Genomic DNA, 55,847 nt, shown 5'->3' on the forward strand with positions numbered 1-55,847 from the left:
GGGGCAGGAAGGAGCCAAAAACCACACAAACCCGGCTGTCAAGAAACAACCACGCGCTGTTGAGTTCTCAAGAAACAACCGCCAACCGTCTACAAACCCACACGGGCTCTTCCCCGGATGCGGCACAAACCCCAACCAGGACCTCACCGAAAACCCCGGATCCGCCCCGGTTGCGCTTCAACTTTAGCGCTCTCTCCGCCTCCCACCAAATCGGTGGTCCGGCCTCGTGAGCTGTGAAGCGGCTCTCCTCACCTCCTCCGCACCGTCTAGAAGGAGCGCGTGCGCGTTGCCTTCCTGAAGATGCGGATGCGAGCTGTCAGCTCGCCTGCGAGGAGACTAGGTCAGAGGACTTCGTCCTCGTGTTCCTTGACGATCCGGCTGCCCTCCCTGGGGGAGTTCAGTTCCCGGACGTCCGACACTCGAGTATAGCCCGCCTCGGATGGTGCTCTGACCGTCCCGCCGCGGCGGGACGCAGGGCTAGGACCGAACACCTTCCGCCCTGCCCTCTCTTCACCTTCCATTATACCCGTCTATCTGGGCAAATGCAGGTTTCTCGGGTCTTTCCCGTTGCGCACCACTACCCGTACTGGACGGGAGCAACTCCTCAGTGAAACGGACTCAGGGACCGGCGAGAAGCTGCGTCCCGCCTGCCCCTGTCTTCCCTGCCACGCGCGCTCAGCCCAGCTCCCGGATCTTCTTGGCCAAAGCGCGGAACGCGACACCCCGATGGCTGATCGCGTTCTTCTCCTCCGGGCTCATCTCCGCGGTGGTCTGCGTATACCCTTCCGGCACGAAAATCGGGTCGTAGCCGAAACCGTTCTTCCCACGCGGCTCAGTGGTCAGACTGCCGCGCAGTACCCCTTCCACCACGTGCTCCTCCCCGTCGGGGAGAGCCAACGCCGCGGCACAGACAAACTCGGCCCCGCGACGCTCCGGCGGAACATCCGCAAGCTGGTCCAAGACAAGCTCGAGGTTGGCCGCATCCCGGTCACCGTGCTGCGCCCCGAACCTGCCCGACCAGCGGGCAGACAGGACACCGGGCATTCCGTTCAACGCGTCGACCCGCAGCCCTGAATCGTCCGCCACCGCAGGAAGCCCGGTGTGCTCCGCGATTGCGCGAGCCTTGAGCAGCGCGTTACCAGTGAACGTCGCTTCCGTCTCGGCCACCTCGGGAGCGTCCGGGTAGCCGTCGAGGCTGCGCACTTCGATATCCAGCCCGACCTCGCCCAAGATGGAACGCAGTTCAGGGATCTTCTTGCGGTTACGGGTGGCGAGGACAAGAGTGCTGATACGGCTCACTCTGACAGTGCCTTCTTCTGGATCTCGGTGAGTTCAGCGCACCCGGCAACAGCCAGGTCCAAAAGCGTGTCCAGCAGTTTCCGGTCGAAGGGAGCGTTCTCGGCAGTGCCCTGGATCTCGATGAACTCCCCGGTCCCGGTGACGACGACGTTCATGTCGGTCTCCGCCACCGAGTCCTCCAAGTAGTTCAAATCCAGCCGGGGCTGCCCTTGCACGATGCCGACACTGACGGCGGCGACAGAGCCGGTCAGCGGATTGGTTTTCAGGTCCAGTTGCTTGCGCAGGTAGCGGACGGCGTCGACCAGGGCCACGTAGGCGCCGGTGATAGCGGCGGTCCGAGTCCCACCGTCGGCTTGGAGCACATCGCAGTCGAGGGTGATGGTGTACTCCCCCATCGCTTTGAAGTCGACGACTGCACGCAGCGAACGTCCGATGAGGCGGGAGATCTCGTGAGTGCGGCCTCCGATCTTGCCTTTGACCGACTCACGAGCACTTCTGGTGTCAGTAGCCCGCGGCAGCATGGCGTATTCGGCGGTGACCCAGCCTTCCCCGGTGCCGCGGCGCCAGCGGGGGACGCCCTCTTCCACGGTTGCAGCACAGAGCACGCGTGTCTCACCGAACTCGATGAGCGCTGATCCTTCCGCGTGCCGGAGCCAGTTGCGGGTGATGCGCACCGGACGCAGTTGGTTTGGGGTTCGTCCATCAGGTCGAGGCATGCTGTCGAGCCTATCGGCGTGGCTCAGAGGGCAGAGCCACTTGTCCGAAATGTCACCGGGTTTCGGTGGGGTGCACCGGTTTGCGGACGATTTTCCGTCAGCTTCTTGCCGGGCTCAGCCGCCCGCGGTGATCTCGTAGACCTCCCCGGAAACGGCGAGGCTGATCGGCCCGTTGTAGGTGCTGCGCGCTTCGGCGAGGGTGCACTCGTTGTCGTTCCACGGCACCAGGTGGGTGAGCAGCAGACGGCGGGCGTTGGCCCGGGTGGCCTGCTCACCCGCTTCGCTGCCGGTCAAGTGCATGTCCTTGGGGTGTTCCCGGTGGTCGTGGAAGGAGGCTTCGCACAGGAACAAGTCAGCGTCCCGGGCCAGTTCCACGAGTTCGCTGCAGGCCCCGGTGTCCCCCGAGTAGGTGAGGACTGCACCGTTGTGCTCAAGGCGGATACCGAACGCTTCGATGGGATGGTTGACGTGGTCCACGGTTGCCGTGAACGGGCCGATACGGAAAGTACCGGGGCTGAGTTCGCGGAAGTCGAAGGTTTCCCGCATCCCGGGGTGGGGGTCCAGCCCGTACGCCTGGGCCATCCGATCGGCGACCCCGGTAGGGCCGTAGACGGGGATGCGGGGCCGGGGGCCGTCAGGGTGGTAGGTGCGGGCCACCCAGTAGGGGCACAAGTCCAAACAGTGGTCGGCGTGCAGATGCGAAAGGTAGACCGCATCGATGGTGTACATGTCCACGTGGCGCTGGAGGGTGCTCAGCGCTCCATTGCCCAGGTCGAGTAGCAGCCGGAACCCGTCAGCCTCCACGAGATAACAGGACGCGGGTCCGGCAGGTCCGGGGAAGCTCCCCGAGGAGCCGATGATGGTGAGTCGCACGTCGCACAACCTTTTCGGTGAAGACGTCTGCTGCCGCAGAGATGTCACTGTGTCACGGAGAGTTTCTCCGGGTTTTCCAGGTGGTTACGGTGTACCCCATGTACCAACACGATAGGTACGGACTGTGAGCCGTTACTTAGGCGATGTAGGCCACAGTTTTTCCTCACCGCCGGGTGCCGTCAGCGGCCGACCCGGGCTAATTGGCGGCTCTGTGCAACAAGGCGTCCCCTGGCATCCCATAGGTCGACGTTCTCATCGAACCAGCCGTCGCTGACCAGGGCGCAGGTGGAGCGGAAGGCCAGCGGCCCCGGTTCGGGGATTGCACGCAGGTGCCAGGTGAGTTCGACGGTGGGCGCCCAGCTCCAGTCCACCAGGAGACTGACGATGGGCGGCAGCGCGTCCACGGCGAGCGGGAGGAATGCCAGCGGGTCTTTCGCGGAGCCGCCGTCCCGTGCACTCAGGTCGACATATCCGCACAGTTCAGGGGTGGTTACGGTACGTTCCCGCGCGAGTGCCGCGTAGCTGTCCGGGCTGAAGTCCACGTCGACCCGGGCGAGGAATCCGTCGTCAGGCAGGTGGCTCTGCCGGGGGTCGACTCTTCGGCACTGGTGCTGGGGAGGGATAGCGGGCTGAGGGGCTGCGTAGCGTGGTTCGGCGTGCGGATCGAGCGTGGCAGTGGCGAGCGTGCCGGTGAGGATCGTCCGCCCTTCTTGGAAGAGGGTGGTCTGGACGGTGGTGACGGTCCGCCCGCGTTTGAGCACCCGGGTCTCGATCTCGGCCGGTCCACTGCTAGCGGGACGGTGAAAGTGGTAAGAGGAGGAGACCGCGTGCAGGTGGTCGGATTCGGCGAGTGCGGACCGTTGCAGCACCGCCATGAGGTAGCCGCCGTTCATTGCGGTCCCGATGAGGTATCCGGGATCGAGTTCGACGGCATATCGATTCTCACCGACGCGAACGACCTCGGTCGCGGAGTCGAAGCGGGTCATGGGGACCATTGAATCGAACGCCGTCTTTCCGCGAACGGGCAGGGGGCGGGTTGCTGTCCTACCGGTGCGTGCGCCTTGCGCGCAGGGTGCACCGGTAGGACGGTTCAGGCCCAGAGCTGGCCTTCGAGCCGCTGCGCAGCCTCTTCCAGCGTGCCTTCGTAGGCGCCGGTGGACAGGTACTTCCAGCCTGCGTCAGCGACGACGAATGCGATATCGGCACGCTGCCCTGCTTTGACGGCCTTCTGTGCCACGCCGAGGGCGGCGTGCAGGACCCCTCCGGTGGAGATGCCCGCGAAGATCCCCTCTTTGTCGAGGAGCTCCCGGGTGCGGCGCAGTGCCGCGTCGGAGGGGACAGAGTAGCGGCTGCTGAGGATCTTCTCGTCGTAAAGCTCGGGCACGAACCCTTCGTCAAGGTTCCGCAGACCGTAGACGAGCTCCCCGTAGCGGGGTTCAGCGGCCACGATCTGGACGTCCGGACGGTGCTCCCGCAGGTAGCGGCCGACCCCCATGAGGGTTCCGGTCGTGCCCAGTCCAGCGACGAAGTGGGTGATCTCCGGCAGGTCGGCGAGGAGTTCCGGGCCGGTCGTCTCGTAGTGGGCCCGGGCATTCGCCGGGTTGCCGTACTGGTAGAGCATCACCCAGTCGGGGTTCTCGGCGGCCATCCGTTTGGCGACGCGCACCGCCTCGTTGGAGCCGCCTTCCGCCGGGGAGTAGTAGATCTCGGCGCCCCACATGCGCAGGAGTTGGCTGCGTTCCGCGGAAGTGTTCTCCGGCATGACGCAGACCATCTTGTAACCGCGCAGCCGGGCGACCATCGCCAAGGAAATCCCCGTGTTCCCCGAGGTCGGCTCCAGAATGGTGCACCCCGGAGTGAGCAGGCCGTCCTTTTCTGCCTGCTCGATCATGTAGAACGCCGCGCGGTCCTTGATCGACCCGGTCGGGTTACGGTCCTCCAGTTTGGCCCAGAGCCGCACTTCGGGGGAGGGCGACAGATTAGGCAGCCCGACCAGGGGGGTGCCGCCGAGCGAATCCAGAAGCGAATCGAACCTCATGACGCTCAGCGCATACCGCCGGCGACGGCCGGCAGAACCGTCACCGTGTCACCGTCGTTGACCGGAGTGTCAAGCCCGCCGAGGAAACGAACGTCTTCATCGTTGAGGTAGACGTTGATGAAGCGGCGCAGTTGTCCGTTCTCGACGAGGCGCTCACCGATACCGGGGTGGTTCTTGTCCAGGTTGGTGATGAGTTCGGCGAGAGTGCTCCCCTCGCCCTCAACCACCTTGGCTCCACCGGTGAGATTGCGCAGGATGGTCGGGATGCGGACCTCGATGGCCATGGATGTGTCTCCGTCTAGAAGTCTGTGGACGCGGATGGCGGATGCGCGGCGCTCCGCCAGATAGGTTCAACACGCGCGGCGCCCCGGTGATTCCAGGCTGCGTGTCTTCTCACCTTTGCTAGTCGATGATCTCGACTGGCTCCTCGGTGACGACCCCGTCGACGATCCGGTAGGAGCGGAACTCGACGGTCTCGGGATCCCGGGTTGAGACCAGGACGTAGTGGGCGTTCGGCTCGGAAGCGTAACTGATGTCGGTTCGTGACGGGTACGCCTCGGTGGAGGTGTGGGAGTGGTAGATCACCACGGGCTCTTCTCCCCGCTCCTCCATCTCCCGCCACACCTTGAGCTGTTCGAGTGAGTCGAAACGGTAGAACGTGGGGGAGCGTTCGGCGTTGATCATCTCGATGAATCGTTCGGGCCGGTCGCTGCCCTCGGGACCGGCCACAATGCCGCAGGCCTCGTCTGGGTGGTCTCGTCGGGCATGGGCGACGATCTTGTCGTAGATCGAGCGATCAATCCTCAGCATGGCTTTCAGCCTAGCCGAGCCCCACTTTTTCCCTACCCGACAGGTGGGGTGTCCTGGTCGCGGAGGGCGGTCGTGCAGGAGGTGCGGCCCGCGGCGCGCGCCGCCTGGAGCGGGCAGGTCCCGGTCACTCCTCCTGCCACACCGCGCGGACCAGGGAGTCCTGGACATAGGTGAACCATTCGTAGACGTGCATGGCAGCGGCGAGCGACTCGTCGCGGACGGCCGCAGCGCGAAGCGCGTCGGCGTCCTCCTCTGTCTCTATGCCTAGCCGGACCCCCAGGTACAGCCGCACATCGGTGAGGGTTTGGAGCCAGGCTTGCACGTCCTCTGCGTCGAGCACGATCTCGCCGCCCCACTCGGGGATCGCGGAGGCCACGCGACGGGCGTTCTCCCGCTTGTGTCGGCGCAGGTCGCTCTCGGTGTAGCGCCGGAAGTCCGCGGCCGCCTCGGCGTCGTCGGTGTAGGCGTCGGGGAAGAGGCGGGCCAGTGCCGGGTCTTCGGGTTGAGTGGCGGAGCTGCTGATGCCCACGAGAGCGGCGAGCTCGTCCTGCTGCTCGGGTTCTTCCACGACGCGCAGCAGAAAGTCGGCCATGGAGCGAAGGAGCTGGGCCTCGTCCGGGCCGATCGTGATCCGTGCCCCGCCGTGCGGCGCGGAGCGAATTTTGGCGGTCATGAACGGTTGGCCTCCGCGGTCACAGTTGCCTCCAGTCGGTCACTTGTCCTGCTGGAGCGTCGCCCAGAGCCCGTACTGGTGCAGGATGGTGACGTAGCGCTCCATCTCCTCACGGGTACCGCTGGAGACGACCGCCTTCCCTTTGTAGTGCACGTCTTCCATGAGCTTCTGCGCCTTGGCCTTGGGGTATCCGAAGACTTTCTGGAAGACGTAGGTAACGTAGCTCATCAGGTTGACGGGGTCGTTCCAGACGATGGTGACCCATGGCAGGTCCGGTCGGATGTCCTCGCCGATCCGCGGTTCGTCGAGTTCGACCGGCATAGCGGTCACGGTTGCCTCACCTCTCTTTAACTCTCTTGTTCGTCGCCGGCGACGTGTCGCACCTCAAACCTCCTCCCATTGTGGGAAGAGACCGCTGTGTCCGGGGACACCTCACCGGTTTTCTTCCTCATAGTCACAAACTAGGGTGGAATACCATGACTGAACGCTGGAGCAGTGCGCTTCTCACCGACCACTACGAACTGACCATGGTGCAGGCCGCGCTGCACAGCGGCGCAGCGCACCGGCGGTGTGTTTTCGAAATGTTCGCGCGTCGACTACCGGAAACGCGCCGTTACGGTGTGGTCGCGGGGACCGGACGGTTCCTCGATGCGCTCGAACACTTCCGTTTCACCCCCGAGGTCTTGGAGTTCCTCGAGCGGAACGGGATCGTCAACAGCTCTACCCTGTCGTTCCTCGCCGACTACCGGTTCTCCGGAAACATCTGGGGTTATGCCGAAGGGGACTGCTTCTTCCCCGGCTCCCCCATCCTGGTGGTGGAAGGCACCTTCGCTGAATGCGTGGTGCTGGAGACGCTGGCCCTGTCGATCTACAACCACGACTGTGCGATCGCTTCTGCGGCCTCGCGAATGGTCAACGCCGCGCACGGGCGCCCGCTGATCGAAATGGGTTCCCGCCGCACTCACGAGGAAGCCGCGGTGGCCGCAGCCCGGGCCGCCTACCTGGCGGGGTTCAACGCCACCTCCAACCTGGAAGCCGGGCGCCGCTACGGGATTCCCACCACTGGGACGAGCGCGCACGCGTTCACCCTGCTGCACGACAGCGAGCGCCACGCGTTCACTGCCCAGCTCGAATCGCTGGGGACGGGAACCACGCTGCTGGTGGACACCTACGAGGTGATGCGCGCGGTGCACACCGCCGTGGAACTGGCTGGTCCGGACTTGGGCGGGGTGCGGCTGGACTCCGGTGACCTGGAAGAACTGGCGGTGAAGGTGCGCGCGCTGCTCAACGAGAAGGGGGCCGCGAAGACCCGCATCATCGTCACCGGCGACCTCGACGAGTACTCCATCCAAGCCTTGGCGATCGCCCCGGTCGACGGCTACGGGGTGGGCACCGCACTGGTCACCGGGTCGGGGGTGCCGACCGCGTCCCTGGTGTACAAGCTTGTGGCGCGCGCCCAGAGCGACGACCCGGACGCGCCGCTGTCGCCGGTGGCCAAACGTTCCGTGGGTAAACCCAGTAAGGGAGGGCGCAAGTGGGCGGTGCGCCGCTACGACGACAACGGGGTGGCGACGTCGGAGCGGGTCTTCGTGCATGAACCGGAGCTGACTCCGTTGGAGCGGCCTCTGCTGGTTCCGCTGGTGCGCAACGGCGAGGTCGTGGGGCGTGAGCCGCTTCAGGAAGCCCGGGAGCGGCACGTCCGCTGCGTCGCGGAACTTCCGGCGCCCGCGCGCCAAATGTCGCGGGGCGAACCCGCGATCCCCACCGTCTTCGAGCAGCGCCCAGCGCTCTGAGGTGCATGTTTCCCGCTCGGCTGGTCCGGCACACGAGGAAGGAAGATCTGCGATGGCGAAAGCACTGATCGTCGTTGACGTACAGAACGACTTCTGTGAAGGCGGCAGTCTGGCCGTGTCCGGTGGTGCCGGCGTGGCCACGGCTATCTCCGACTACCTGGCCAAGCAGGGCAGCCAGTACGCCCACATCGTGGCTACCCGGGACCGCCACATCGACCCGGGGGACCACTTCTCCGACAACCCCGACTTTGTGGACTCGTGGCCGCCGCACTGCGTGGCGGGCACCCCGGGGGCGGAGTTCCACCCCAACCTGGTCACCGGACCGATCGAGGCGGTGTTCGACAAAGGCGCCTACGAGGCCGCGTACAGCGGTTTCGAGGGGAAGACCGCGGATGGCGTGTCTTTGGAGGAGTGGCTGCGGCAGCACGGGATCACCGAAGTGGACGTGGTGGGTATTGCCACCGACCACTGTGTGCGGGCTACTGCCTTGGACGCGGTCCGGGCCGGGTTCCAGGCGCGAGTGCTGCTGGGAATGACCGCAGGGGTGTCCCGCGCAACCACGGAGAAGGCTCTGCGGGAGCTGGCTGAGGCAGACGTGGCCCTGGAAGGTGAGCCGGTGGTGGCCGCCTAAGCGCACAGGTGTCGCAGCGCCTTCCGGCAGAGCGCTTGCCGCAGGGCTAGTCTTCCTCGCTTCTGGAAGCGAACTCGCCGTCGGCGAGGATGGCGTCGATGTCCTCGATCCCGTATTCGTCGACGATGAGGATCTGGGATTCGGGCAGGAACCAGCTCCGCTGGGTGTAGTAGAGCAGTTCCGGGTCCCTGCCGTCAGGGTTGGCGCAGGGCGTCAGGTATTCCCGGTAGAGGGCGCTGCGGTCGCCGACCGGGGCGAGTTCCTCGACGAGAGGGGACTGTCCCGGGAAAGACGCGGGATCAGCCTCGTACGCGTCGATTCCGGGGATGCAGGGCAAGGGATTCTGGGACGGGGCGAACAACCCCGCATCGGGTTCTTCGGTGATCGGCTCATACACTGCGCCTCCATAGGTGATGCCTCCCGGACCGAGGATTCGGATGTGGGGGCATTCCACGAGAGCAGCAGGCCATTCCCAGTGAGTCCAGTCAACCTCGGCACAGCCGGGGTTGCCGGGGGGATGGGCAGCGATCCAGTCGTCCACGATTTCCCTGCCCTCATGGTCGGGGCCGAACCCGACGAATTCGATGTCCTCGATGACGTGGACGGTCCAGTCTTCGGGGAACCACAGCGTCAAGTTGCGGAAGCGAACCTCTTGTCCTTCTTTTTCGTCTTCCTCCGGGGATGGTGCCAGGGCAGCAGTCGCGCTCGGTTCGGGGTCGGTGAAGGGCAGCAGCGGCTGGTCGGTGACAGCGCGTCCGACAAGCCATCCTCCAGCCACCGCTGCAGCGGTGGCTCCGGCAGCGACGGTGAGCATTGCTTTACCGCTCAGCCCGGTTCCGGCGGCGGTGACGGTTGCGCTTTTCGTGAGTGTTCCCGCGCCAGCGCCCCAGGATGCTCCTCCCCCGGCGGCGCTTGCCGTGCCGACGAGCTTCCCGCTGCCCGCTGCTGCGCCGCCGCCCGCGGTTCCTTGGGTGGCGAGGGCCGCAGCCCCACCGGCGGCGACGCCCACCCCGCCTGCCGCTGTCCCGAGCGCCATCCACAGTTCGGGGCGGTGCCCGGCCGCGTCGAACCCGGTCCACACCCGGTGCAGCAGGGCGCGCAGCCGCTTCCGGTGGATGGCAGCGGCGTCTTCGCCGGGTTCCTCGATGGCGTCCGCCGCGACCGTGTCCAGAGCCAGCACGGTGTGGAACGCTTCTACCGCGGTGGGCCGCGCCTCGGGGTCGGTCGACAGGGCGCGGGCCACGAGTTCCATGAGCTCTTCAGGGACTCCGGTCAGGTCGCAGTCGCCGGCGCGCACCCGCTCTAAGAGCTCCGCGGAAGTTCCCGTTCCGAACGGCGAGCGTCCAGTGGCCGCGAACACGATGAGGCCGCCCCAGGCGAACATGTCGGCCGCCGGGGTGCCTGGCTGCCGGTCGAGACGTTCCGGGGCAGCCCATCCCGGTGTGCCATACACGTTCTTGTCTGTGGTGTCGCCGATGGCCCGGGCGATCCCGAAGTCGAGCACTTTCGGCCCGTCCGGGGCCAGCATGATGTTGCCGGGTTTGACGTCGAGGTGTACCACGCCAGCCGCGTGGATCGCTGCCAGTGCTTCGGCCGTGCCCGCGGCGAACGCCCGCAGCGCTGCCTCGTCCAGCGGACCGAATTCGCGCACATGCTGCTGCAGGGTGCGCCCCGGCACGAACTCGGTGGCCAGCCACGGCTCTGGGGCGTTCGGGTCGGCGCCGAGGAACCGGGGCGTGCATTCGGCGTCGATGCGGGGCACCAGTTCGGCTTCCCGGGCGAACAGTTCCCGGTATTCCGGCCGGCGGGCGTGCTCGGCGTGGATCACCTTGACTGCCACGCAGCGGTGCTCCGCGTCCAAGGCTCCGTAGACTGCGCCCATTCCTCCCGAGCCCAATCGGCCTATGACACGGAACGGGCCGATCGTCACCGGGTCTGTGGGCAGCAGCGGCGCGAGTTCCGGGGGCAGCGGGGGAGGTGCGGCGTCGGGCTGGGGCGGCATCACCACTCCAGGAGACAGACGATGAGAAACCGGGACTTTCCTATCGTCTCCGCTTCCTCTGCTCTTCTGGGGCTGGTGGCTGTTTCCGGCCAAACGGCAGCCGCTGCCCTGGTAAAGGAGCTTGGTAGAGGAAAGGGCCTTCGTGGTGAAGGCCCGTGATGCTGCTTCGGGTGTGGAAGCTAGTCGATGCCGATTGCGGCGCGCACTTGGGCGAGGACACGTTGGGCGCGTTCGCGGGCACGGCGGGCGCCTTCGGCCAGCACGTCGTCGAGTTCACTGCCGGAGGCCATGAGCTCCTCGTAGCGTTCCCGCATCGGGGCGATCTCGGTGTTGATCGCTTCGAAGAGGTCGTTCTTCAACTCTCCCCAGCCCATGCCTCCCGCTTCGAGGCGTTTGCGGGTCTCGGCGATCTGCTCGGCGTCAGCGAAGTGGGTGAGCAGTTGGAAGACGACAGAGGAGTCCGGGTCTTTGGGCGCCTCCACCGGGGTGCTGTCGGTGGGGATGCGGCGGATGAGCTTCTTCAGCTTGTTCTCGGGCAGGAACAGCGGAATGTGGTTGTCGTAGGACTTGCTCATCTTGCGCCCGTCGATGCCGGGCAGCACGCTCGCGTCCCCTTCGGGGAAGACTCCTTGGGGGATGCGGAAGGTGTAGCCGTCCCCGAACAGGTGGTTGAAAGACCCTGCGATGTCAGCGGCGTATTCGACGTGCTGGGCCTGGTCGCGGCCGACCGGGACCAGGTCGGTCTCCATGATGAGGATGTCGACAGCCATGAGGATGGGGTAGTTGTACAGCCCCATGTTGATGCCGGCGTCCAGGTCGGTGACTCCGGCGGCGGCGTTGCGGTCGCGCGCGGCCTTGTAGGCGTGGGCGCGGTTCATCAGGCCTTTGCCGGTGACGCAGGAGAGGATCCAGGTCAGTTCGAACGTCTCGGGAATGTCGGATTGCCGGTAGAGGACCGTGCGTTCCGGGTCGAGACCGCAGGCCAGCCAGGTGGCGGCGACCGACCGGATGTTGTGCCTCATCGCCTCGGGGTCGCGGACGGTGGTGAGCGCGTGGTAGTCGGCGATGAAGTAGAACGCGTCGTACTCGCGCGCGGCCTCGAGGGCGGGTTTGATCGCGCCGAGGTAGTTGCCCAAGTGGGGTTCACCAGTGGGTTTGACACCCGTGAGGTAGGTCTTGGTCGCTGCCATGCCAAAAGCTTATCGGCGTGCCGGGTTTGCCGGTTTCCCTCCGTGGCCGGGTGAGTCCGTTTCCGGGCACGGGCAGGCTCGGGGCGCGGCGGTCCGCTGCTGGTGGCCCGGCAGCTACGGGGAGGGGGTGTGTTCTGTAGCCGGTAAGGCGGCAGTGTCCGGGCCGGGGGGCGGTGCGGTCCGGTTTTTCCGGAAGAGCCGGGACAGGGCGCGGGTGATTCGGGCGAGGAGGTGGAGGATTGCCACGATCCAGCCGGAGAGCAGCCACATGGCGAGGAATCCGGCGAGGAGCGCCCCCGTGCCCAAGAGTCCCCACGGCCAGGTTTTCACGGTGGTTTCGAATTCCACGGGTTCGTCCATGCCTGCGATCTCGCCGCGGACCGTGTACGTGCCGATCACCGGGGCAGGCAGGTCGACGGGGAATTCGTAGACGGCTTCGTGGCCTGGTTCGAGTTCGCGGATCCGGGGCGGGTAGACGAGGGTGGTTGCTCGGGTGCCGCGGCCCACGGCGACGGAGACGACGGGGTCGGTGACCGGTTCGACTCCGATGTTGGTTACGGTGAGCTGGGCGGTGCGTTGGACGGGGAGCCCGAACCATGCCTCCCAGTCGTGCCACCACGGGCCGTCTTCGGTGAGGATCCGGAATTTGGTGACGTCGAGCAGGCGGGTTGCTCTGCCGGGGTTGCGTTCGTCGATGCGGCGCTGGCGTTCCTCGGTGGTGAGCACGGGGACGCCTTCGATGGGGAATTCGGCGGTGGCCCGGTGCTGCCCGGTGAGGTCCAGGGCTTCAACAACGCAGGGGCATCCCACTGGCGGTTCGGTGATGGTGAGCAGGCCGCGGCCTTCGCCGTTCTCGTTGATGGCCACGGTGATCGCGTCGGTGACCGCGCAGTCGCTGGAGTCGATGTATTCCCCGCCGCCGCAGACGCGGACGGTGACCACGCCTTGGGGCCAGCCGTAGAGGCGGACGGGCACGGTGTCGCCGATGCGGGCCGATGCCGCGTCAAGGGTGAACCCCGGGTCGGCGGGTTGCGCGGCCGCTGGGGTGGTGGCGCACAGCAGGAACGCGACGGCAAGGAGCAGCATCCGACGGAGTCGGGTCATGAGCGGGGCTCCTCGGGTTCGGTCTGCTCGTTGGCGGATCCGCCCTGGTGTGCGGCGGAGTCGGGCTGTTGCTCCGGGGAGTCGGTGGTGGGGTCGGCCGGTGCCTCGGCGGCAGTGGTCTGCGGTGCTCCCTGGTGGGCGGCGTCCTGTTTGCGGGCTTCGGCGACCGCGGCGGCCACTGCGGCTTGGAAGCGGCGCTTGGCGTGGCGACGCCGCCAGATCAGCACGGCGGTGAGCAGGATCGCAGCGAGGACCGGGAGCCACGGGATGGCGATGACGGAGTCGCCGCGGGTGACCGGGTGCAGGTCGGGGGTCTGTGCGGACTGCGGTGCCGCTTGCGGGGTGAGGGTGACTTCGCCGTTGATCCAGAACAGCGGATAGATGTCCGGGATGGTGTGCGTGTATTCGTACACGGTTCCCGGCAGCATTTCGGGAACGTCTTTGTGGACCGGGTCGCCGAGTCCGACCCCGAAGGGGCCTGCGGCGCCGGCTTCTCCGGAAGCGGTCAGCCGCAGGTTTCCGGCGTTGCGCACCTGGTAGGTGATGGTGACTTCCCCGGTGGCGAAAGGGTTCCACCACGGGGGTGCCTGGTAGTCGGTGCGGATCGCGTCGATGTGCAGGGAGGGGCGGACGGGTCCGTCGACCCGCAGGTAGACGCGGGCGGCGATGCGCCGGTCGACGCGGACGAGCTGTCCTTGCGCGTTGAGGGCGTCGTGGGAGACGGAGGCGATGACCCCGGCGGCGTGGTCGCCCGGCTCGGCGTTGTCGGGGACGGTGATGGTGAACGGGATGACCCGGGTTTCGCCTCCTTTGACCTCGACGGTCTGGTCTTCCCGGGGGATTTCGATCCAGGTGCCGGCGAGGGCGGGTTCTTCGTCGGCGGGCAGGAGAGCGAAGGAGCCGTCGGGGGTGTTGAACGCGTCCGTCCCGTAGACGGAGAAGGTCATCGGCTCTTCGCCGTAGTTGGTGATGGCTACCCAGTCTTCAATGGTCTGGCCGGGTTTGACGTCGTGGACGAAGTAGCTGCGGCCGAGTTCGCCGTTTTCGTTGGAGGGGGCCACCGACCAGCGGAAGTCTTGTTCAGCGCGTGCTGCCGAGGAGGGCGCGCTGTTGTTGTCAGGGCTCGGGTCGGCGAGTGCCGGGGCCGGTGTGGTCAGGGCGTACAGCAGGAGGCCGACCACGCCGAGGCGCGCGATCCGGGATGAGCGGATAGCTGACACAGTTCTGCTCTCCAGGGGACGGGGTGATGTGTCCGACGGTGGGTCGGCCAGGGCGTCTGGGCTAGCTGAGGGTGAGGGTGAGGGTGCCCGCGTACTCTCCGGGTGGAGTGTCCGCGGGAATGCCGAGCTCCAGTCGGGCTTGGCAGGCGAATACTCCGGTGCTGGCGCCTGCTGCTCCTGCGCATAGGGTACGGGGCACCGCGAGGCCGTCACCGGGGCGGACTGCTGCTCCGGGACGGACGGTGGAGCTGTCCGGGCTGTCGAGGACGGTGGCGGTGGGTGCCCAGCCGAGCAGGTGGGCGTCGATGCTACCTCCCGCGCTGCCTTCCAGGTCGCTGACCTGGCCGACCAGGCTCCATCCTGCGTTGGTGCCGCGCAGGTCGACGACGGTGGCGGGGGCCAGGGTCCCGGTGGCGGTCTGGTGGAAGCTGTCCGCGCTCATCCGGGGAGCGGAGAGGTGGACGGGGCCTTCGGGGAGGGTCATCACGAGGACGCCGGGGGGCAGGTCGGCGTGGTCTGCCGCGGGCGCTTCCAGGTGCAGTGGGGCGGGGTCTTCGGGTTCAGGGGTGGCTGCAGGCTCCGTGCTGTCGTGCACCGCGGTGGCAGGCTCTGCAACTGGTGCTGGGGGTTCCGGTGACGGGACCGGCGTGTTCGCTGTCTCTTCCGGGGGTTGCCAGGGTTCGCGGTCGGGGGCAGGCCCGGTGTGGAGGGTGAGGGTGATCTCCGGGGCACCGTCGGCGCTGTCGGTGCGGTTGAGGAGCAGCACGGTGCCGTCACCGGTGATGAGGAAGACGCCCCGTTCGTCGCTCCGCACCGCGACCACGTCGAGGTTGTCGGGCAGGAGGTGGATGTCGACGGTGACGGCGGGTGCGGTGTCGGATCCGTCCTCCTGGTCTGCTGGCGGTTCTTCGGTGGTGTCGGGTTCGCGGTAGCTGGCCAGCAGGGTGTGCTCGTCTTCGGTGGTGTGCACGGTGTAGAGCGTGCTGTCGGGGGCCACGACCAGGAAGTCGGCGGGGTCTGCGACGGGGGTGTGGGCGACCAGGTCGTAGTCGTCCTCGCCGAGGTCTCCGGGGCGGGGGTCGGGGTGGGCGAGGAGTGCTGGGTGGTGGAGGCGGAGGAGTTCCTGGGTGGGAGCCTCGGCGTGTGCTCCGCTGCTGTCTCCCGTGGTGTTCTGTTCCTGGTCCGGCGGTTCCGTGCCGGGAAGGTCGCGGAGCAGGTAGGCGTCGCCGGTGAGCGGGTGGAATGCGTAGTGGGGGTGGTGGGGGTCAGCGAGCGGGGTGGCGAGCGCTGCGGGGCTGCCGCCGAGGGGGAGGAGGACGGCGGCGGCTGCGGCGCTGGAATGCAACCGTGCTTTGCGGGGGAAGAGGATGGGGAGCATCGCTACAACCATGGGATGGGGTGCGGGACAGGGTCCCGTCCCGCACCCGCCGGGATGGTTAGCTGAGGGTCAGGGTCAGCACTGCCGCGTAGTCACCGGGGACCGTGTCGGCAGGGATGCCCAGGGTCAGTTGGGCGTCAGCGGTGAAGGTTCCGGCTGAGGAGCCCGGGGCGGCCGAGGCCAGGGTGCGGGCGATGCCCAGGCCTTGTCCGGGCTGGACGGGGCTGCCGGCGGTCACCGTGCCGGGCGTGCCGACACCGGTGTTCACGGCTGCGGCGCTGGGCGTCCAGCCGAGGTTCTCCGCGCCGATGGTTCCCACGTCACCGGTGAAGTCGCTGACCTGGCCGACGAGGTTCCAGCCGGCGTTGGTGCCGCGCAGGTCGGAGACGGTGGCGGTATTGAGCGCACCGGTGGCGGTCTGGTAGGTGCCGTCGCCGTTCGGTGCGGACTGGGTGAGCTGGACCGTGTCCCCGGCGACCGACAGGATCAGCGGTCCGGCGGCCACGTCGGCGAGGATCTGCTGCTGGGCGCTGCTGCCGCCGTTGGCTGGAGGCTGGTTGCCGCCGCCGTTGCTGCCGCCGACAGTGGCGGTGAAGGAGATCGGGTCGAGTTCGGCTCCCGGCGAGTAGAAGCCCGCGAAGGCGGGGCTGCCCTCCTCGGTGAGGGTGGCCGGGGTAGAGCCGAGGCTCAGCGTGGTGCCGCTGAGGGTGGGCTGGCCGCCGCTGAGGTCGAGGTCAGCCAGGTTGACGTCGGGGTAGCTGACCATCTGCGGGTCGCTGGGGGAGCTGCTGGCCATGTCGGCGTAGAGCTCGCCCTTGCCGTTGGTGATCTCCAGGCGAAGGTCGTCGATGCGGACCCGGAGGACGCCGCCGTGACCCTCGTAGGCGACGGAGCCGCCGAACTGGATGACGGTGTCTCCGGTGGCGGTGTCGTAGCTTCCGGAGACGATGGGGAAGGAGTAGGTGCCGTCAGGGTTTTCGGTCACGCCGCCCGACAGCTCGGTGCTGCCGTGGGCGATGGGGCTCTTGATGTAGTTGCGGAAGGAGAGTTTGACGCCCCAGTCGCCGCTACCGCCGGTGACCGGGAGGGTCGTGGTGGCGGAGGCGGGCAGAATGCTTGCCGCCGCTGCGAGACCTGCGGTCACCAGGACCGTGGCGGCCCGGCGAATACCCAGGTTCATGTGGACTCCTTGTGTGTTGCTCGGTCCATGGCGAGGACCAGAGGGGGGAAGGTGTGGTTGGGCCGTGGCGACCTCTTCACCCGGCCACACCCAAAGAGAAAGCAAGGTAAAGCTAACCTAACTCTCTTTTTTTGGCAATCGTGGATAAATGTGGGCAAAGTCCCCTTCTTTCCACTCCACAAACACAAAAAAGAGCAGAAAGAATGCGGGCTGTAGCCAGCAGATCCCAGGGAAAACCGCCGCGGCAGATTGCCAATTAAAGTGAGGCTAACCTCACCAATTCTGGACTTAGGTATACCTCAGCTCTTCTGGGCAACGCGAGCAGCCCGACCAGAATTACGTCCTTTTTGTTACTTTTTCTGACCTCTACCGAGCCGTTCGATCACTTTTCGTGCACCGGCGCGGGGCCGCGGGACAAGAGTCACTCCGCCCCGACAGCCCACGCCCGCAGCTTTGCAATGCGCTGCCGCAGTTGCTCCGCGGTTGCCTGCGCCACCGGGGGCCCGCCGCACACTCGACGCAACGTCGTGTGGATCGTGGCGTGCGGTTGGCCAGTGCGATGGTGCCAGGCCCCCACCAGGCTGTTGAGCTCCCGCCGCAGCTCGGCGAGCACCTCGTGTTCGGGCCGCTCCCGCTGCTGCGGTTCACTCCGTGCGGTCCGCGCCCGCTCCTGGCGGCGCTTCCGCAGCAGCACCGCCACCTGGTCGGGTTCCAGCAGCCCTGGCAGGCCGAGGAAATCCTCCTCGTCAGGTTCGCCGCCGCCGATCTCGCCGCCGTCGTAGAGCGCCCGGTCGAACTCGGCTTCCGACTCCATGGTCTCGAACGGCAGCTCATCCCCGGCGTCGGGAGTGTCCCGCTTCTTGCGAGCCTCGTTGATGAGCTCCTGCTCCGGGACGAACCCGTCGTCCTCCCGGATCGGCTTGTCCAAGACGTGGTCGCGTTCCCGCTCCATCTCACTGGCGTACTCCAGCAGGACCGGGATGGAGGGGAGAAACACCGAAGCGATCTCACCGCGGCGGCGCACCCGCACGAAACGTCCCACCGCCTGGGCGAAGAACAGCGGCGTGCTCGTGGACGTGGCGTAGACGCCGACCATCAGCCGGGGGACGTCAACCCCTTCCGACACCATCTTCACCGCCACCATCCACCGGTCGTCCGACTCGGCGAACTGGGAGATCTTCCTGCTGGCGGTGGGGTCGTCCGACAGCACCACGGTGGCGCCGCGACCGGTGATCTGCCGCAGGATGCGCGCATAGGCGCGGGCGTTCTCGTGGTCGCTGGCGATCACCAGGCCCCCCGCGTCCGGGGTGTGCTTGCGCACCTCGGTGAGCCGCCGGTCAGCCGCGGCCAGCACTCGCTTGATCCAGTCGCCTTTCGGGTCCAGGGCCGCCCGCCACGCCTGGGAGAGCGCGTCCTGGGTCAGCTCCTCCCCGAGCCGGGCCGCCAGCTCCTCCCCCGCCCTGGTCCGCCACCGCATCTCCCCCGAATAGGCCAGGAAGATGACCGGGCGCACCACACCGTCGGCCAGCGCAGGCCCATAACCGTAGTTGTAGTCCCAGGAGCAGCGGCGCACCCCGGTGTGGTCCTGCACATAGCTGACGAACGGGATCGGGTTGGTGTCGGAGCGGAACGGGGTGCCAGTCAGGCAGAGCCGACGGGTCGCGGGGTCGAACGCCTCGCGGATGGCCTCCCCCCACGACAGCGAGTCGCCCGCGTGGTGGATCTCGTCGAAGATCACCAGGGTGCGCCGCGCCTCAGTGCGGTTGCGATGCAGTGCCGGATGCGCCGCGACCTGCGCATAGGTGACGGCCGCGCCGATGAAGTGCTTGCCGAGCGCTCCCTGGCTGTTCTTGAAGTCCGGGTCGAGGGGGATGTTGAACCGCGCCGCGGCCTCAGCCCACTGCTTCTTCAGGTGCTCGGTGGGGCACACCACGGTGATCGAACGGACCACGTGCCGGGCGAGCAGTTCGCTCGCCAGAGTCAAAGCGAACGTGGTCTTTCCCGCCCCGGGAGTCGCCACCGCCAGAAAGTCCCGCGGCTCGCGCCGGAAGTACTCCTCGAACGCCTCTCGCTGCCAGTGACGCAGTCCGCGCAACCGGTCATCGGTGCTGGTCGTCTGAAGCAGAGTCATCGTGCGCATCCCCTGATCATCACGGCTCGAGGGTATCGGTGGTGTTCGCCCTCGACAGCACTGTGGAGGCCGAGCCCGGCTCGACCTCCACCCCAGGCACCTGGAAACAGGCGGCGCCTACCCGTCCGTGTCCGGCTCGGGTGTCATCCCGTAGACCGATTCATCCCCCTCGACGGTCACGTCGTTGAACGGCAGATAGGGGTCGGCCCACGGAAAGACGACATACCACAGCAGCGCCGCCGCGCCCGCGATGAGCGCGAGGCACACCACGAGCTTGACCACCCAGGGTCCGGGAATGAGCCGCCAGATCAGACCGTACACGTGGCTCACCCCTCCTCGTTCTCAGGCGCCATGTGCGCGATGTTGTCGGGCATGCCCCGTTCCTTGGGGCGGGTGTCAACGAGTTCGGCGTGGACGATCAGCCGATGCGAGTTCTGCAGCTTGGGGTGGCAGGTGGTGAGGGTGAGATAGGCCTTCTCGGGTTCCTCCGTGGACTCCGGGTTGAACGGGTCTGGAGCGATCACCTCGATCGCGTTGGGCAGCACAACCTTGCTCTCCACTACCTGGTAGGTGTAGAAGTTCTCGGCGTCCTCCAGGACCAGTTCGTCGCCTTCCTCCAACTTGTCGAGGTCCCAGAAGACCGCGGCGACCCGGTGCCCGGCGACCGCGTAGTTGCCGGGCTGTCCGGCACGGGCCGCGGGCACCATTCCCTCCGGGGTCCAGGATTCGGGATACCAGCCCGGACCGTACTTGATGTCTTCCGGGCCGACCCCGCTGACCACGACCCAGTTCTGGTCGGTCTTAGGGATGTAGAGCCGGCTGTTGGCTGATCCGGGCAGCGGTTCAGAGTCGGGCCCCTGCTCCCACACCTCGGCGATGGCCTGCTCCAGCCGCTCCTGCTCGGCATCGGTCTGGAACTGCTTGCCCCAGATCTGGAAGGCCGCGAAGAACAGCATGATCAGGCCTGCCGTGAACAGGAGTTCACCGATGGTGCGGAAGATGACGCGCACAACATCGCCGATAGTGACGCGGCTGCGCGGAGCGGGAGCTCTCCTCCGACCCCTGCCGGAACGGCGGCGCCGGTCACTGGGGGGGCGTCGGGAAGTGGAAACCATGTGTCCTAACCCGTCGGGGTCGCTCCGCGCGGCAAAGGGTCATCGGACCGGCAGGACCAGCGGAACCCCGGTGCGCGGATGCGACACGATCTCGACTTCGTATGAGTAGACGTCGCTGAGAAGCTTCGCGGTGAAGACCTCAGCAGGAGGCCCGTATGCCGCGATCTGTCCTTGGGAGAGTATCGCGACTTGGTCCGCGTAGGCGGCTGCCAACGCTAAATCGTGGAGAACAACCACGATCGCATCACCCTGCGCGGCCCGTTGGCGGGCGATGCGCAGCACCGACTCCTGGTGGCGGATGTCGAGCGCGGCCGTGGGCTCGTCCCACAGCATGATCTGGGTCTGCTGGGCCAGGACCCGAGCGAGCATCACCCGGGCCTTCTCCCCGCCGGACAGGGACGGGAACTTGCGGGCGGCGAGCGCGGTGACCTCGGTGGCCGCCATCGCGTCCGCGACGACGCGGTCGTCGTCGACGTCGACGTCGACCGCGGCCCACGGGGCCCGCCCCATGTGCACGACGTCGACCACGTCGAACGGGAAGCTGACCGTGAAGCTCTGCGGCAGGACTGCGCGGCGCAGCGCGAGTTCGGCCGGACTCCACGCGGCCAGGGGGCGGTCCAGGACAGTGACTTCGCCTCTGTCAGGGGGAGTATCCCCGGTGAGGATGGACAGCAGGGTGCTCTTGCCTGCCCCGTTCGGACCGACCAGGGCCAGCACTTCCCCGGTGCGCACGTCGAGGCTCACGTCGTCCAGCACGGTCCGCGCGCCATAGGACTTGCTGAGGTGCCGGGCACCCAGCACCACGGTGCCGCTCGTCACCCGCTGCGGCGGGGTGAGGCGCCGCAGGCCCGAGCCGTGCACGACCGCGCGCATCGTCTGCCGGATGCGTTTCATGCCCAACCTCCCTGTCTGGCGCGGGTCCGGTACAGCAGCCAGAAGAAGAACGGGCCGCCGACCAGTGCGGTGATGATGCCCAAAGGCACCTCCTGGGGGGCGGCAGCGACCCGGGCGACCAGGTCCGCGGCGACGAGGACGAGGGCGCCGCCCAGCACGCTCGCTGGGAGCAGTACGCGGTGCCCCGGCCCGGCGATCATCCGCACCATGTGGGGCACGACCAGGCCAACGAAGCTGATGATCCCGGCGAACGCCACGGCAGACGAGGTGAGCATCGCGATGACGACGATCAGCGCCTGGCGCATCCGCTCTACGTCGACGCCCAGGTGGCGGGCCGGGCTTTCGCCGAGGGAGAGCAAGTCGAGGCGGCGGGCGAAGAACGGTGCCGCGATGATCCCCGCCACGGCCAGCGGCAGCGCGGCGGCCACTTTGGACCAGGTGGCCGCGGCCAAGCTGCCCATCTGCCAGTTGGTGATCGACCGCAGTTCCGCGTCTTCGGAGAAGTAGGTGGCGGCGCCGATGAGCGCCCCGGCGACCGCGTTGACCGCGATCCCGGTGAGCAGCAGGGTGACGACCTCGGTGCGTCCCCCCGAGCGGGACAGCACGTAGACGAGCACGGTGGTGACCATCCCGCTGAGGAAGGACGCGACGATGACCGTCCAGTACCCCAGCGCGGAAGCGCCGAGCGCGATGATGAGGACCGCGCCCACGGTGGCGCCTGAGGAGACCCCGATGACGCCGGGCTCGGCGAGCGGGTTGCCGAAGATGCCCTGCATCATGGCCCCGGCGAGCGCCAGGGAAGAACCGACGATCATGGCGAGGACGACGCGGGGGAAGCGGACGTTCCACAGCACCTCGTCGGCGAGCGGGTCGGCGGCCTCACCCCAGTCGAGGCCCAGGCCGCGGAAGACCGATCCGGCGACTTCGAGCGGGGGAATGTGGTAGGCGCCGATGCCCGCGGCGACGAGGGCCACGGCGCCGAGGGCGATGGCGAGGACGGTCAGCAGGACGGTGCCGCGCAGCACGGTGGCGCGGCGGACCTGGGTGCTGTCGGGGCGGGAAGCGGGGAGCGGGTCCGCCTGCTTGGCGGCGAGGGTCATTGGGCCTCCCCTTCGTGCATGGCGATGAGGTCCTCGGCCATGGCTTTGAGCACCTGCGGGGTGCGGGGCCCGAAGCCGAGCAGGAGGCCGTCTTCGTAGGCGAGGACGCGCCGCTCCTTGCCCGCGGGGGTCTGGGAGATGCCGGGGATCTTCAGCAGACCGTCGATTCCGCCGACCGACTTCAGTCCTCCGGTCATGACGAGCAGGATGTCGGGCTGGGCGTCGATGAGGGCTTCGCTGGTGATCGGGGTGAACGCCCGGTCCAGGCCGATCGCGGTGCCCGCGTCTTCGAGGCCGAGTTCGGCAACGAGCGCGTCGGCGCCTGATCCGGGGCCGCCCAGCAGGTAGACGCCGGCGCTGCCGCGCAGGTAGAGGAAGGCGACGCGGGAGCCGCGGAGGGACTCCGGCAGGCTGTCCCGGACTTCAGCCATCTGGTCTTGGACCCGTTGGACGAGCTGTTCTCCCCGCTCCGGAACACCCAGCATTTCGGCGACTTCGGTGATGCGGGTGTACATCCCGTCCAGGGACCACACTTCGTCGAGGATGACCAGGGTCACCCCGCTGTCGCGCAACTGCTCGATCGCTTCGTAGGGGCCGGTCCAGGTGTCCGCGATGACCAGCGTGGGGTTCAACGAGAGCACGCCTTCGACGGAGATGTCGTGCCCTTGGGTGACCACGGGCAGGTCTTCGGCTTCCGCGAAGGTGGCGGTGGAGTCCCGGCCTATGACGTTGTCGCCCAGGCCCAGGGTGTAGATGATCTCGGCGACACCGCCGTTGAGCGGCAGGATCCGGCTGACGTCGGTGACTTCGACCTGCTCGTAGGTGAGCGGGGTGTCGGCGGTGCGGTTCGCCACCGGGACGACCGAGTCCACGGTGACAGGGAGCGAAGGGTGTGCTTCGCCTTCCAGGGGTTGCAGTCGGTTTTCTTCGAGTGACGGTATGGAGTCGTCGTCGCTGGCGGGTGCCGAGCAGGCCGTGAGCGCGGCGAGGAGGGTGAGCAGGAGCACCGCGCTGTGTTTCAGGATCCGGCGCATCCGGTGTTGGGGAGAGGGGTGAGATGGCATGGGAGTCCCATCGACTGGAAGGGCCGCGGGTCGATGAATGCGCTGGTCGTCACCGTGAGCGTGATAATGACGACCTGTCGTCACAATCTTGACAACCCCGTGCCCTGGTGGTGCACTATCAGAGCCGATCAGGACTTTTAGGTTAGCCTAAGCATATTGACGCGCCCCCGGTGCCCTCGATCCTCCGCACCGTAGGGTCACGTTTCGTCAGGAACGGAGAACCCGCCCCCATGTTCACCATCGTCAGGAGATTTCTGAGCGCTGCCGCCCTTGTCGGCCTGGTGGCGCCGCTCGCGGTCCTGACCGGCTCTGCTGCCTGGGCCGTCCCCGCTGCCCCGAGCGGCGGGCCGAGTTTGACGGTCTCGAAAACCTCGGGGCTCAACCCCGACGGCGAGCAGGTCACTGTGACCGGGAGGGGATACGACACCTCCAAGGGCATCTACGTCTCCTTCTGCGACATCTCCAACGCCAACGCCACCACCCCGCCCGGCCCCTGCATCGGCGGCGTCGACATGAGCGGGGAGAGCGGCTCCTCCGTGTGGATCTCGTCCAACCCTCCCCCCTACGGTCAGGGGCTCGCCCAGCCCTACGAGGGTGAAGGCAAGAACGGGTCGTTCACCGTCCAGCTGACTGTCAAGGCCAAGGACGAGTTCATCGACTGCCTGGCGGAAGGCGTGCAGTGCGCCGTCGTGACCCGCAACGACCACACGCGTTCCTCGGACCGCAGCCAGGACGTGTTCGTCCCGGTGACCTTCGCCGGCCAGGACGACACCGGCAGCGGCTCAGGCTCCGGCGACGACGCCGGTGACGGGCAGACCGTCGGTACGACGAACAACGGCGGCACCCCGGCCGCGGGCGGAGGCGGAACGAGCAGCGGCGGTAAGGACGGCACCCTGCCGACCACCGGAATCGACTTCGCCCCGTTCGTCCTCGGTGCGCTCGCGGTGACCGGGGCGGGAGTGGCCGCGCTCCTCCGCGCCCGACGCCTGCGCCTGGAAGGCGGCAACAGCTCCCGGTAGCCGGACCCGCTGGTCCGCATCCCGCACCCCACCGGTATCGGGGCATACGCATGAGGCCCGCACACGCGGGCCTCATGGGTCTTTCTTCAGTGATGGAACGCTGCTCTGCGGGCGCCCCGCTGCCACCTCAGGACAGCATCTCGTCGTAGATCTTCTGGCACTCGGGGCAGACCGGGAACTTCTTCGGGTCCCGGTTGGGCACCCACACTTTGCCGCACAGCGCAATCACCGGCATGCCGGTCACCGCGCTCTCGGTAATCTTGTCCTTCTGCACGTAGTGGGCGAACCGCTCGCGGTCGCCGCCGTCGTGCGAGATATCCGGGCGAGTCTCGCTTTCCGGAATGACCTTGGTCATCACGTCCATGGTCATCGTGTCCTCACACCTCCTCGGTCTCTGTCCACGGTATCGGGTGCGCGGCCGATCAGTTCAGTGTCGGGTCGTGGGGGAAGGTGGCCACGAAAGCGAGCTCCCCGCCCTGGCGCCGCAGCACCCGCGACCACAGTCCCCGGGGATCGGCGCAGAACACGTCATCAACGGTCGCTGGGAGAACATACCAGGCTCCCTGGTCAATCTCGGCTCGGAGCTGACCGGCGCTCCACCCCGCGTATCCGGCGAAAACCCGCATCTGGCGCAGCGCGTCAGCGACGAGCTGCGGCGGGGTGTCCAAATCCACCGTGCCCAACCCGTTCGGCCACGTCTTCGCGTCCATCGCGTCCAGCGACTTCCACCCGAGGGGACGCTGCCCGTCGTCCGGTACCGCCAAGGCCAGACCAGCATCCTGACCGACCGGGCCTCCCGCGAACATCACCGCCGGTTGGCTGACGTGCTCCCCCCACTCCGCGAGAACCTCGCCCACCCCTAGTTCGGAAGGACGGTTGAGGATCACCCCGAGCGTCCCCTCATCCGGGGTGTCGTCGATCACAAAAACCACGGAGCGGTAGAAGTTCGGGTCCTCCAGGAGCGGAGTGGCAACGAGCAGCGCCCCGGTCAGACTCAGCCGATCCATGTGTGCTTCCATACCCGGCCCCGTTCGCTACCTCACGCACTGTTGGGCACTGTCTGCTCAACAATGCCCTGATTCGTGCAGTTGTGCTCTAGTTCTCGTGTCTTTCCACGCCGCCCTCCCGGAGCGCCACTTCGCGGACCGCTTCCGCCACCCGCTGCGCCAGTCCCGGGTGGAAGACGCTGGGGATGATGTAGTGCGGGCTCAATTCTTCTTCGGTGACCACCGCAGCGAGCGCACTCGCGGCAGCCAGCATCATGTCCGGGGTCACCCGGTGGCTCTGCGCGTCCAGCAGGCCGCGGAAGAACCCGGGGAAGACCAGCACGTTGTTGATCTGGTTGGGGTAGTCGCTGCGCCCGGTAGCGACGACGGCGGCGTGCAGGGCAGCGATCTCCGGGTCCACCTCCGGCTCCGGGTTGGCTAGCGCGAAGATGATCGCGTCCTCGTTCATCTCCGCGATCTCCTCCCCGGAGAGCAGGTTGGGCGCCGACACCCCGATGAAGACGTCGGCTCCGCGCACCGCGCCCGCCAGGTCGCCCGCATAGCCGTCCGGGTTGGTGTGCTCGGCGATCCACCGCAGGTTGGCGTCGAGGTCGCCCCGCCCCTGGTGGACAGCGCCGTGGACGTCGCAGACGACCACGTCTTTCGCTCCGGCGTGGAGCAGCAGTTTGAGGATCGCGGTCCCTGCCGCACCAGCGCCCGACATCGCGATGCGCACACTGCCGAGCTCCTTGCCGACCACGCGCAGCGCGTTCTTGAGCGCGGCCAGCACCACGATCGCGGTGCCGTGCTGGTCGTCGTGGAACACCGGGATGTCCAGCAGCTCCCGCAGCCGGGCCTCTACTTCAAAGCAGCGGGGAGCAGAAATATCTTCCAGGTTGATACCGCCGAACCCCGGAGCGATGAGCTGCACGGCGCGCACGATCTCATCGGTGTCCTGGGTGTCCAAAGCGATCGGCCAGGCATCGATGTCGGCGAACCGTTTGAATAGGGCTGCTTTGCCTTCCATGACCGGCAGTGCCGCTTCGGGGCCGATATTGCCCAGGCCGAGCACCGCTGAACCGTCGGTGACCACGGCCACGCTGTTGCGTTTGACGGTGAGGCGTCGGGCATCCTCCGGGTTGGCCGCGATTGCCGCGGAGACCCGGGCCACCCCGGGGGTGTAGGCCATGGAGAGCTCGTCGCGGTTGCGCAGCGGCACCTTCGACCGCATCTCGATCTTGCCGCCCAGGTGCATGAGGAACGTGCGGTCGCTGACCTTGTGGACGGTGACGCCCTCGACCGCGTCCAAGGCTTCGACGATCGCCTGGGCGTGGTTGGTGTCGCGGGCCGCGCAGGTGACGTCGATACGCAGCCGCTCGCGCCCAGAGGAGTTCACGTCGAGCGCGGTGACGGCACCGCCCACACGTTCCACGGCATTGGTGAGGCTGCTCACAGCGCTAGCGCGTCCGTCGATCTCCAGACGGACCGTGATCGAATACGAGACGCTGGGAAGGCTGGCCACGGGAAACTCCTCGTTGTGTCTCAGGGTCGACCGTGCGGACAGGTCGCTACCAGGGGGGATCGGCCCGTGCGGAGGGCTGCAGCGACCACTGGCCGAGGCGGGAGGCGAGCACGCGGGACGGAGGACTGGCGTGGGATCCGGATGAGCGTGGTGCGGGCGCCGGATCAGACGGGAGTGTCCGTTCGGCCTCGGTGTGCTTCCGCGCGCTCTCGTGCCAGACGTTCGATGATATCGACACACGTCGAGTGCGCGATCACCGTCGTGTCCAAGACCACCTGGTAGTGCTTGGGGTCAGCAGGGTCGGTCCGATAGAAGCGCCGGACATAGGCGCTGCGCGCCCGGTCGTTGGCGTCGAGGTCGCGCAGTGTAGGGGGACGCCACGGTCCGGGGTCCGCTTCTCCCCGGTGGAGTGCTTCGAACCGTGCCGCCTCGCGCAGTGCGACCGCTTGCCGGAGCCGCCGCTCCCTGGGCCCGTCGAGCCGGACGTGGAGCGCAGTGGGATGGTCGGCGAGGACCAGCGCTCCGGCCCGGCCGAGAATCACCCCGCCGCTCTGCCCGACCGCCGTGATCACCCGTTCCGTGTGCGCCACGAACTCCTGGTCGTAGAGGACTTTGCCTTCGGCGGTGGTGGGACCCAGCAGGACCGGGTCAACGCCGCTGAAGGTGACACTGGGGAACCGTGCCGCGCTGACCAGGAGCCGTTCCAGGCCGACCGGGGCGCGGTCGTCGTATTCGAGAGCCTCCGCCAGGGGACAACCCAGCCGTTCCGCGACCTCCTCAGGGATCGCCCGGTCCAGGAAAGGGACACCCAGCCGTTCCGCTACCGCGGGTCCGATCACACTTCCCGCGGCACCGTAGGTCGCGGAGATCGTCACCACGGGAGCCATCGCAGACCGCCTTCCATTGGATTTATGGGGTTTTTACCCCGTGGAAGGCTGCTTAGCCGGGGACCGTAGCACCGGTCCCCGGAATCCGGGCCGGGCGTGGTTTAAAAGAGCGCGGACGTCAGATTGCGCCGCGCCTTGGCAACCCTCGGGTCTCCTGCCGGAAGCATCTCGAACAGGCCGAGCAGGTGCTTGCGCGCCCGGTCCCGATCGTCGTCACTGGTCCGGCGGACGGTTGCCACCAGCCGGTCGAAAGCGTCCTCGACGTTTCCGGCGTACATGTCGAGGTCGGCGACCGCGCACTGGGCTGCCACGTCAGTGGGATTGTCGGCCGCCTGCTGGCGGACCTTTTTGACGTCGAGGTCACGCACCCGGGCCAGCAGTCGCACCTGGGCGAGGCCCATCGTGTAGTCCGCGTTGCGCGGGTCTTTTTCCAACGCCTCGGTGTAGGCGGCCTCTGCCGCGGCGAAGTCGCCGCGCTGCACTGCCTCAGCGGCCTTCGCCTGCACAGGGTTGTGCTTGGGCTGCTGCTCTGCGGGCTGGGCTGGGCCGACACCGGTGAAGTTCTGCGGCAGCACCCCCTGTTGCCGCAACGCGGAAAAGACTTGGGTGAGCAGGTCACGCGCCTGGTTCTCGTTGATCGCCCCCACCGCGATCGGCTGAATCTGGCCGCCCAGGGCGAGGTAGAGTGCGGGCACCGCCTGGGCACGCAGGGCCTGGGTCAACTGCGGGCTGACCCCGGTGTCGATCTTCGCCAGCAGCCACTGCCCCTGGGATTCGGCAACCAGTTTGTCCAGCGCCTGCTCGGTCTGTTTGGACTCTCCTGACCACCCCGCCAGGAGCACCAGCACAACAGGAACCTGGAGGGACCGTTCCAGGACCTCGCGCTGGAAGTTCTCCTCGGTGACGTCCACGGCGTAAGGATTGGTGTTCCCCGCCTCCGCCGCGGCCTGTCGTTGAGCCTCACGTTCAAGGGCCGCTTTGCGCGCGCCGAGATCGACCGCGCCGTACGTGGAGAATTCCGAAGGCTGCATACCTCCATCCTGCCGTATCCGTGCCGACCGCGGTGAATCTCGCCCCCGTTACCGGTGCGTGCCGTACCTAACTTTCAGCGCGGAAGTCTCCGTAGTTCACCCGCAGTTTCCGGAAAACGGTGTAGATCTCCCACAGCTCTTCGTCGCTGTAGCAGCCCAGGCCGAACTCCATGTCGAGCAGGTCGCGGGTGGCCCGTTCCACGACCTCGCGGCCGGCGTCGGTGATCTCGGCGAGAGTGCCGCGCCCGTCGCGGGGATTGGGTCGGCGCCGGACGAACCCCTGGCGCTCCAGGCGGTCGATGGTGTTGGTGACACTGGTGGGATGCACCATGAGCCGCTCGCCGATCTTGCCGAGCGGCAGCGCGCCAGTGGAGCTGAACGTGAGAAGAACCAGCGCTTCGTAGCGGGCGAAGGTCAGTTCGTACGGCTTCAGCACAGCATCAAGCTGTCCGAGGAGAAGCTGCTGTGCTCGCATGATCGAGGTCACAGCCGCCATGGCTGGGGACTTCCCCCAGCGGGCAGCCCAGTTGTCGTGTGCGCGCTCGATCGGGTCGAACGGGAGGTTCAGCGGGTTTCCCACACGGGACACTCTAGCGACCCCCGTGCTGCGCCCTGGCAGGGGTGCTGCGAGGCCGCTGCCCGGAAGCGCGGGGCAGTCCGGGCAGCGGCAGGAGCCGTCAGGAGGCGGGCACCGACAGCAGGAGGGCGTCGCCCTGCCCGCCGCCGCCGCACAGGCCTGCGGCACCCAGTCCACCGCCGCGGCGGCGCAGCTCGTGGACGAGGTGCAGCACGATCCGTGCCCCCGACATGCCGACCGGGTGGCCTAGCGCGATCGCTCCGCCGTTGACGTTGACGATGTCCTCGCTGACGCCCAGCTCGCGCATGGACTGGATGGCCACGCTGGCGAACGCCTCGTTGATCTCGACGAGGTCGAGGTCAGCGACATCCCGTCCCGCTTTGGCCAGCGCGTGCTTGATCGCGTTCGCCGGCTGGCAGTGCAGGGAGTTGTCCGGGCCTGCGACGTTGCCGTGCGCCTGGATCTCCGCGAGGATCTCGCATCCCAGCTCTTCTGCTTTCGTCCGGCTCATCACCACGACCGCGCACGCGCCATCGGAGATCTGGGAGGAGGATCCAGCGGTGATCGTGCCGTCCGGGTCGAACGCGGGGCGCAGCCGGGCCAGGGCTTCCACAGTGGTGTCGGGGCGCACCCCTTCGTCGGTGTCGACGATCGTGGGGTCGCCTTTCCGCCGCGGTACTTCGACGGGGACGATCTCGTCTTTGAACAGTCCCGCTTCGATAGCGGCGGCGGCCCGCTGGTGGGAGCGCGCCGCGAACGCGTCCTGCTCTTCCCGGGTCATGCCGTGGCGGGCGTTGTACCGCTCCGTGGACAGGCCCATGGACACGTGGTCGAAAGCGTCGGTCAGGGCGTCGTGGGCGGTGGCGTCGAGGACCTCGATGGAGCCGTACTTGTAGCCGTGGCGGGCTTTGGGGAGGACGTGCGGGGCATTCGTCATGGATTCCATTCCGCCGGCCACGACCACGTCGAATTCCCCGGCGGTAATGAGCTGATCAGCCAAGGCGATCGCGTCGAGGCCGGAGAGGCAGACTTTGTTGATGGTGAGCGAAGGCACGCTCATGGGGATTCCGGCTTTGACGGAGGCCTGCCGTGAGGGGATCTGCCCCTGGCCGGCCTGCAGGACCTGGCCCATGATGACGTAGTCCACCTGGTCACCGGAGATCCCTGCCCGCTGCAGGGCAGCTTTGATCGCTATCGCCCCCAGGTCCACGGCGGCGAAACCGGAGAGTGCTCCGAGGAGCTTTCCGATGGGGGTGCGTGCGCCGCCGACAATGACCGATCCAGGCATGTGTCCCAGCCCTCCTTGTTCCGTCCCTCACCTGGTCTGTCACGATACAGACAGCCGCGCCCAACGGGCTGAGGGAGGTAGGACGTTGTTCACTCGCATCGACCACATCGGTATCGCCTGCCGGAATCTCGACGAAGCCATCCGCTTCTACCGGGAGACCTACGGCTTTGAGGTGACCCACGAGGAGGTCAACGAAGAGCAGGGGGTCCGGGAGGCGATGCTGCGGATCAACGGGACGGACGACGGCGGGGCGAGCTACCTGCAGCTCCTGGAGCCGATCCGCGACGACTCTCCGGTCGCGAAGTTCCTGGAGCGCCACGGGGAGGGCGTGCACCACATCGCGTTCGGCACCGCGGACGTGGCGGAGGCCGCTGCGACGGTCCGGGAACGCGGTGTCCGTGTACTCTACGAAACTCCGCGCAACGGCTCGATGGGATCGTTGATCACTTTCTTGCACCCGAAAGACTGTGGCGGGGTGCTCACTGAATTGGTTCAGGCGCGGACGGACGGTGCTCCGTCGGCAGAGTAACCGGCGGTGAAAAACAGCCACCCGGTTCCGCGAGAACAATCACCCTCCGGAACTGGGTGGATACTCAAGCATGCACGGAGTGGCCAAAAACTTCGGTTCTCTCCCAAACCACCTCCCGTGAGCGTCATGACTTGATAAAGTCTCCTAGCCGCCTTTTCATCGTCGGCGGGTGCTGTTCCAACCCAGGCGGTCCATGTCTTCGTTTTCTGGTGGGCACAAAACGCCAGTTCGTTAGACAATCAACACAATCCCATAGCATTGCGGTGAACTCACCGCACTATCCGCTGTCGCGGAGTAGGCTCCGGTCCGGAGAGCTATCTTCGCGCCAGGCAGCGCAGACACGGCTCCAGCCGAACGCTGCGACGTTCGCCTCGCCGAAACGAAGACATCCGTCCGTAATGTAGCCGTCTCGTCACCTGTTCAGGATTCCGCCACATGTCGTCCGATATTGACGCCCAGCTCAGTAATTTTTTCGATGAAAACAACCCGGAGACGGAGTTCGACATTGTCCTGCGCGGCTACGACCGTACCCAGGTCAACGAGTATCTCGCTCAACTCCGTCAGGAAGGCCGCCAGGCCCGTGAAGAGGCTGAGAAGCTTCGCAAGGAGCTAGCTGAAGCGAAGCGCCAGCTCCAGGAGCAGGAGCGGCCCACCTATTCCGGTCTCGGTGCCCGCATCGAGCAGTTGCTGCGTCTGGCCGAGGAGCAGGCCACGGAGCTCGTGCAGGACGCTCGGGCCAAGGCTAACGACATCAAGGTGGCCGCCAAGGTGGAGGCCGCTGAGATGCGCGCCGCGGCCGAGAACGAAGCCACCGAGCTGCGTACCACCGCGCAGCGCGAAGCCGACGAGCTGCGTCAGTCCGCCGAGCGGGAGGCGGAAGAGATCCGCACCTCTGCGCAGCGCGAAGCCGACGAGCTGACCGCCGCCACGGAGCGCGAAGTCCAGAAGAAGCGCGCCGCCGTGGACCACGAGATCGCGGAGAAGCGCGCCACCTTCGAGGGTGAGATCGCCAAGCTGCGCACCACGACCGAGCGGGAGTGCGCCCAGGCCCGTGCCGCTGCCAAGCGGGAGCGGGACGAGATGATCCAGGCCGCGAAGCGCCAGGCCGACGAGATGCGGTCGCAGGCGCAGCGGGCCCTGGAGGAGAGCGAAGCCCGGCGCGCCCAGGAAGAAGCCGAGTTCGAGATCCAGCTTGCTGCCCGCCGGGAGGAAGCCGAGCGGCAGGACGCCGAGCGGCTGGCCGCTGCACAGGCCGCCACGCAGAAGCTGGTCGCCGAGGCTGAAGAGCGGGCCGCGAGCGCCGAGCAGCGGGCCGCCAAGGCCAGCGCGCAGGCCGAGCAGACCCGCCGCGATGCGGAGCAGCACGCCAAGCAGGTGGTGGCCAACGCGAAGAAGCAGGCCGAGCAGATTACCTCGGAGGCCAAGTCCAAGGCCCAGCACATGGTCAGCGACGCCAAGGCCGAGGCCGAGCGGATTCTGACCAAGGCCCGCCAGGAGGTCGACGAGCTGACCCGCCAGCGCGACAGCATCCAGTCGCACCTGCAGCAGCTGCGGCAGCTGCTGGGTGGCGGCGGTGGCGCCTTCCCCGCTCCTGCTCCCCCCGCCCCGGAGCCCGCAGCGATCGAGTCGAACAACGGCCAGGAGTCCGGTCAGAAGCAGCCGGTTGCTGCGTCGAGCAGCAAGGGCAGCGCCGAGGACGAGGACTGGTGGCAGGAGTAGTCTTCGCGGGTAGCGCGAGCAGCCTGCAGTAGTTGGGGCCCGGTCCGCTGGACCGGGCCCTGACGTTTGTGCGGTGTCGACCCCCAGATGCGGCGCGGTCCGTGGCTAAAGCAGGGTGTCTTTCTCGTAGGGGCCGTCCCATTCGGTGGGCAGGGGGTACGCCTGGGGGGCGACCCGTTTGACGATCTCGTTGAGCACAATGCGCACGTACGGCTCCCCCACCCACAGGTGCCTGGCGTTGGGGACGCCGATCACCTCGGCGTGCGGCACGCGGGCGAAGCGCTTACGCGCCTCGTCGGGGCGCAGGTAGTCGTCGTATTCCGGGACAAGCGCGACCAGGGGACGGCCGAACTCCGCCCAGGCGTCCAAGTCGGCGTCGGTAGCGCGGTGCAGGGGCGGGGACAGCAGGATCGCTCCTTGCACGGTGGGGTCGTGCCCCCATTTGAGGGCGAGTTCGGTGCCGAACGACCAGCCCACCAGCCAAGGTTCGGGCAGGTCTTCGAACTCGGTGAATTCGATGGCCGCGGCAACGTCGTAGCGTTCGGCCTCCCCGTCGCCGAACTCTCCTTCACTAGTGCCGTGCCGGGAGGTGGTGCCTCGAGTGTTGAACCGCAGTACCGCGATGTCGGCGAGGGCGGGCAGCCGGTAGGACGCTTTGCGGATCACGTGACTGTCCATCATCCCCTCGGCGGTGGGGAGGGGGTGAAGGAAGATGATGGTCGCTACCGGGTCGTTGTCCTGGGGAAGGGCGAGTTCGCCGACGAGCGCCAGCCCGTCCGCGGTGTGCAGGGTGATGGGGCGCCGCCGGGCGGGGAGCACGCTGCTCGCACGGATCTCCATAGTTCCTCACCAGTGGGTGTGCCTGGAGTCTAAAGTCCTGGATAGTGCCGGGAGTAGCGGACTGTCCGGTGGGTGCGCCGCTCCCAGCAGGAACTGTGCCAGTGTCGGCGGTCCTCCCCGTCACCGAACGCAGCCCACGCCACCACGTGCGGCATGCCCGGCGGTATCTGCTGGGCGCAGCCCGGGCAGCGGTAGGTCTTGACCGCGGCTGAGCCGCTGATCCGGCGGACCGCCCACTCCCCGTCAGGGCCGCTCTCGTATCGCTCTCCGCCGGTGATGCGGTTGATCAGTGCGGACTCGTCGTCGCGGGTCCGGTCGTTCTTTTTTCTGCGACGGGGTCTGTTACGGCGCGGACTCACATGTGACAGCTTAAGAGGTCCGGCGTGGGCAGGAGCGGCGGGACGGCCGGGCAAAGCCCGGCTGTGGTCGCCGAGGGCTTTCCCGCGGGCCGTCCCGGGGTGCGGCCGGTCAGGACCGGAGCGTGTCCTTCCCTTGCTTGGCCAGCATGGTGAGCAGCGGAGCGGTGTCATCGGTGAAGAGTCCTGCCGCGGCCAGCTCCGCCAAGGTCTCGGTGACGTTCTTCACGCCGCGTTCGTCGAGCATGGCGGCGAGACCCTTGGGGTAGCCGCAGCCCAGCCGCATCGCGGTGTCCACGTCGTCGGCGGTAGCGTACCCGTCGCCGATCATGCGGGCCGCGTCGTTGAGGTGCGGGACCAGCAGGAGGTCGGCGAGGCTGATCTGCCCTGGGCCGTCACCGACGAGCTGGGCCAGCGGTGCGGTCGGCTCCGGTTCCGCGGGGTTGTCGGCGCCGGAGTAGTCGTAGAATCCGCGTCCGCTCTTGCGGCCGAGCAGGCCCGCGGCCACCATGCGGCGCAGCAGCGGGGCCGCCGCGTAGCGGGGGCGGCGGAATTCGTCCCACAGGACGTCCATGACGTCGAGGAGCACGTCCAGGCCGACGAGATCCATCAAGGTGAGCGGCCCCATGGGGAATCCTGCCGCGCTGGTGATGGCGGCGTCGATCTGCTCCCGGGTGGCCAGGCCCTGCTCATAGACGGCGACGGCGTGGTTGAGGTACGGCACGAGCAGCGCGTTGGCCACAAACCCGGCCCGGTCGCCGACCGCTACCGGGGTCTTGCCCAGCCGGGTGACGACCTGGGTCGCTGTCTCGCGCACGTGGGGTTCGGTGACGACCGTGGTGACGATTTCGACGAGCCGCATCACCGGTGCAGGGTTGAAGAAGTGCAGCCCGATGACTTTTCCTGGGCGGCTGGTGAGTGCGGCGATTTCGGTGACGGACAGCGAGGACGTGTTGGTCGCCAGGATCGCGGCGGGCGGCAGGATGCGGTCCAGGTCTGCAAAGACAGAGCGTTTGATGTCGAGGCGCTCCGGGACTGCCTCCACAGCGAGGTGCGCGTCGGCGAGGTCGTCGCGGGATGTGGTGAATGTGACGCGTCCGAGGATGGCGCGTTGCTCGTCTTCAGTGAGTTTGCCTTTGGCGACGGCTTTGGCCAGGGATTTCTCCAGGTGTGTCCGGCCGCGTTCCAGGGCGGCGTCGTCGATTTCGACCCCGGTGACGGTGAAGCCCGCACGGGCGAACACTTCGACGATGCCGGCGCCCATCGTGCCGAGCCCGACCACTCCAACCTTGTTGATTTCCTCCACCATGGCCACCACCCTAGACGGGGCGGTTTCCGCTGTTCGCCGGGCCTCCCCGGTTCACGGGAGGCCCGGGTACCGATGCGGGGCGCGGCTCAGCAGTCGACCAGTTCCGGCGACTGGTTGAGGAGTTGGGCACGGGGCGTGATGAAGTCCTGGTAGGCGGTTTCCGCGTCGGGGCGGAACAGGGCGACTTTGTGGCAGTTCTGGAAGGCCAGGCGCAGTCCGAAGTGCCGTTGGACGGCGCCGCGCATCGCGTCGCTGGCGAGCAGCCGCAGGAGTTGCCCGCGTTCTTTTTCGCCTGGCGGCGGGACTTCGTTGGCCGCGTAGTCGAGGCGGTCGGTGGCGATCTGCTCGGCGAGCCGGGTGATGACGTCCCAGGCGTAGGGGAGTGACTCCCGGATGCAGGCGATGAACTCGTCGTCGGTGACCGGGCCGCGGCGGGCCTTGTCGAGGAGTTCGGGTGAGACCGTGAGCGACATGGTGTCCCCTTTCTGACAGGTCCGGGGGTGGTGCTGCGGCGGAGCGTCCTGCTCTGCTCACGTTCCGCTCCCCCAGTGCGACGTTAGGTCTCGTTTCTCCGAGCGTCATGCGGCAGCGGAGTGAGACCTTGCTTACCGTAATTGAAAATGGTTTTCATTATCAACCCGGTTGGGGCATCCCGCGCCACTCGATCCCGCAGAACCGGTAGCGTGCTCTTCGTGCGTCTCGTTATCGCCCGTTGCAGTGTTGACTACGTCGGCAGGCTCACCGCCCACCTGCCTATGGCGCCCCGCCTGATCCTCATAAAGGCAGACGGGTCGGTGTCCATCCACGCCGACGACCGCGCTTACAAACCCCTGAACTGGATGAACCCCCCGTGCACCCTGCGGGAGCAGCCCGGCGAGGACGGCAACCCCACCGTGTGGACGGTCACCCACGCCAAGTCGGGGGAGAAGCTCGTGCTGACCATCGAGGAGATCCTCCACGACAGCACCCACGAGCTCGGCGTAGACCCCGGCCTGCAGAAAGACGGAGTCGAGGCCCACCTCCAAGAACTCCTCGCCGAACACATCACGACCCTCGGCGAGGGCTACACCCTGATCCGCCGCGAATACCCCACCGCGATCGGGCCAGTGGACATCCTGTGCCGCGACGGCAACGGCACGACCGTCGCGGTGGAGATCAAACGGCGCGGCGAGATCGACGGGGTCGAACAGTTGACCCGCTACCTCGAACTCCTCAACCGCGACCCTACGCTCCGCCCGGTGCGCGGCATCTTCGCCGCCCAGGAAATCCGGCCTCAGGCCCGGGTCCTCGCCGCTGACCGTGGCATCACCTGTGTCACCCTGGACTACGACGCGCTCCGCGGGATCGAACCCGACGAGATGCGGCTGTTCTAGCCGTGACCGTCTCCGGGCGGTCCCGCTGGGCCGCCCGGAGAACCCGGGGGAAAATCAGGGCGTTCCCTGAGCGGAACACGGATCCGCCCCGTCCAGCGGGGAACTAAGCTCTCCGCTATGAGCGACTCTTCCCTGCCCGACCGAGGTGACCTTCGCGCCTCTGACGCCGACCGCGACCGGGCCGCGGCGCGGCTGCGCGAGGCACTGGCTGAAGGGCGGCTTACCCCCGACGAGCACTCCGAACGGCTCGATGCGGTCTACCGCGCCAAAACGCTCGGCGACCTCGCCCCGCTCCTCCGAGACCTGCCGGAGACCTCCGAGTCGCCCGACCTCTCCTTCCGCTCGCCTCGCCCGGTCTACGGACGGGAGCGTGTCGTCACCACCAACCCGGACGGCATCTTCTCCTTCGCACTCATGGGGGCGGCGGAACGGAGCGGTCAGTGGACTGTTGCCCGCACCTACCAGGCGCTGGCAGTGATGGGTGGAGTCGAACTGGACCTGCGGGAGGCCCGGTTCACCTCCCCGCACACCACGATCGTCGCCAACGCACTCATGGGCGCGGTCCAGATCATCGTCCCCGACGACATCGAAGTCCGGGTCAACGGTGTAGGGATCATGGGGGCCTACGAAGCCAAAGGCGGTGCCCCCGCCAGCGTCCTGGAACCGGGAGCCCCGGTGGTGCGGATCGTCGGGGTAGCGCTGATGGGCGCCGTCGAAGTAGTCCGCAAACGCCGCAAACACCAGAAAAAGGAAAAGGGCTCTGACCGCGACGACTGAACAGCCCTTTCCTGCTTCCGCCAAGGTCTGACACCGCAGCCGCCCCGTCGTGACCGCAGGCGGCTGCGGACAGCCTCGCACCGCCGCGCCCCGCACGCGGATCCGCCCTCTCCGGCACCCAGTCCGCTTCCCGTCGGGATTCGACAGCGCGACCAGCGCTTTTCTACGCGACACCGGAATGCCCCTTGCTCACCGTCCTCATTCAGTGACAAGCTGCATCCGTCACTGCTTACTTTCTGCGCCTATCCCACTACCCCGGGGATAGGCGCCCGTCAGGAGGATGAGCGTGTCTACACCACCCAGCCCCCCTGTGCACAGACGCACCAGATCGCGCCTGTCCCTCATCGCCGCCGCTACCACGCTCGCGGCGCTGAGCCTCTGCCCTCCCGCCGCTGCATTCCCGATCCCTGTCGCCGACGCGGAACTGCCTGACCTGGTCACGGTCGACGCCATCCGCACCCACCTGCAGAACCTGGAGACCATCGCCGCCTACAATGGCGGAAACCGGGCCACCGGCACCCCCGGCTACGACGTGACTGCACAGTACGTCACCGACCAGCTACGCCGCGCCGGTTACACGGTCACCCGCGACCACTACTCGTTTGAGCAGTGGGTGGAGCACAGCGACCCGGTCCTCACCCAGACCGCACCCCAACACCGGGAGTTCACCCCCGGCGACGACTTCCTGAGCATGGCCTACTCGGGTGCTGGAGACGTGACCGCGCCCGCCGTCCCCGTGGATGCCACCGGAGCCGACAGCGGCTGCGAGGACGCGGACTTCGCCGACTTCCCCGCCGGAGCGATCGCCATCCTCAAACGAGGGACCTGCACCTTCGAAGAGAAGGCGGCCCGCGCCGCCGACGCCGGAGCCGTCGGTGCGGTGATCTTCAACCACGGGGACACCCCCAACGACACCGGCCCCATCAACGGGACGGTGAGCAACCCCGCCGCGATCCCGGTTGTCGGCGCCTCCACCGAGGTCGGTGAAGCACTCCTCGCCGCAGGGGACGGCCTCGAACTGCACCTCAAAGTCGACGCGAGCGTGGAGGAGGCCCACTCCTACAACCTCATCGCGGAAACCCGGGGCGGCGACCGGAACAACGTGGTGGTGGTCGGCGCCCACCTCGACAGCGTGGCCGAAGGGCCGGGAACGAACGACAACGGCAGCGGGGTCGCCGCGGTCCTGGAAATCGCCAAACAGTTGAACCGGCTCGGCACCCCCCGCAACAAGGTGCGCTTCGCCTTCTGGGGCAGCGAAGAATCCGGGCTCATCGGCTCCACCTCGTATGTGGAGCGGCTCTCCGAGAAAGAACGCGAACGGATCGCGCTCTACCTGAACTTCGACATGCTGGGGTCCAGCAACTATGCCCGGCTCATCTACGACGGCCGCAATGAACTGCCCGGCTCTGTCCCTGCACCCTCAGGGTCAGCGGCGATCCAGAAAGTGTTCGAAGACTACTTCACCGCCCGCGGCCTGGCCGCAGAGCCCACCGAGTTCAGCGGTCGCTCCGACTACCGGGCGTTCATGCTGGCCGGAATCCCGTCCGGTGGCTTGTTCAGCGGCGCGGACGGCACCAAGACCGCGGAACAGGCTGCCCGCTACGGCGGTACCGCTGGGGAGCAGTTCGACCCCTACTACCACACTGCCGACGACACCCTCGCCCACATCAACTGGGCGAGCATCGACGAACTCTCCGACGGCGCCGCCTACGCGGTCGAAGTCTTCGCCGACAGCACCCTGCCGGTGAACGGAGTGGCGCCGCTGCGTGCCCGGACCCTGGCCGAGCCCTCCTTCGACCGCTGCGGCGACCGGTGGGAGCGCTGACCCGCACCTCCCCCACTGGCTGAACACCACCCGGGGCCTGCCACGGCGGGCCCCGGGCCGTATCCGTTCCAGACAGGAACGACCGGGGCGGCCGGTGTCCACTCGTCCCCGCGCCGCCGTGCCGGAAAGCCTGGTGGCTAGGGTGAGTCCATGAAAGAACGCGATATCGACACGCCGGTAGTGCTGTCGAAGATCTACACCCGCACCGGTGACGACGGCACCACCGCGCTGGGTGACAGGAGCCGGGTCCGTAAAACCGACGCACGGCTCGTCGCCTACGCCGATGTGGAGGAAGCCAACGCGGCGATCGGGGTCGCGCTCGCGCTCGGGGACGTCCCCGACGAGGTGCGCACGGTGCTGATGCGCATCCAAAACGAACTGTTCGACCTGGGCGCGGACCTCGCCACCCCGGTCGTGCCCAACCCGGAACACCCCCCGCTGCGGGTGGATGCCTCCTATGTGGCCCGGTTGGAAGCGGACTGCGACCGGTTCAACGCGGACCTCCCCGCGCTGCGCAGTTTCGTGCTCCCCGGCGGTTCCCCCGCCGCGGCACTGCTGCACACCGCCCGCGTCGTCACCCGCCGCGCGGAACGGTCCGCGTGGTCGGCGATCGAAACCCACGGGGACTCCGTCAACCCGCTGACCGCCACCTATCTCAACCGGCTCTCCGACCTGCTGTTCATCCTGTGCCGGGTGGTGAACCAAGGCAACGATGTGCTGTGGCGGCCGGGCGGCGACCGCCGCTGACCACCGCACGTTCGTGGCGGTGGCCGAACTCGGCCACCGCCACGAACAAGCACGGCTTACTCGTCGTCGCTGTCCCGCCAGAGGACTCCCGGCGGCAACGATTCCAACCAGGACAGGAAACCCGTCAGGGCGGCGTCGCTCATCGCCAGTTCATAGACCGGCTCCTTGGGGTCGGAGCCGTCCGAGGCGGTCCAGCCCACTTCGACGATCACCAGGTCGTCGGTCAGTTCCCGCAGCTCCTCCCGTTCCGGGGTGCGACGCCCCAGAACGACGAGACCGCGGCGCGGCAGCTCGACTGCCGGCCGCGGCCACAGGGAGAAGATGCGATACCAACGCAGCTCGTCAGTCCCGTACCGGCCGCATCCGATCCGCCACGGGCGGCGTTGGCCGTGCACGGGACGGAGATAGCACTCCACCGCTCCGCCACCGCGTTCCAGGGCGTACCGCCGCACGATGATCGCGACGAGCGCCAGCAGAGCGAGGGCGAGCAGCGAGAAGAACGACCATTCGGCGATGTCGAACCACGTTCCGATGTTCAGCTGCTCCCCCAAGAGTCACCCCCGCATACGCGGGAAGCCCCGTCTCATGTCCGCGCTGGTGCCACCGCTGGACCGGTTAGGCGGCCTCCTCAGCCTTGGCGGCCCGCAGCCGGCCCCGCGCCCGAGCGACACGCGCCCGCATCTCGGCGTCGCCGAGTGCCTCGCGCTCAGCGCTCTTCAGCGCGGCACGGGCCCGCTCCACGTCGATCTCCTCGGCCAGCTCGGCGATCTCCGCGAGAATCGAGACCCGGTCGCTCAGCGTCACAGACATGAAGCCGCCGTGAACCGCGGCACGTACTTCACCGGACTCGCGGGCCCCCAGGACCCGCACGACCGACCCGGGCGCGAGCAGCGCCAGCACTGGAACGTGCCCCGGCTGGATACCGATCTCGCCTTCGACCGTCTTGGCGATCACCATGTCGCCCTCGCCCGCCCACAGTTCCCGTTCGGGCGTGACGAGCTCAACAAAGAGCTTCTTCGACACTGCCATCTCTCCTCAGCCCGAGGGCCGCTCCACCGGGGAGGAGCAGCAGTCCGCCGCTCCTCCCCGTGCTCGCTAGCTCTGCAGCTTCTTCGCCTTCTCGACGGCCATCTCGATGTTGCCGACGTTCAGGAACGCCTGCTCGGGGAGGTGGTCGTACTCACCGTCGCAGATTGCCTTGAAGGAGGCGATGGTCTCCTCCAGCGGCACGAACACGCCCGGGGTACCGGTGAACTTCTCAGCGACGAACATGTTCTGCGACAGGAAGCGCTCCAGCCGCCGCGCCCGGTGGACGATGATCTTGTCCTCTTCGGACAGCTCGTCGATACCGAGGATGGCGATCTGGTCCTGCAGGTCGTGGTTGCGCTGCAGGATCTCCTTGACGCGCTGCGCCACCTCGTAGTGCTCCTGGCCCACGTACTGCGGGTCGAGGATGCGGGAGGTGGAGGTCAGCGGGTCCACCGCCGGGTAGATACCCTTCTGCGAGATCGGGCGGGAGAGCTCGGTCGTCGCGTCCAGGTGGGCGAAGGTAGTCGCCGGAGCCGGGTCGGTGTAGTCGTCCGCGGGCACGTAGATCGCCTGCATCGAGGTAATCGAGTGGCCGCGGGTCGAGGTAATCCGCTCCTGCAGCAGACCCATCTCGTCAGCGAGGTTCGGCTGGTAACCCACCGCCGAGGGCATACGGCCCAGCAGGGTGGAGACCTCCGAACCCGCCTGCGTGAAGCGGAAGATGTTGTCGATGAACAGAAGCACGTCCTGCTTCTGCACGTCGCGGAAGTACTCCGCCATGGTCAGCGCGGACAGCGCGACCCGCAGACGGGTACCCGGGGGCTCGTCCATCTGCCCGAAGACGAGGGCGGTGTCCGGGAGGACGCCCATCTCCTGCATCTCCAGGAAGAGGTCGGTGCCCTCACGGGTACGCTCGCCCACCCCGGCGAACACGGAGACACCACCGAAGTTGCGGGCGATACGGGTGATCATCTCCTGGATGAGCACCGTCTTGCCGACACCCGCACCACCGAAGAGGCCGATCTTACCGCCGCGCACGTACGGGGTGAGCAGGTCGATGACCTTGATACCGGTGACCAGCATCTCGGTCTTCGCCTCGAGCTGGTCGAAGGCCGGGGCCGGCCGGTGGATCGGCCAGTACTCCTTGACCTGCAGTTCCGACTTCGGGATGTCCTGCGGCTCACCCAGGGCGTTGAACACGTGCCCTTTGACGCCGTCGCCCACCGGAACCCTGATCGGCGCACCGGTGTCGCGCACCTCAGCGCCGCGGACCAGGCCGTCCTGCGGGTTGAGGCTGATGGCGCGGACCAGGTTGTCTCCCAGGTGCTGGGCGACTTCGAGCGTGATGGTCCGGGTCTCCCCGCCGAGGGTGACTTCGGTCTTCAGAGCGTTGTAGATCGGAGGCAGGGAGCCGACGGGAAACTCCACGTCGACGACCGGGCCGATGACCCGGGCGATGCGGCCGGTCACCGTTGTGGGTGCGGCCGTCCCTTCAGCAGTCGCAGTCACTTCTCTTACTCACTCCCCGCGCTGGCAGCAGCAAGTGCGTCGGCGCCGCCGACAATCTCGCTGATCTCGTTGGTGATCTCCGCCTGGCGGGCCTGGTTGGCCTGGCGGGTCAGGGTCTTGACAAGCTCCTCGGCGTTGTCGGTGGCCGCCTTCATCGCGGCGCGGCGCGACGCGTGCTGGGATGCGGCCGACTCGAGGAGGGCGAAGTAGATCCGGTTGGTCACGTACTTCGGAAGCAGCTGGTCCAGCACTTCCTCAGCCCCAGGCTCGAACTCGTAGAGGGGCAGCGGCCCCTGCTCGGCTTCGAGCACCTTGGAGTCGACCTCTTCCACCTCCAGCGGCAGGATCCGGGAAGCCCGGGCCCGCTGGTTGATCATGGAGATGAACTCGGTCGACACGATGTGGATCTCGTCGACGCCGCCCTCCGCGGTCTCCTGGATGAACTTCTCCATCAGGGCCGAGGAGATCTCCATGGCGTGCATGTAGGAGGGGCGCTCAGTGAAGCCCTCCCAGGAGTCCGCCAGGGGACGCTCGCGGAACTTGTAGAAGCCGATGCCCTTGCGCCCCACCATGTAGGTGAGCACCTCTTTGCCCTGCTCGTTGAGGAGCGCAGTGAGGCGTTCGGCTTCCTTGATGGCGTTGGCCGTGTAGGCGCCAGCAAGGCCCTTGTCACTGGTGATGACCAGGACGGCGGCCCGAGTGGGGTTCTCCGCCTCGGTCAGCAGCGGGTGGTCGCTGACCCGAGCGGCCACCGCGGACACCGCCCTGGTGATCTCCCGTGCGTAGGGGGCAGCCGCCTCGGCCGCACGCTGCGCCTTGGTAATGCGCGTTGCGGCGATCAGTTCCATCGCACGGGTGATCTTCGCCATCGACTTCGTCGAGCGGATCCTCCGGCGATAGACACGAAGCTGTGCACCCATGGGCTACTTCCCGCTGGTCTTAGCGACCTTGATGGTCTCCTGGCCGACCTCGGACTCGTCCAGCGCCTCGGCAGGCGCCTCGGTGCCGAGGATGGTGCCGTCGCTGGTCTGGAAGGTCTTCTTGAACTCCTTGATCGCGTCAGTGAGCGCCTCAGCGGTGTCGTCCCCGAAGTCCTCCGTCTCCCGGATAACGTCGAGGATCTTGCTGTGCTCACGGCGCAGGTAGGTGAGGAACTCCGACTCGAAGCGCCGGATGTCCTCGACCGGAACGTCGTCCAAGTGCCCGGTGGTACCAGCCCAGATGGAGACGACCTCCTCCTCCATCGGGAAGGGGGAGTACTGGCCCTGCTTGAGCAGCTCCATGAGGCGGGCACCCCGCTCCAGCTGCGCCTTGGAGGCCGCGTCCAGGTCCGAACCGAAGGCGGCGAACGCCTCCAGGTCGCGGTACTGGGCCAGACCCACGCGCAGGGAGCCGACCACCTTCTTCATGGCCTTGGTCTGCGCGGCGCCACCGACACGGGACACCGAGATACCGACGTTGATCGCCGGCCGCTGTCCCTGGTTGAACAGGTCGGACTCCAGGAAGACCTGACCGTCGGTAATGGAGATGACGTTGGTCGGAATGTAGGCCGACACGTCGTTGGCCTTGGTCTCGATGATCGGCAGACCCGTCAGCGAGCCGGCGCCCATCTCGTCGGAGAGCTTCGCGCAGCGCTCCAGCAGCCGCGAGTGCAGGTAGAAGACGTCACCGGGGTAGGCCTCACGGCCCGGCGGGCGGCGCAGCAGCAGCGAGACCGCGCGGTAGGCCTCGGCCTGCTTGGTCAGGTCGTCGAAGACGATGAGGACGTGCTTGCCCTGGTACATCCAGTGCTGGCCGATGGCCGAGCCGGTGTAGGGCGCGATGTACTTGAAGCCCGCGGGGTCGGAGGCGGGCGAGGCCACGATGGTGGTGTACTCCATCGCTCCGGCCTCTTCCAGCGCGGCGCGCACACCGGCGATGGTGGAGCCCTTCTGGCCCACCGCGACGTAGATGCAGCGCACCTGCTTGTTGGGGTCGCCCGACTCCCAGTTGGCCTTCTGGTTGATGATCGTGTCGATGCAGACCGCGGTCTTTCCGGTCTGCCGGTCACCAATGATCAACTGGCGCTGGCCGCGACCGATCGGGGTCAGGGCGTCGATCGCCTTGATACCGGTCTGCAGCGGCTCGTGAACCGGCTTGCGCTGCATGACCGTGGCAGCCTGGAGTTCGAGCTCGCGACGCTCGGTCGTCTCGATTTCGCCCTTGCCGTCGATCGGCCGGCCCAGGGGGTCGACTACTCGGCCCAGGTAGGCGTCGCCTACCGGGACGGACAAGACCTGTCCGGTCCGCCGCACTGTCTGGCCTTCTGCGATGTTGGTGAAGTCACCGAGGACGACGACACCGATCTCGCCGATCTCCAGGTTCTGCGCAATGCCCTGGGTGCCGTCCTCGAACTCCAGCAGCTCGTTCGCCATCGCAGAGGGAAGGCCACTGACGCGGGCGATGCCGTCACCGGAGTAGGTGACGGTTCCGATCTCCTCGCGTGCGGCGGCGTCAGGCTCGTACGACTGGACGAAGCGCTGCAGCGCGTCCCGGATCTCCTCCGGTCGGATCGTCAGCTCCGCCATCTCACGTATGTCCTTGCTCTCGTTGGCGCCGCAGGTGCGGCGCCGTGCGTCTTGCGTTCGTGCGTCGTCGCGTCAGCCGGCCAGGCGTCGCCGAACTTCGGCGATACGCCCCGCGATGGTGCCGTCGATGACCTCGTCGCCCACGCGGATGGAGAGTCCACCCACGATCTCCGGCGTGATCTCGATGTTCAGGTGGATGTCCCGCCCATAGATTCGGGTGAGCGCGGCCTGCAGTCGAGACTGCTGTGCTTCGCTCAGCGGAACCGCGGCCCGTACCACGGCGATGTAGTGCTTGGCCCGCTCGGCCACCAGCTGACTGAAATGCTCGAGACCCTGTTCCAGGGTACGTCCTCGAGGCCGGGTGACAGCCTCGGTGACCAAGGTCAGCGTCGCTGTGCTGACCTTGCCCGAGAGCAGGTTCTCCACCAGGGTGCGCTTGTGCTCGATAGAGGCGCCGTCCGTGGTCAGCGCGGCGCGGAGTTCGGGCTGACCCGCGACGATCCGGCCAAACCGGAACAGCTCGTCCTCGACGCCCTCGAGTTCGCGGGCGCTGGCGTGCTCAGCGACCGTCGCCAGTACAGCGGCCTGTTCGACCGCGTCGACCAGGTCGCGCGGCCGGGACCACTGCGCCCGGACGACGTCGCTGACCACGAGGAGGGTTGCCGGGGACACCTTCGTCTCGAGAAGGCTGTTGACCAGCTCGGACTTGCTGTCCGGGGAGCCGGCGGGGTCCGCCAGCCAGCGGCGCAGGGAGTGCTCCTGGTCCAGCAGGGCCACGACCTCGAAGAGCTCGTGGCCCAACGTGGCTGTGTTGGCGGACGGCAGGATGTCGTCGAGGCGCCGGATCACCTCAGTCAAAGAGGTACGGCTGACACCTTGCATCAACGCACCTCTGCCTGCTGATTAGCCCCGCTTTCCAGTTCAGCGAGGAACCGGTCGATGACCCGGCTCTGCGCGGCGGGGTCAGAGAGGGTTTCTCCGACGATCCGAGCTGCCAGGTCCGCGGAGAGCGCCCCGATCTCGGCCCGCAACTGCGCCATGGCCTGCTGCCGGTCGGCCTCGATCTGAGCGTGAGCCGCCTCGATGATGCGTCGCGCCTCGGCCTGGGCCTCCTCGCGCGCCTCAGCGATGATGGCGGCGCTCTGCTCGCTGGCCTTCTGCAGCTCGGCCGCGTAGGACCGGTGTGCTTCCTCCAGCTTCTCCTGGAACTGCTGACGCAGCTCCTCGGCTTCCGCCTCTGCCTTCTTCGCCCGTTCGATGCCGCCTTCAATGGCGTCGGCGCGCTCGTCGAGCATCTTCGTGACCCGCGGCACCGCGTAGCGGTACACCAGTGCGAAGATCACGGCGAAGGCGATGAGGCCGAAGACGAGTTCGTCGATGTGAATGCGTAGAACGTTCTCTTCGGCGGCCAGGCCCAACATGGTCAGCGCCCCTTCACGCTTGGTTGCCTACTTCCTTCGCCGGTTCGCTTTAGCCAAGGGCGAAAGCGAGAACGAAGCCCAGCAGGGCGAGCGCCTCGATCAGGGCGAAGCCGATGTAAATGTTGGTCTGCAGCGGACCACGGGCCTCGGGCTGGCGGGCGATGGCCTGCATGCCCAGACCGAAGACGATACCCACACCGATACCGGCACCGATGACGCTGATGCCGTAACCGATGACGTTCAGGCTGCCTTCCATTTTTTTCTCCTTGTTGAGGATCGTGACCACAGGGCCAGATGGGTTGTCGTGTCCTCCGGGCGGAGGCACGAAAACTGTCGAGTCAGGGATCCGGACCGCTCCCACCGGTCCTAGTGCGCTTCCTGAGCCTGGCCGATGTAGAGGGCGGCCAGCAGGGTGAACACAAAGGCCTGCAGGAACATGATCACCAGCTCGAAAGCGGTGAAGATGATGAACGCGAGCAGCGCCGATCCCGAGAACAGCACCGAGATCGTGCCGTAGAGCGGTCCTGCCGACGGGTTGAACATGTACCAGCCGCCCGCGGCGAACGTCGCCAGCAGGAGGTGACCGGCGAACATCGTCGCAAACAGTCGGATGGCGTGCGTCGCGGGGCGGATGATGAAGTTCGAGAGGATCTCAATGGGTACCAGCAACGGAAGGATCCACGCCGGCGCTCCTGAGGGGACCACGGCGCTCTTGAAGTAGCGGCCGAAGCCGTGGGTGCGGATACCCACTGCGATGAAGGTGATGTAGACGACCGCGGCAAGGCCGACCGGGTAGGACAGGTTACTGGTGACCGGCAACTGCAGGAAGGGAATGAGCCCCATGATGTTCATCGCGAAGATGAACAGGAAGAGGGAGACCAGCAGCGGCAGGTACCGGTCGCCCTTCACTCCGATCATGGGCCGCGAGATCTGGTCCCGGATGAAGAGGACGACGATCTCGAAGATGCTCTGCTTCCGGCTGGGGACGATGGCCAGCTTGCGCGTGGTCCACCACAGGAAGAACGCCACTAGGGCCGTGGCGACGACGAGCAGCACCGCGTACTTGGTGATGCCGCTCGTGTAGGGAAGCGCCTCGCTGTAGTCGCCCCAGGACCAGGGGGAGGGAAAGAAGATCCCGACGGAGGGGGCCTCAAAGCCGGGTCCTCCCGGCGTGAACAGACCACCACCGCCCTCGGCAGCGAGGTTGAGCGTGTCAGCACTCACGGCGAACCCTTCCGTCGTGAATCAAGAGGTTCTGTTCAGTCTTGAGCGGACCGGTAATGGCGGTCAGCACGGGTTCTTCCGCCCGTTGCGGTCGGTTCCGTGAACGGAGGGTGAACCCGGTGGAGTGGATCGTTATTTGGAACGAGCGTGAAGCCTGACGAAAACCATGTACAACGCCAGCCCCAGGCCGAGCAGGATACCGATGGGCAGGAAGAGCGCATCGTGATCCGTTAATCGGTCCAGCAGCCACCCCGCCCCGCCCCACACGACCATGCCGGATATGAGCAGGGAGACGATGGTGACTCCGTCGACCGAGGTCTCGGAGGGTTCCGGGGAGCTTTCGTCCGGTTTCCGCGGCTCGCTCATCCCGTCGCTCCGGAACATAGCAGGTTGTCGTGGTCATCCGCACAACAGGGGGCGAGTACTGGGATCCGTGCCGTGCCACACGCATCACGTGCTCTCATGCCGGGACTCCAGGCCGGAGGCGACGCTCGGCTCCGGATCGACGTGCAAGGTCTTGGATGTGGCCAGCACCCGGACGTGACCACCCAGCCAGGCGATCACGCACAGCAGCGAAGTCACGGCGAAGGCGGTGGTATCGATCCAGGCAGGGTCGATGGTGCGCAGCGCCAGGAGTGCCGCCGCCAGGATCAGCGCCTTGATCAGGAAGGCGCCCAGAGTGGCCGGCATGAACAGGTTCGGGTCGCGGCGGCTGAGCCGGGCCACCGCCCATCCCGAAACCCCGAAGAAGGCAAGGACCAGTAGCAGCGCACAGAGTGCGCCGAGCACACCAACCGTGCCTGAGAACACGAGGAAGGCAGCGGTGCTGCCGCCTCCGACCACCAGGGTGGGAATCGCGGCGCCGCGGAGAACCTTGGCGTCGTGTTCCAGCATGCGTGAACTCCGGTGTTGGCTGTGGGTGCTTGCTCGTGAAAGCTATCACAAGGTTTCACCACGCTTTTCCATGGGCACCTTGAGATGCCGCCCGCCGTTGCCGGAAACACTCGCGACACGACACTCTGCTCTCGAAAACCGGGCTCCTTCTCCCAGCCCTTTCCTCCAGGGTTCAATCCCGGTTCACGGCCCCTTACCGGACGCCCCGCTGGTCAAGTGCAGTGCGTCACTTTTTTTCGGCGGAGTTGCTGCCGTCCGTGGCGGTCGCAAGGCGGGTTTTGGCGCGCAGCAGAGCCCGCCGACGCAGCCGCGGCAGTGTGATGAGCCCCACCGCACAAATTGCTACCAATGTGGTAACGCTCAGGACAATCGCGGGGGCGTCGAAGATCGACAGCGATACGGCGGCAAACGAGATGATCGCCGCCCACAGGTACATCAGCAGCACGGCGCGGGCATGCGAGTGGCCGAGCTCCAGCAACCGGTGGTGCAGGTGCTTCTTGTCCGGGGCGAACGGAGACTTGCCGGCCAGGGTGCGCCGCACCACCGCGAGCACCAGGTCGGCCAGGGGAAGGGCGAGGGCCAGCAGCGGCAGCAGGATCGGCAGGAAGGACACGAGGCCGCTGGAGTCGAAGTGGACGACCGCGTTGGCCTGGAATTCGCCGGTCACAGTGATGGTGATTGACGCCAGCAGCAGGCCGATCAGCATCGACCCGGTGTCGCCCATGAACACGCGCGCGGGGTTGAAGTTGTGGATGAGGAACCCCGTGCAGACCCCCACCAGGATGATCGCGATCATGGCGGGATAGGACTGGCGGTCGAACCCCTGGTCGACCGCGACCACGTAGTAGTAGGTGAAGAAGGCCGCGGCCGCGATCGCGACAATGCCCGAGGCCAAGCCGTCGAGGCCGTCAGCGAAGTTGATCGCGTTGATCGTGACCACGATCAGCAGCACGGACAGGAGGGTGCCCAGCTCCGGTCCGAGGACCAGCGTGGTCCCGGGCAACGGCAGCCACAGCAGCTGGACCCCTTGGGAGACGAGGATGCCCGCGGCCACGATCTGGCCGGCGAGTTTCGGCACCGGGGCCATCCCCCACCGGTCGTCGATGATTCCGATCACGACGATCAACGCGCCCGCCACCAGCAGGCCGCGCCACCACGTCTGGTCGAAGAACACTTCACGCAGGTGGGGCAGTTGCGCTGAGATCAGCAGTGCGGCAGCGAAACCGCCGTACATGGCGAGACCGCCCATGCGCGGAATGGGCTCGGTGTGCACGTCCCGGTCGCGGATCGGCGGGACTGCTCCGAAAGCGATTGCGGCACTGCGGACGAGTGGGGTCAGCAGGTGGGTGACCGCCACAGCGATAACGAAGGTGAGCGCGTACTCACGCACGGCGTTGCGGGGCCTTCCGTGGACCGGCCGTGCCCTCCCAGCGGCACGGCACGTGTTCTGTGAGGGGTGACATTGACGCTAGCATCGACCGGCCGCAGCGCGGACTGCTGTTCGGCATGGCCCCGTCCCTTCGGTCAGGGCGCGTCCGAGTCGTCCTTCTGTGCCGGGGGAATCCCGCTGTCTCCCTCGTCTGAGGCGCTGGTCGCCTCCGGTTCCGCGGTGCGGGGGGTTTCGCGGTTCGAGGTCTTGGGCTCCCGTTCGGGGCGCTTCAGTTCAGCGATGACTGTGCCGCACACGGAACGCAGCTGCTCGAGAGTGATCGCTCCGGAGCGGAGGACGCGCGGGACCGCGTAGGTGAGGTCGACGATCGTGGACGGCGGGGTGCTGGTGCAGGGGCCGGCGTCGAGGTAGACACTGACCGCATCGCCGAACTGCGTTTCGGCTTCCTCGACCGTGGTCGCTGCCGGCTTGCCGGTGACGTTCGCACCGCTCACAGCCATGGGGCCGACCTCTTTGAGGAGTTCCAGCGCCACCGGGTGCATGGGCATGCGGACCGCCACGGTTCCCTTGGTGTCCCCCAGGTCCCACGACAGGCTGGGGGTGGCCGCGCACACGAGTGTGAGCGGGCCCGGCCAGAACTCCTCGATCAGGTCTTGGCCGTATTTGCCGAGGTCGTCGATGAGCGCCTGCGCTGCGCGGACCGTGCCGACCAGGACTGCCGGGGGATGCTCCCGGCCGCGCTGCTTGGCGTTGCGGAGCGCGGTCACGGCCGCCGGGTTGAACGCGTCTGCGCCCACCCCGTACACGGTGTCGGTGGGCAGGACAACCAGTTCCCCCCGACGCACTGTGGAGGCCGCATCCGCGATCCCGGCCTTGCGCTGTTCGTCGTCCGCGCAGTTGTACCTGCGGCTCACACCCTCACCTCAGTCTGTCCAGGGTTGTCGATGCGGTTGACTCAGTCCACGGCACGGCGAGCGACCACGAACCGGTCCCGGTGGGCGAGGTCTTTCCGGTTGCGCACCTCGCACCAGCCGAGTTCTTCAGGGAACAGCGGCGGGATGTCGATGCCCTGTCCGTCGCCGTGCTCGATAGCGATGTATCCGCCGGGGCGCAGCAGGCGGCGGCCGACCGCTTCCAACTGGCGGATCATGTCGAGCCCGTCCGGGCCTGCCCACAGCGCGATGGCGGGATCGTAGTCGCGGACTTCCGGGGGGATCTCGTCGGCGCTGTCCAGCGGCACATACGGGGGGTTGGTGATGACCAGGTCCACCCGGCCGTGGTATTCGGGCAGGCAGGTGCGCATATCGGCGTGGTGGGCGGTGATCCGCTCCCCCAGTCCGCTGCGGGCGATGTTGCGTTTCGCCCAGGACAGCGCTGTCGCGTCCACTTCCACCGCGTGGACTCGGGAGCGGGGCACCTCTTGGGCGATGGAGATCGCGATCGCGCCCGACCCGGTGCCCAGGTCCACGACCAGGGGATCGGCGACGTCCATGGCCCGCAGGGTGTCGATCGCCCAGGAGACCATCATCTCGGTCTCGGGACGGGGGATGAAAACGCCGGGGCCTACTTCCAACTCGAGATAGCGGAAGTAGGCGCGGCCGGTGATGTGCTGCAAGGGTTCCCGTGCCGCCCTGCGGGCTACACACTCCCAGTAGCGGGCGTCGAAGTCGCTGTCCGCGACCGTGTGCAACTCTCCTCGACGGACGCCGTGCACGAACGCCGCGAGTTCCTCGGCGTCCGCCCGGGGCGAGGCAACCCCGGCTTCCGCGAGCCGAAGCGTCGCCCGCGCGACCTCGTCGAGCAGGAGGTTCACTGCTGAGCGGCCTCCAACCGCTCCTTGGTGTCGGCGTCGACGAGCGCCTGGATCACGCCGTCCAACTCCCCGTCGAGCACCTGGTCGAGGTTGTACGCCTTGTAGCCCACCCGGTGGTCGGAGATGCGGTTCTCCGGGAAGTTGTAGGTGCGCACCCGCTCGGAGCGGTCCACGGTGCGGACCTGGCTGCGCCGTTCCGCGGCGGCCTCTGCTTCGGCCGCGGCCTGCGCTTCGGCCAGCAGGCGGGCCCGCAGCACCCGAAGCGCCTGCTCTTTGTTCTGCAACTGGCTCTTCTCGTTCTGGCAGGACACCACGATCCCCGTGGGCAGGTGGGTGATCCGCACCGCGGAGTCGGTGGTGTTCACGCTCTGCCCGCCGGGGCCCGAGGAACGGTAGACATCGATGCGCAGATCGCTCTCGTTGATCTCCACCTCGATCTCTTCAGCCTCGGGCAGCACCAGCACGCCAACGGCCGAGGTGTGGATCCGTCCTTGCGACTCGGTGACGGGGACCCGCTGGACGCGGTGGACTCCGCCTTCGAACTTGAGCCGGTGCCACACGCCTTGCCCGGGTTCCACCGTGCCGCGGTTCTTGATCGCGATGGTGATGTCCTTGTAGCCGCCCAGGTCGGAGTGGGTGGCGCTGATGATCTCGGTCTTCCAGCCCTGACGCTCGGCGTACCGCAGGTACATCCGCACCAGGTCGCTGGCGAACAGCGCGGACTCCTCACCGCCCTCTCCCGCCTTGACCTCCAGGATGACGTCTTTGTCGTCGTTGGGGTCGCGGGGGATGAGCAGGGTGCGGAGCCGTTGAACCAGTTCTTCGCGCTGGGCGGCAAGCTGCTTCGCCTCGTCAGCGAAGCTCGGGTCCTCGGCGGCCAGCTCCTGGGCGGTCTCGATGTCGCTTTCGACCCGGTTCAGTTCCCGGTAGGTGGCGACGATGGGGGTGAGCTGGGAGTAGCGCTTGGCCAGGGTGCGTGCCTGAGCCTGGTCGGCGTGCACTGCTGGGTCGGCGAGCTGCTGCTCCAGCTCGTAGTACTCGCCGAGTAGGTCGTCCAGCTTCACTTCTTTTCCATCCCCCACAAGGGTCGGATCGGACTGGCAGTCGCTGCGGTGGTGCGCCCCGGGACACGGGACGCACCGCCACGGACGCTACTTGCGCTTCCCGAAACGCTTCTCGAAGCGGGCGACCCGACCGCCGGTGTCCAGGATCTTCTGCTTCCCCGTGTAGAAGGGGTGGCAGGAGGAGCAGATCTCAGCCCGGATCACTCCATTGGGCGCTGTGCTCCGGGTGACAAAGCTGTTGCCGCACGTGCAGGTCACCTGCGTGACGTGGTAATCGGGGTGAATACCGGGTTTCATGGTGGTTCTCCTCGCTAGTGGCGGTCGCCGGACGCACGCAGCCGTCACCGTTTCACTGCTGAGGCATGCGTGCGCGAACCGGTACCGCGGCGGTCGTCGTACCAGTCTGCCAGACCGTGGAACCGTGGTCGTCCGGATCGTATTCCCGTGCATAGTCGACGGGCAGGACGATGAGCACACGTCACCGCCGAACGATGCTCGGACTCACCCGTTCCGCCGGTGCAGGCCTGCACCGGCGGAACGCTAGTCGTTCGGCCCGATCGTGGTCTTCTGGACCTGCAACAGGAATTCAGCGTTGCTCTTGGTCTTCTTGAGTTTACTCAGGACCAGTTCCAACGCCTGCTGCGTGTCCAGGGCGTGCAGCACCCGGCGGAGCTTCCAGATGATGTTGAGCTCCTCGGGCGACAGCAGGATCTCCTCCTTGCGCGTGCTGGACGCTTCGATGTCCACCGCGGGGAAGAGCCGCTTGTCGGCGAGGCTCCGGCTGAGCTTGAGCTCCATGTTGCCGGTGCCCTTGAACTCCTCGAAGATCACCTCGTCCATCCGCGAACCGGTCTCGACCAGCGCGGTAGCCAGGATCGTCAAGGAGCCGCCGTTCTCGATGTTGCGGGCGGCGCCGAAGAACCGCTTCGGCGGGTAGAGCGCGGTGGAGTCGACACCACCGGACAGGATGCGCCCGCTCGCCGGTGCGGAGAGGTTGTAGGCGCGTCCCAGCCGGGTGATGGAGTCGAGCAGCACCACGACGTCCAGTCCCATTTCGACCAGACGCTTCGCCCGTTCGATAGCGAGCTCGGCAACGGTCGTGTGGTCTTCGGCGGGACGGTCGAAGGTCGAGTGGATGACCTCGCCCTTGACCGTGCGCTGCATGTCGGTGACCTCCTCAGGCCGCTCGTCGACGAGGACGACCATGAGGTGGCACTCGGGGTTGTTCTGGGTGATCGCGTTGGCGATCGCCTGCAGCACCGTCGTCTTACCCGCCTTGGGCGGGGAGACGATGAGGCCGCGCTGCCCCTTGCCGATGGGCGAGATGAGGTCGATGATCCGCGTGGTGAGGATGTGCGGCTCGGTTTCGAGGCGCAGCCGCTCCTGCGGGTACAGCGGGACCAGCTTGGAGAACTCGGGCCGGTTGCGCGCCCGCTCGGGCGGCATGCCGTTCACGCTGTCCAGCCGGACCAGCGCGTTGAACTTCTCCCGACGCTCGCCTTCGCGCGGCTGGCGCACCGCTCCGGTGATGGCGTCACCCTTGCGCAGGCCGTACTTGCGGACCTGGGCCAGCGAAACGTAGACGTCGTTGGGACCGGGCAGGTAGCCGGTGGTCCGCACGAACGCGTAGTTGTCGAGGATGTCCAGGATGCCCGCGACCGGCAGGAGGACGTCGTCCTCGCTGATCACCGGCTCTTGGTCAGCACGCTCCCGGTTGCGGCGGTCACGGCGGTCACGGCGGCGTCCCCGGCGGCGGGACCCTCCGCTGTACTCCTCGTCGTCGCTGTCGCTCTTGGTGCCGTTCTGCTGCTGGGAGGCCTGCTGGTCGCTGCCTCCGTCGCGGTTACGGCTGCGACGGCGCCGCTCCCTGGTGCCGTTCTGGCCGTTCTGGGCGGGCTGTGCGGTTGTGGTCTTCTCAGTTTCTGCGGGAGCCGACGCCGTGGCGTCCTCCTTGGCGCTCTCAGTGGTGTCGCTGCTCTCGGCCGCCGGGGTCTCCGCGGTTTCTTCACCGCTGCGGCGGCGGGAACGGCGACGGGTCCGTTCCGGCTTTTCAGCCGACTCTGTTGCAGTTTTCTCGGTGGTCTTGTCCGCCTTTTCTGCCGCCGGTTCGGTGGCGGGAGCCTCAGTCGTGGCGGCGGACTCCTTCTTTTTCGCGGCTGTGGTGCTCGCGGTTTCGGCGGTCTTCGCCGTTGTGGTCTCGGGCGCGCTGACCGGCCCACCCTGCTTGGCTTCGATCGCAGCGATGATCTCGCTCTTGCGCATCCGGCCGGTGCCCGTGATTCCGAGGTCGGACGCCAGACGCTGCAGCTCCGTGAGCTTCAGCGCGGCCAGCCCGGTACCTCCGGAGCGGCTACGGGACCGCGTTGACGCGCTCTTGCCAGCAGGGGGCGCGGCGTCGCCGACGTCCACTTTGGACGAGGTCGTGTCCTGCGTACCGACCGCCGCGTCCTGGTGGAGTTCGGTGGTGTCGCTCACTAAGGGTCCTTCCCAAGGAGCGGGCTGGTGCCGTCATGACGAAGTGATCGGCCAGCCCGGTGGTGCGAACCGGCTAGGGCCGGGTCAGGCGTGCCCAGTGTGGCTGCCGGAACCGCTACTGGACAACGAGTTTTACCCGATCGCGGCAGGCGCTGGACACATCCAGGCACTGGGACGATGGGCTGCATGAAACTGCCCTCGGGCCATCCTGTTGTTCCTGTGCCAGGAAACTAGGGACTTCAATGGAGTGGGCAGAGCCACGGACACGCCGCGGATTCGACACAGTGGCAACCGTGTGAAGCGCTTGCGGAACGGGAACCGCTTGCGCGGTTGACGCGGAAAACACTGCGGCGGATAAGCACAGGCCCCGTGGCGGGGCACCTGGTGCTTCACCTACCCTAACATCACCGGAGCCCACAGCTATTCCTCGGCACAAGTCTATGAACGGGGAGAAGTGACACGTAC

The 55,847-nt window shown here is 67.2% G+C and carries 59 protein-coding genes (1 of these 59 running past the window's edge); 9 read left to right on the forward strand and 50 right to left on the reverse strand.

Annotated elements, in window-relative coordinates; translation table 11 throughout:
* Positions 1–675: 675 nt before the first annotated feature.
* From rdgB to clpS, 9 genes are all read right to left on the reverse strand, one after another.
* On the reverse strand, positions 676–1,299 hold the full coding sequence (gene rdgB, locus CW348_RS11075; RefSeq protein ID WP_011292787.1) for an RdgB/HAM1 family non-canonical purine NTP pyrophosphatase: 624 nt from the start codon (positions 1,297–1,299) through the stop codon (positions 676–678).
* Positions 1,296–1,973, reverse strand: coding sequence for a ribonuclease PH (gene rph, locus CW348_RS11080; protein ID WP_038044057.1), 678 nt, complete (start codon positions 1,971–1,973; stop codon positions 1,296–1,298). The genes rdgB and rph overlap by 4 nt, the downstream gene beginning before the upstream one ends.
* 156 nt (positions 1,974–2,129) lie before the next feature.
* Positions 2,130–2,888, reverse strand: a complete 759-nt coding sequence (locus CW348_RS11085; RefSeq protein WP_016189100.1) for an MBL fold metallo-hydrolase — start codon at positions 2,886–2,888, stop codon at positions 2,130–2,132.
* 179 nt (positions 2,889–3,067) lie between these two features.
* Positions 3,068–3,874, reverse strand: coding sequence for a thioesterase family protein (locus CW348_RS11090; RefSeq protein ID WP_238569765.1), 807 nt, complete (start codon positions 3,872–3,874; stop codon positions 3,068–3,070).
* Positions 3,875–3,978: 104 nt separating this feature from the next.
* On the reverse strand, positions 3,979–4,926 hold the full coding sequence (locus tag CW348_RS11095) for a PLP-dependent cysteine synthase family protein (protein ID WP_104613123.1): 948 nt from the start codon (positions 4,924–4,926) through the stop codon (positions 3,979–3,981).
* Positions 4,927–4,931: 5 nt separating this feature from the next.
* Entirely contained in the window at positions 4,932–5,210 is a 279-nt protein-coding gene (locus CW348_RS11100) for a MoaD/ThiS family protein (protein ID WP_011292792.1), read from the reverse strand.
* 118 nt (positions 5,211–5,328) lie between these two features.
* A complete protein-coding gene (locus CW348_RS11105) occupies positions 5,329–5,736 on the reverse strand; it encodes a Mov34/MPN/PAD-1 family protein (protein ID WP_011292793.1) in 408 nt (135 codons plus the stop codon).
* Positions 5,737–5,860: 124 nt separating this feature from the next.
* Positions 5,861–6,409 carry a DUF2017 domain-containing protein gene (locus tag CW348_RS11110; RefSeq protein ID WP_011292794.1) on the reverse strand — a complete coding sequence of 183 codons (549 nt, stop codon included), beginning with the start codon at positions 6,407–6,409 and terminating at the stop codon, positions 5,861–5,863.
* A gap of 39 nt (positions 6,410–6,448) precedes the next feature.
* The gene (gene clpS, locus CW348_RS11115) at positions 6,449–6,730 is read right to left on the reverse strand and encodes an ATP-dependent Clp protease adapter ClpS (protein ID WP_016189102.1); all 282 of its coding nucleotides are present in this window, start codon (positions 6,728–6,730) and stop codon (positions 6,449–6,451) included.
* A 155-nt stretch (positions 6,731–6,885) separates the two neighbouring features.
* On the opposite strand from clpS, the gene CW348_RS11120 reads away from it, so the two are divergent.
* Together CW348_RS11120 and CW348_RS11125 are read left to right on the forward strand one after the other, a co-directional pair.
* Positions 6,886–8,202 (forward strand): nicotinate phosphoribosyltransferase, encoded by a 1,317-nt coding sequence (locus CW348_RS11120; protein ID WP_011292796.1) that lies wholly within the window; start codon positions 6,886–6,888, stop codon positions 8,200–8,202.
* 52 nt (positions 8,203–8,254) lie between these two features.
* Positions 8,255–8,833, forward strand: a complete 579-nt coding sequence (locus CW348_RS11125) for a nicotinamidase (protein WP_011292797.1) — start codon at positions 8,255–8,257, stop codon at positions 8,831–8,833.
* 46 nt (positions 8,834–8,879) lie between these two features.
* Here the strand turns inward: CW348_RS11125 and CW348_RS11130 are convergent, their stop codons facing one another.
* The 12 genes from CW348_RS11130 to CW348_RS11185 all read right to left on the reverse strand — a co-directional run bounded on the left by CW348_RS11130 (position 8,880) and on the right by CW348_RS11185 (position 23,181).
* Positions 8,880–10,835, reverse strand: a complete 1,956-nt coding sequence (locus tag CW348_RS11130; protein WP_278459088.1) for a serine/threonine-protein kinase — start codon at positions 10,833–10,835, stop codon at positions 8,880–8,882.
* 179 nt (positions 10,836–11,014) lie between these two features.
* Complete coding sequence (locus tag CW348_RS11135) at positions 11,015–12,025, reverse strand: tryptophan--tRNA ligase (RefSeq protein WP_011292799.1); 1,011 nt, start codon at positions 12,023–12,025, stop codon at positions 11,015–11,017.
* Between the two features lie 114 nt (positions 12,026–12,139).
* A complete protein-coding gene (locus CW348_RS11140; protein WP_011292800.1) occupies positions 12,140–13,129 on the reverse strand; it encodes a hypothetical protein in 990 nt (329 codons plus the stop codon).
* Entirely contained in the window at positions 13,126–14,349 is a 1,224-nt protein-coding gene (locus CW348_RS11145) for a WxL protein peptidoglycan domain-containing protein (RefSeq protein ID WP_104613032.1), read from the reverse strand. The genes CW348_RS11140 and CW348_RS11145 overlap by 4 nt, the downstream gene beginning before the upstream one ends.
* A gap of 61 nt (positions 14,350–14,410) precedes the next feature.
* Complete coding sequence (locus CW348_RS11150) at positions 14,411–15,727, reverse strand: hypothetical protein (RefSeq protein WP_287463673.1); 1,317 nt, start codon at positions 15,725–15,727, stop codon at positions 14,411–14,413.
* A gap of 58 nt (positions 15,728–15,785) precedes the next feature.
* Positions 15,786–16,907: an HtaA domain-containing protein gene (locus CW348_RS11155; RefSeq protein WP_011292803.1), complete on the reverse strand. Its 1,122-nt coding sequence runs from the start codon at positions 16,905–16,907 to the stop codon at positions 15,786–15,788.
* A 421-nt stretch (positions 16,908–17,328) separates the two neighbouring features.
* Positions 17,329–19,038: a DEAD/DEAH box helicase gene (locus CW348_RS11160; protein WP_011292804.1), complete on the reverse strand. Its 1,710-nt coding sequence runs from the start codon at positions 19,036–19,038 to the stop codon at positions 17,329–17,331.
* Positions 19,039–19,155: 117 nt separating this feature from the next.
* Positions 19,156–19,359 (reverse strand): hypothetical protein, encoded by a 204-nt coding sequence (locus CW348_RS11165; protein WP_011292805.1) that lies wholly within the window; start codon positions 19,357–19,359, stop codon positions 19,156–19,158.
* A gap of 5 nt (positions 19,360–19,364) precedes the next feature.
* Complete coding sequence (locus tag CW348_RS11170) at positions 19,365–20,153, reverse strand: class E sortase (RefSeq protein ID WP_011292806.1); 789 nt, start codon at positions 20,151–20,153, stop codon at positions 19,365–19,367.
* A 39-nt stretch (positions 20,154–20,192) separates the two neighbouring features.
* On the reverse strand, positions 20,193–21,047 hold the full coding sequence (locus CW348_RS11175; RefSeq protein WP_011292807.1) for a heme ABC transporter ATP-binding protein: 855 nt from the start codon (positions 21,045–21,047) through the stop codon (positions 20,193–20,195).
* On the reverse strand, positions 21,044–22,147 hold the full coding sequence (locus CW348_RS11180; protein ID WP_107491121.1) for an iron ABC transporter permease: 1,104 nt from the start codon (positions 22,145–22,147) through the stop codon (positions 21,044–21,046). The genes CW348_RS11175 and CW348_RS11180 overlap by 4 nt, the downstream gene beginning before the upstream one ends.
* Positions 22,144–23,181, reverse strand: coding sequence for a hemin ABC transporter substrate-binding protein (locus CW348_RS11185; protein ID WP_016189111.1), 1,038 nt, complete (start codon positions 23,179–23,181; stop codon positions 22,144–22,146). Before CW348_RS11185 ends, CW348_RS11180 begins: the two co-directional genes overlap by 4 nt.
* A gap of 260 nt (positions 23,182–23,441) precedes the next feature.
* Here CW348_RS11185 and CW348_RS11190 point away from each other — a divergent pair, with 260 nt between their 5' ends.
* Positions 23,442–24,230, forward strand: a complete 789-nt coding sequence (locus tag CW348_RS11190) for a hypothetical protein (protein ID WP_104613034.1) — start codon at positions 23,442–23,444, stop codon at positions 24,228–24,230.
* Between the two features lie 127 nt (positions 24,231–24,357).
* Here CW348_RS11190 and CW348_RS11195 read toward each other — a convergent pair whose 3' ends face one another.
* The 7 genes from CW348_RS11195 to CW348_RS11225 all read right to left on the reverse strand — a co-directional run bounded on the left by CW348_RS11195 (position 24,358) and on the right by CW348_RS11225 (position 30,521).
* Positions 24,358–24,600 (reverse strand): DUF3039 domain-containing protein, encoded by a 243-nt coding sequence (locus CW348_RS11195; protein WP_011292811.1) that lies wholly within the window; start codon positions 24,598–24,600, stop codon positions 24,358–24,360.
* A gap of 52 nt (positions 24,601–24,652) precedes the next feature.
* On the reverse strand, positions 24,653–25,237 hold the full coding sequence (locus CW348_RS11200; RefSeq protein ID WP_016189112.1) for a YqgE/AlgH family protein: 585 nt from the start codon (positions 25,235–25,237) through the stop codon (positions 24,653–24,655).
* 88 nt (positions 25,238–25,325) lie between these two features.
* Entirely contained in the window at positions 25,326–26,738 is a 1,413-nt protein-coding gene (locus CW348_RS11205; RefSeq protein WP_011292813.1) for an NAD-dependent malic enzyme, read from the reverse strand.
* A gap of 164 nt (positions 26,739–26,902) precedes the next feature.
* Entirely contained in the window at positions 26,903–27,625 is a 723-nt protein-coding gene (locus CW348_RS11210; RefSeq protein ID WP_011292814.1) for an AAA family ATPase, read from the reverse strand.
* Positions 27,626–27,726: 101 nt separating this feature from the next.
* The gene (locus tag CW348_RS11215; protein WP_011292815.1) at positions 27,727–28,656 is read right to left on the reverse strand and encodes a tetratricopeptide repeat protein; all 930 of its coding nucleotides are present in this window, start codon (positions 28,654–28,656) and stop codon (positions 27,727–27,729) included.
* Between the two features lie 67 nt (positions 28,657–28,723).
* On the reverse strand, positions 28,724–29,236 hold the full coding sequence (locus CW348_RS11220) for a MarR family winged helix-turn-helix transcriptional regulator (protein WP_016189113.1): 513 nt from the start codon (positions 29,234–29,236) through the stop codon (positions 28,724–28,726).
* Positions 29,237–29,333: 97 nt separating this feature from the next.
* Positions 29,334–30,521 (reverse strand): acetyl-CoA C-acetyltransferase, encoded by a 1,188-nt coding sequence (locus tag CW348_RS11225; RefSeq protein WP_011292817.1) that lies wholly within the window; start codon positions 30,519–30,521, stop codon positions 29,334–29,336.
* Positions 30,522–30,606: 85 nt separating this feature from the next.
* Here CW348_RS11225 and mce point away from each other — a divergent pair, with 85 nt between their 5' ends.
* Together mce and CW348_RS11235 are read left to right on the forward strand one after the other, a co-directional pair.
* Complete coding sequence (gene mce, locus CW348_RS11230; protein ID WP_016189115.1) at positions 30,607–31,050, forward strand: methylmalonyl-CoA epimerase; 444 nt, start codon at positions 30,607–30,609, stop codon at positions 31,048–31,050.
* A gap of 435 nt (positions 31,051–31,485) precedes the next feature.
* Positions 31,486–32,769 (forward strand): DivIVA domain-containing protein, encoded by a 1,284-nt coding sequence (locus CW348_RS11235; protein ID WP_011292819.1) that lies wholly within the window; start codon positions 31,486–31,488, stop codon positions 32,767–32,769.
* Positions 32,770–32,874: 105 nt separating this feature from the next.
* On the opposite strand, the gene CW348_RS11240 is transcribed toward CW348_RS11235, so the two are convergent.
* From CW348_RS11240 to CW348_RS11255, 4 genes are all read right to left on the reverse strand, one after another.
* Entirely contained in the window at positions 32,875–33,609 is a 735-nt protein-coding gene (locus CW348_RS11240; protein ID WP_104613035.1) for an alpha/beta hydrolase, read from the reverse strand.
* 29 nt (positions 33,610–33,638) lie between these two features.
* A complete protein-coding gene (locus CW348_RS11245) occupies positions 33,639–33,968 on the reverse strand; it encodes a hypothetical protein (protein ID WP_011292821.1) in 330 nt (109 codons plus the stop codon).
* A gap of 109 nt (positions 33,969–34,077) precedes the next feature.
* Positions 34,078–35,274, reverse strand: coding sequence for a 3-hydroxybutyryl-CoA dehydrogenase (locus CW348_RS11250; RefSeq protein WP_011292822.1), 1,197 nt, complete (start codon positions 35,272–35,274; stop codon positions 34,078–34,080).
* Positions 35,275–35,360: 86 nt separating this feature from the next.
* Positions 35,361–35,747, reverse strand: coding sequence for an SCO5389 family protein (locus CW348_RS11255; protein WP_011292823.1), 387 nt, complete (start codon positions 35,745–35,747; stop codon positions 35,361–35,363).
* A gap of 219 nt (positions 35,748–35,966) precedes the next feature.
* Here CW348_RS11255 and nucS point away from each other — a divergent pair, with 219 nt between their 5' ends.
* The 4 genes from nucS (at position 35,967) to CW348_RS11275 (ending at position 39,996) form a co-directional block, all read left to right on the forward strand.
* Entirely contained in the window at positions 35,967–36,647 is a 681-nt protein-coding gene (gene nucS, locus CW348_RS11260) for an endonuclease NucS (RefSeq protein ID WP_016189118.1), read from the forward strand.
* A gap of 117 nt (positions 36,648–36,764) precedes the next feature.
* Complete coding sequence (locus CW348_RS11265; RefSeq protein ID WP_011292825.1) at positions 36,765–37,424, forward strand: DUF1707 domain-containing protein; 660 nt, start codon at positions 36,765–36,767, stop codon at positions 37,422–37,424.
* Between the two features lie 280 nt (positions 37,425–37,704).
* Positions 37,705–39,249, forward strand: a complete 1,545-nt coding sequence (locus tag CW348_RS11270) for a M20/M25/M40 family metallo-hydrolase (protein ID WP_051122481.1) — start codon at positions 37,705–37,707, stop codon at positions 39,247–39,249.
* Positions 39,250–39,399: 150 nt separating this feature from the next.
* Positions 39,400–39,996: a cob(I)yrinic acid a,c-diamide adenosyltransferase gene (locus CW348_RS11275; RefSeq protein WP_104613036.1), complete on the forward strand. Its 597-nt coding sequence runs from the start codon at positions 39,400–39,402 to the stop codon at positions 39,994–39,996.
* A gap of 56 nt (positions 39,997–40,052) precedes the next feature.
* Here CW348_RS11275 and CW348_RS11280 read toward each other — a convergent pair whose 3' ends face one another.
* The 18 genes from CW348_RS11280 to thrB form a co-directional block, all read right to left on the reverse strand.
* Positions 40,053–40,547 carry a DUF2550 domain-containing protein gene (locus tag CW348_RS11280; RefSeq protein WP_011292828.1) on the reverse strand — a complete coding sequence of 165 codons (495 nt, stop codon included), beginning with the start codon at positions 40,545–40,547 and terminating at the stop codon, positions 40,053–40,055.
* A gap of 64 nt (positions 40,548–40,611) precedes the next feature.
* Positions 40,612–41,019, reverse strand: coding sequence for a F0F1 ATP synthase subunit epsilon (locus tag CW348_RS11285; protein WP_016189120.1), 408 nt, complete (start codon positions 41,017–41,019; stop codon positions 40,612–40,614).
* Between the two features lie 72 nt (positions 41,020–41,091).
* Positions 41,092–42,534 (reverse strand): F0F1 ATP synthase subunit beta, encoded by a 1,443-nt coding sequence (gene atpD / locus CW348_RS11290; protein ID WP_011292830.1) that lies wholly within the window; start codon positions 42,532–42,534, stop codon positions 41,092–41,094.
* Between the two features lie 5 nt (positions 42,535–42,539).
* Positions 42,540–43,454: a F0F1 ATP synthase subunit gamma gene (locus CW348_RS11295; RefSeq protein ID WP_011292831.1), complete on the reverse strand. Its 915-nt coding sequence runs from the start codon at positions 43,452–43,454 to the stop codon at positions 42,540–42,542.
* 3 nt (positions 43,455–43,457) lie between these two features.
* The gene (gene atpA, locus CW348_RS11300) at positions 43,458–45,101 is read right to left on the reverse strand and encodes a F0F1 ATP synthase subunit alpha (protein ID WP_278459718.1); all 1,644 of its coding nucleotides are present in this window, start codon (positions 45,099–45,101) and stop codon (positions 43,458–43,460) included.
* A 72-nt stretch (positions 45,102–45,173) separates the two neighbouring features.
* Positions 45,174–45,983, reverse strand: a complete 810-nt coding sequence (locus CW348_RS11305) for a F0F1 ATP synthase subunit delta (RefSeq protein ID WP_011292833.1) — start codon at positions 45,981–45,983, stop codon at positions 45,174–45,176.
* A complete protein-coding gene (locus CW348_RS11310; protein ID WP_011292834.1) occupies positions 45,983–46,522 on the reverse strand; it encodes a F0F1 ATP synthase subunit B in 540 nt (179 codons plus the stop codon). The genes CW348_RS11305 and CW348_RS11310 overlap by 1 nt, the downstream gene beginning before the upstream one ends.
* A 49-nt stretch (positions 46,523–46,571) precedes the next feature.
* On the reverse strand, positions 46,572–46,778 hold the full coding sequence (gene atpE / locus CW348_RS11315; RefSeq protein WP_011292835.1) for an ATP synthase F0 subunit C: 207 nt from the start codon (positions 46,776–46,778) through the stop codon (positions 46,572–46,574).
* Between the two features lie 110 nt (positions 46,779–46,888).
* Positions 46,889–47,746, reverse strand: coding sequence for a F0F1 ATP synthase subunit A (atpB, locus tag CW348_RS11320; RefSeq protein ID WP_011292836.1), 858 nt, complete (start codon positions 47,744–47,746; stop codon positions 46,889–46,891).
* Positions 47,747–47,878: 132 nt separating this feature from the next.
* Complete coding sequence (locus tag CW348_RS11325; RefSeq protein ID WP_011292837.1) at positions 47,879–48,112, reverse strand: AtpZ/AtpI family protein; 234 nt, start codon at positions 48,110–48,112, stop codon at positions 47,879–47,881.
* Between the two features lie 84 nt (positions 48,113–48,196).
* A complete protein-coding gene (locus tag CW348_RS11330; RefSeq protein WP_011292838.1) occupies positions 48,197–48,640 on the reverse strand; it encodes a hypothetical protein in 444 nt (147 codons plus the stop codon).
* Positions 48,641–48,866: 226 nt separating this feature from the next.
* Complete coding sequence (locus CW348_RS11335; protein ID WP_011292839.1) at positions 48,867–50,030, reverse strand: MraY family glycosyltransferase; 1,164 nt, start codon at positions 50,028–50,030, stop codon at positions 48,867–48,869.
* A gap of 134 nt (positions 50,031–50,164) precedes the next feature.
* Entirely contained in the window at positions 50,165–50,944 is a 780-nt protein-coding gene (locus CW348_RS11340) for an L-threonylcarbamoyladenylate synthase (protein WP_104613015.1), read from the reverse strand.
* 41 nt (positions 50,945–50,985) lie between these two features.
* Positions 50,986–51,843 (reverse strand): peptide chain release factor N(5)-glutamine methyltransferase, encoded by an 858-nt coding sequence (gene prmC / locus CW348_RS11345; RefSeq protein WP_011292841.1) that lies wholly within the window; start codon positions 51,841–51,843, stop codon positions 50,986–50,988.
* On the reverse strand, positions 51,840–52,907 hold the full coding sequence (prfA, locus tag CW348_RS11350; protein WP_011292842.1) for a peptide chain release factor 1: 1,068 nt from the start codon (positions 52,905–52,907) through the stop codon (positions 51,840–51,842). The genes prmC and prfA overlap by 4 nt, the downstream gene beginning before the upstream one ends.
* Positions 52,908–52,994: 87 nt before the next feature.
* The gene (gene rpmE, locus CW348_RS11355) at positions 52,995–53,204 is read right to left on the reverse strand and encodes a 50S ribosomal protein L31 (RefSeq protein WP_011292843.1); all 210 of its coding nucleotides are present in this window, start codon (positions 53,202–53,204) and stop codon (positions 52,995–52,997) included.
* Positions 53,205–53,447: 243 nt separating this feature from the next.
* The gene (gene rho / locus CW348_RS11360) at positions 53,448–55,382 is read right to left on the reverse strand and encodes a transcription termination factor Rho (protein WP_016189128.1); all 1,935 of its coding nucleotides are present in this window, start codon (positions 55,380–55,382) and stop codon (positions 53,448–53,450) included.
* A 438-nt stretch (positions 55,383–55,820) separates the two neighbouring features.
* On the reverse strand, positions 55,821–55,847 hold the final stretch of the coding sequence (gene thrB / locus CW348_RS11365; RefSeq protein WP_011292845.1) for a homoserine kinase. Its footprint extends 924 nt past the window's final position; the window shows 27 of its 951 coding nt (coding positions 925–951); its start codon lies beyond the right edge, outside the window — the gene reads right to left on this strand; it ends in the stop codon at positions 55,821–55,823.

The sequence above is a fragment of the Thermobifida sp. genome (genome assembly GCF_017577275.1).
Taxonomy (GTDB): Bacteria; Actinomycetota; Actinomycetes; order Streptosporangiales; family Streptosporangiaceae; genus Thermobifida; species Thermobifida fusca.

Coding starts and splice junctions, on each gene's coding strand:
- CW348_RS11105 (WP_011292793.1), bottom strand. CDS start 5,736: ATGCTGAGGATTGATCGCTCGATCTACGACAAGATCGTCGCCCATGCC.
- CW348_RS11155 (WP_011292803.1), bottom strand. CDS start 16,907: ATGAACCTGGGTATTCGCCGGGCCGCCACGGTCCTGGTGACCGCAGGT.
- CW348_RS11210 (WP_011292814.1), bottom strand. CDS start 27,625: ATGGCTCCCGTGGTGACGATCTCCGCGACCTACGGTGCCGCGGGAAGT.
- CW348_RS11175 (WP_011292807.1), bottom strand. CDS start 21,047: ATGAAACGCATCCGGCAGACGATGCGCGCGGTCGTGCACGGCTCGGGC.
- CW348_RS11130 (WP_278459088.1), bottom strand. CDS start 10,835: ATGCCGCCCCAGCCCGACGCCGCACCTCCCCCGCTGCCCCCGGAACTC.
- CW348_RS11295 (WP_011292831.1), bottom strand. CDS start 43,454: ATGGGTGCACAGCTTCGTGTCTATCGCCGGAGGATCCGCTCGACGAAG.
- CW348_RS11160 (WP_011292804.1), bottom strand. CDS start 19,038: ATGACTCTGCTTCAGACGACCAGCACCGATGACCGGTTGCGCGGACTG.
- CW348_RS11190 (WP_104613034.1), top strand. CDS start 23,442: ATGTTCACCATCGTCAGGAGATTTCTGAGCGCTGCCGCCCTTGTCGGC.
- CW348_RS11305 (WP_011292833.1), bottom strand. CDS start 45,983: ATGCAAGGTGTCAGCCGTACCTCTTTGACTGAGGTGATCCGGCGCCTC.
- rpmE (WP_011292843.1), bottom strand. CDS start 53,204: ATGAAACCCGGTATTCACCCCGATTACCACGTCACGCAGGTGACCTGC.
- CW348_RS11330 (WP_011292838.1), bottom strand. CDS start 48,640: ATGCTGGAACACGACGCCAAGGTTCTCCGCGGCGCCGCGATTCCCACC.
- CW348_RS11225 (WP_011292817.1), bottom strand. CDS start 30,521: ATGCCTGGATCGGTCATTGTCGGCGGCGCACGCACCCCCATCGGAAAG.
- CW348_RS11250 (WP_011292822.1), bottom strand. CDS start 35,274: ATGGTGGAGGAAATCAACAAGGTTGGAGTGGTCGGGCTCGGCACGATG.
- CW348_RS11100 (WP_011292792.1), bottom strand. CDS start 5,210: ATGGCCATCGAGGTCCGCATCCCGACCATCCTGCGCAATCTCACCGGT.
- atpA (WP_278459718.1), bottom strand. CDS start 45,101: ATGGCGGAGCTGACGATCCGACCGGAGGAGATCCGGGACGCGCTGCAG.
- CW348_RS11200 (WP_016189112.1), bottom strand. CDS start 25,237: ATGGATCGGCTGAGTCTGACCGGGGCGCTGCTCGTTGCCACTCCGCTC.
- CW348_RS11240 (WP_104613035.1), bottom strand. CDS start 33,609: ATGGAGATCCGTGCGAGCAGCGTGCTCCCCGCCCGGCGGCGCCCCATC.
- CW348_RS11120 (WP_011292796.1), top strand. CDS start 6,886: ATGACTGAACGCTGGAGCAGTGCGCTTCTCACCGACCACTACGAACTG.
- CW348_RS11325 (WP_011292837.1), bottom strand. CDS start 48,112: ATGAGCGAGCCGCGGAAACCGGACGAAAGCTCCCCGGAACCCTCCGAG.
- CW348_RS11235 (WP_011292819.1), top strand. CDS start 31,486: ATGTCGTCCGATATTGACGCCCAGCTCAGTAATTTTTTCGATGAAAAC.
- CW348_RS11095 (WP_104613123.1), bottom strand. CDS start 4,926: ATGAGGTTCGATTCGCTTCTGGATTCGCTCGGCGGCACCCCCCTGGTC.
- CW348_RS11195 (WP_011292811.1), bottom strand. CDS start 24,600: ATGACCATGGACGTGATGACCAAGGTCATTCCGGAAAGCGAGACTCGC.
- CW348_RS11135 (WP_011292799.1), bottom strand. CDS start 12,025: ATGGCAGCGACCAAGACCTACCTCACGGGTGTCAAACCCACTGGTGAA.
- CW348_RS11140 (WP_011292800.1), bottom strand. CDS start 13,129: ATGACCCGACTCCGTCGGATGCTGCTCCTTGCCGTCGCGTTCCTGCTG.
- CW348_RS11150 (WP_287463673.1), bottom strand. CDS start 15,727: ATGCTCCCCATCCTCTTCCCCCGCAAAGCACGGTTGCATTCCAGCGCC.
- CW348_RS11180 (WP_107491121.1), bottom strand. CDS start 22,147: ATGACCCTCGCCGCCAAGCAGGCGGACCCGCTCCCCGCTTCCCGCCCC.
- CW348_RS11185 (WP_016189111.1), bottom strand. CDS start 23,181: ATGCGCCGGATCCTGAAACACAGCGCGGTGCTCCTGCTCACCCTCCTC.
- atpE (WP_011292835.1), bottom strand. CDS start 46,778: ATGGAAGGCAGCCTGAACGTCATCGGTTACGGCATCAGCGTCATCGGT.
- CW348_RS11110 (WP_011292794.1), bottom strand. CDS start 6,409: ATGACCGCCAAAATTCGCTCCGCGCCGCACGGCGGGGCACGGATCACG.
- CW348_RS11125 (WP_011292797.1), top strand. CDS start 8,255: ATGGCGAAAGCACTGATCGTCGTTGACGTACAGAACGACTTCTGTGAA.
- CW348_RS11215 (WP_011292815.1), bottom strand. CDS start 28,656: ATGCAGCCTTCGGAATTCTCCACGTACGGCGCGGTCGATCTCGGCGCG.
- CW348_RS11310 (WP_011292834.1), bottom strand. CDS start 46,522: ATGTTGGGCCTGGCCGCCGAAGAGAACGTTCTACGCATTCACATCGAC.
- CW348_RS11170 (WP_011292806.1), bottom strand. CDS start 20,153: ATGGTTTCCACTTCCCGACGCCCCCCCAGTGACCGGCGCCGCCGTTCC.
- clpS (WP_016189102.1), bottom strand. CDS start 6,730: ATGCCGGTCGAACTCGACGAACCGCGGATCGGCGAGGACATCCGACCG.
- CW348_RS11090 (WP_238569765.1), bottom strand. CDS start 3,874: ATGACCCGCTTCGACTCCGCGACCGAGGTCGTTCGCGTCGGTGAGAAT.
- CW348_RS11270 (WP_051122481.1), top strand. CDS start 37,705: ATGAGCGTGTCTACACCACCCAGCCCCCCTGTGCACAGACGCACCAGA.
- CW348_RS11265 (WP_011292825.1), top strand. CDS start 36,765: ATGAGCGACTCTTCCCTGCCCGACCGAGGTGACCTTCGCGCCTCTGAC.
- CW348_RS11275 (WP_104613036.1), top strand. CDS start 39,400: ATGAAAGAACGCGATATCGACACGCCGGTAGTGCTGTCGAAGATCTAC.
- CW348_RS11255 (WP_011292823.1), bottom strand. CDS start 35,747: ATGTCGCTCACGGTCTCACCCGAACTCCTCGACAAGGCCCGCCGCGGC.